34 protein-coding genes are annotated in these 43,531 nt (G+C 45.8%); 21 read left to right on the top strand and 13 right to left on the bottom strand.

Annotated features, from left to right (window positions below):
• Window positions 1–353: 353 nt before the first annotated feature.
• Window positions 354–1,766 carry a hypothetical protein gene (locus tag QT996_RS20730; RefSeq protein WP_333048638.1) on the bottom strand — a complete coding sequence of 471 codons (1,413 nt, stop codon included), beginning with the start codon at window positions 1,764–1,766 and terminating at the stop codon, window positions 354–356.
• Between the two features lie 326 nt (window positions 1,767–2,092).
• Here QT996_RS20730 and iscB point away from each other — a divergent pair, with 326 nt between their 5' ends.
• Entirely contained in the window at window positions 2,093–3,364 is a 1,272-nt protein-coding gene (iscB, locus tag QT996_RS20725) for an RNA-guided endonuclease IscB (protein WP_333048637.1), read from the top strand.
• 72 nt (window positions 3,365–3,436) lie between these two features.
• Complete coding sequence (locus QT996_RS20720) at window positions 3,437–4,462, top strand: hypothetical protein (protein WP_333048636.1); 1,026 nt, start codon at window positions 3,437–3,439, stop codon at window positions 4,460–4,462.
• A 174-nt stretch (window positions 4,463–4,636) separates the two neighbouring features.
• Here QT996_RS20720 and QT996_RS20715 read toward each other — a convergent pair whose 3' ends face one another.
• Window positions 4,637–4,960: a TMEM14 family protein gene (locus QT996_RS20715; protein WP_333048635.1), complete on the bottom strand. Its 324-nt coding sequence runs from the start codon at window positions 4,958–4,960 to the stop codon at window positions 4,637–4,639.
• A gap of 126 nt (window positions 4,961–5,086) precedes the next feature.
• Here QT996_RS20715 and QT996_RS20710 point away from each other — a divergent pair, with 126 nt between their 5' ends.
• The 4 genes from QT996_RS20710 to QT996_RS20695 all read left to right on the top strand — a co-directional run bounded on the left by QT996_RS20710 (window position 5,087) and on the right by QT996_RS20695 (window position 9,105).
• Window positions 5,087–6,391 (top strand): ATP-binding protein, encoded by a 1,305-nt coding sequence (locus QT996_RS20710; protein ID WP_333048634.1) that lies wholly within the window; start codon window positions 5,087–5,089, stop codon window positions 6,389–6,391.
• A gap of 369 nt (window positions 6,392–6,760) precedes the next feature.
• Window positions 6,761–7,207: a tellurite resistance TerB family protein gene (locus QT996_RS20705; protein ID WP_333048640.1), complete on the top strand. Its 447-nt coding sequence runs from the start codon at window positions 6,761–6,763 to the stop codon at window positions 7,205–7,207.
• A gap of 294 nt (window positions 7,208–7,501) precedes the next feature.
• Window positions 7,502–7,915, top strand: a complete 414-nt coding sequence (locus QT996_RS20700) for a thioesterase family protein (RefSeq protein WP_333048633.1) — start codon at window positions 7,502–7,504, stop codon at window positions 7,913–7,915.
• A 218-nt stretch (window positions 7,916–8,133) separates the two neighbouring features.
• Window positions 8,134–9,105, top strand: coding sequence for a putative 2-dehydropantoate 2-reductase (locus QT996_RS20695; RefSeq protein WP_333048632.1), 972 nt, complete (start codon window positions 8,134–8,136; stop codon window positions 9,103–9,105).
• Window positions 9,106–9,266: 161 nt separating this feature from the next.
• Here QT996_RS20695 and QT996_RS20690 read toward each other — a convergent pair whose 3' ends face one another.
• From QT996_RS20690 to menA, 4 genes are all read right to left on the bottom strand, one after another.
• Window positions 9,267–10,685, bottom strand: a complete 1,419-nt coding sequence (locus QT996_RS20690; protein WP_333048631.1) for a 2-succinylbenzoate--CoA ligase — start codon at window positions 10,683–10,685, stop codon at window positions 9,267–9,269.
• A gap of 76 nt (window positions 10,686–10,761) precedes the next feature.
• On the bottom strand, window positions 10,762–11,877 hold the full coding sequence (locus tag QT996_RS20685; protein WP_333048630.1) for an o-succinylbenzoate synthase: 1,116 nt from the start codon (window positions 11,875–11,877) through the stop codon (window positions 10,762–10,764).
• Between the two features lie 11 nt (window positions 11,878–11,888).
• Complete coding sequence (gene menH / locus QT996_RS20680; protein WP_333048629.1) at window positions 11,889–12,689, bottom strand: 2-succinyl-6-hydroxy-2,4-cyclohexadiene-1-carboxylate synthase; 801 nt, start codon at window positions 12,687–12,689, stop codon at window positions 11,889–11,891.
• 133 nt (window positions 12,690–12,822) lie between these two features.
• A complete protein-coding gene (menA, locus tag QT996_RS20675) occupies window positions 12,823–13,719 on the bottom strand; it encodes a 2-carboxy-1,4-naphthoquinone phytyltransferase (RefSeq protein ID WP_333048628.1) in 897 nt (298 codons plus the stop codon).
• 427 nt (window positions 13,720–14,146) lie between these two features.
• Here menA and QT996_RS20670 point away from each other — a divergent pair, with 427 nt between their 5' ends.
• Window positions 14,147–15,580, top strand: a complete 1,434-nt coding sequence (locus QT996_RS20670) for an isochorismate synthase (protein WP_333048627.1) — start codon at window positions 14,147–14,149, stop codon at window positions 15,578–15,580.
• A gap of 52 nt (window positions 15,581–15,632) precedes the next feature.
• On the opposite strand, the gene QT996_RS20665 is transcribed toward QT996_RS20670, so the two are convergent.
• Window positions 15,633–15,932, bottom strand: coding sequence for an antibiotic biosynthesis monooxygenase (locus QT996_RS20665; RefSeq protein ID WP_333048626.1), 300 nt, complete (start codon window positions 15,930–15,932; stop codon window positions 15,633–15,635).
• Between the two features lie 73 nt (window positions 15,933–16,005).
• On the opposite strand from QT996_RS20665, the gene menD reads away from it, so the two are divergent.
• Complete coding sequence (gene menD / locus QT996_RS20660) at window positions 16,006–17,910, top strand: 2-succinyl-5-enolpyruvyl-6-hydroxy-3-cyclohexene-1-carboxylic-acid synthase (protein ID WP_333048625.1); 1,905 nt, start codon at window positions 16,006–16,008, stop codon at window positions 17,908–17,910.
• A 44-nt stretch (window positions 17,911–17,954) separates the two neighbouring features.
• Here the strand turns inward: menD and grxC are convergent, their stop codons facing one another.
• The gene (gene grxC / locus QT996_RS20655; protein WP_333048639.1) at window positions 17,955–18,269 is read right to left on the bottom strand and encodes a glutaredoxin 3; all 315 of its coding nucleotides are present in this window, start codon (window positions 18,267–18,269) and stop codon (window positions 17,955–17,957) included.
• 251 nt (window positions 18,270–18,520) lie between these two features.
• Between grxC and QT996_RS20650 the strand changes: the two genes are divergently transcribed.
• Window positions 18,521–18,736: a hypothetical protein gene (locus QT996_RS20650; RefSeq protein ID WP_172188518.1), complete on the top strand. Its 216-nt coding sequence runs from the start codon at window positions 18,521–18,523 to the stop codon at window positions 18,734–18,736.
• A 174-nt stretch (window positions 18,737–18,910) separates the two neighbouring features.
• On the opposite strand, the gene QT996_RS20645 is transcribed toward QT996_RS20650, so the two are convergent.
• Window positions 18,911–19,351 carry a hypothetical protein gene (locus QT996_RS20645; RefSeq protein ID WP_333048624.1) on the bottom strand — a complete coding sequence of 147 codons (441 nt, stop codon included), beginning with the start codon at window positions 19,349–19,351 and terminating at the stop codon, window positions 18,911–18,913.
• Between the two features lie 154 nt (window positions 19,352–19,505).
• Here QT996_RS20645 and QT996_RS28700 point away from each other — a divergent pair, with 154 nt between their 5' ends.
• From QT996_RS28700 to QT996_RS20635, 3 genes are all read left to right on the top strand, one after another.
• Window positions 19,506–19,766 (top strand): transposase, encoded by a 261-nt coding sequence (locus QT996_RS28700; RefSeq protein ID WP_445243933.1) that lies wholly within the window; start codon window positions 19,506–19,508, stop codon window positions 19,764–19,766.
• 124 nt (window positions 19,767–19,890) lie between these two features.
• Window positions 19,891–21,009, top strand: coding sequence for an alkene reductase (locus QT996_RS20640; RefSeq protein ID WP_333048623.1), 1,119 nt, complete (start codon window positions 19,891–19,893; stop codon window positions 21,007–21,009).
• 377 nt (window positions 21,010–21,386) lie between these two features.
• Window positions 21,387–22,394, top strand: a complete 1,008-nt coding sequence (locus QT996_RS20635) for a protochlorophyllide reductase (protein ID WP_333048622.1) — start codon at window positions 21,387–21,389, stop codon at window positions 22,392–22,394.
• Window positions 22,395–22,401: 7 nt separating this feature from the next.
• Here the strand turns inward: QT996_RS20635 and QT996_RS20630 are convergent, their stop codons facing one another.
• Window positions 22,402–22,809, bottom strand: a complete 408-nt coding sequence (locus QT996_RS20630) for a hypothetical protein (protein WP_333048621.1) — start codon at window positions 22,807–22,809, stop codon at window positions 22,402–22,404.
• A 220-nt stretch (window positions 22,810–23,029) separates the two neighbouring features.
• On the opposite strand from QT996_RS20630, the gene QT996_RS20625 reads away from it, so the two are divergent.
• From QT996_RS20625 to cruG, 8 genes are all read left to right on the top strand, one after another.
• Window positions 23,030–25,093 carry a ShlB/FhaC/HecB family hemolysin secretion/activation protein gene (locus tag QT996_RS20625; RefSeq protein WP_333048620.1) on the top strand — a complete coding sequence of 688 codons (2,064 nt, stop codon included), beginning with the start codon at window positions 23,030–23,032 and terminating at the stop codon, window positions 25,091–25,093.
• Between the two features lie 156 nt (window positions 25,094–25,249).
• Window positions 25,250–25,867, top strand: a complete 618-nt coding sequence (locus QT996_RS20620; protein WP_333048619.1) for a Uma2 family endonuclease — start codon at window positions 25,250–25,252, stop codon at window positions 25,865–25,867.
• Window positions 25,868–25,919: 52 nt separating this feature from the next.
• Complete coding sequence (locus QT996_RS20615) at window positions 25,920–28,814, top strand: two-partner secretion domain-containing protein (protein WP_333048618.1); 2,895 nt, start codon at window positions 25,920–25,922, stop codon at window positions 28,812–28,814.
• Window positions 28,815–28,879: 65 nt separating this feature from the next.
• Window positions 28,880–31,774: a two-partner secretion domain-containing protein gene (locus QT996_RS20610; protein WP_333048617.1), complete on the top strand. Its 2,895-nt coding sequence runs from the start codon at window positions 28,880–28,882 to the stop codon at window positions 31,772–31,774.
• Window positions 31,775–31,839: 65 nt separating this feature from the next.
• Window positions 31,840–34,758, top strand: a complete 2,919-nt coding sequence (locus QT996_RS20605; RefSeq protein ID WP_333048616.1) for a two-partner secretion domain-containing protein — start codon at window positions 31,840–31,842, stop codon at window positions 34,756–34,758.
• A gap of 120 nt (window positions 34,759–34,878) precedes the next feature.
• Window positions 34,879–37,494, top strand: a complete 2,616-nt coding sequence (locus tag QT996_RS20600; RefSeq protein ID WP_333048615.1) for a CHAT domain-containing protein — start codon at window positions 34,879–34,881, stop codon at window positions 37,492–37,494.
• A 135-nt stretch (window positions 37,495–37,629) separates the two neighbouring features.
• Window positions 37,630–38,571 carry a gamma-carotene 1'-hydroxylase CruF gene (gene cruF, locus QT996_RS20595; protein WP_333048614.1) on the top strand — a complete coding sequence of 314 codons (942 nt, stop codon included), beginning with the start codon at window positions 37,630–37,632 and terminating at the stop codon, window positions 38,569–38,571.
• 400 nt (window positions 38,572–38,971) lie between these two features.
• The gene (gene cruG, locus QT996_RS20590; RefSeq protein ID WP_333048613.1) at window positions 38,972–40,183 is read left to right on the top strand and encodes a 2'-O-glycosyltransferase CruG; all 1,212 of its coding nucleotides are present in this window, start codon (window positions 38,972–38,974) and stop codon (window positions 40,181–40,183) included.
• Between the two features lie 121 nt (window positions 40,184–40,304).
• Here the strand turns inward: cruG and QT996_RS20585 are convergent, their stop codons facing one another.
• Window positions 40,305–40,943, bottom strand: a complete 639-nt coding sequence (locus QT996_RS20585) for a pentapeptide repeat-containing protein (RefSeq protein ID WP_333048612.1) — start codon at window positions 40,941–40,943, stop codon at window positions 40,305–40,307.
• Between the two features lie 57 nt (window positions 40,944–41,000).
• Between QT996_RS20585 and QT996_RS20580 the strand changes: the two genes are divergently transcribed.
• Window positions 41,001–41,546: a dual specificity protein phosphatase family protein gene (locus tag QT996_RS20580; protein WP_333048611.1), complete on the top strand. Its 546-nt coding sequence runs from the start codon at window positions 41,001–41,003 to the stop codon at window positions 41,544–41,546.
• Window positions 41,547–41,812: 266 nt separating this feature from the next.
• Here the strand turns inward: QT996_RS20580 and blaOXA are convergent, their stop codons facing one another.
• A complete protein-coding gene (blaOXA, locus tag QT996_RS20575; protein ID WP_333048610.1) occupies window positions 41,813–42,685 on the bottom strand; it encodes a class D beta-lactamase in 873 nt (290 codons plus the stop codon).
• Between the two features lie 151 nt (window positions 42,686–42,836).
• Window positions 42,837–43,250 carry an MAPEG family protein gene (locus QT996_RS20570; protein WP_333048609.1) on the bottom strand — a complete coding sequence of 138 codons (414 nt, stop codon included), beginning with the start codon at window positions 43,248–43,250 and terminating at the stop codon, window positions 42,837–42,839.
• Window positions 43,251–43,531: the final 281 nt, after the last annotated feature.

The following is a 43,531-nucleotide window of genomic DNA, read 5'->3' as shown; positions in this document are numbered from 1 at the left end:
TTTTAGCTGGCATTTTTGTAGAGATTGACTAAACTCATTTTTTATTATACCCTATTTAAAGGTACAACAGCTTATTAGACAGGCTCTCTGCATATAATGTCAATATATTTACCTGCCTCTAGTCCTGAATTCAATCCGAGTGAAAAATTGTGGAAACATCCCAAAAAAGACATAAAGTGAGAAAATTATTCGAGTTTAGATAAACTTAAAGAACAGGTAGATATAATTATCAAATCTCTCACGAATGAAGAAGTTTTATCTCTCTGTGGTTGGGACTAGATCCTTGAAGCTATATTAAGTGCAGATTCATAGTGAATTGGTATGAGGAAGTGGTGTAATTGGTCATTGGTCATTTAATTGCTGTAATTCAACTCGTTTTTTAAGGTTTGGGGAAAGTGCCAATAAGGCGTTTCTAATTCGTCCTCAGTTGGATAACTTTCAGTTGAGTCCTCTCGGATTTGAAAAAAGTAGTAGAGGTTAGCCACAGTTAAATCGGATATTTCTTGCCAATTCGAGGCAGCTAAAGCTGGATAGCCAGTAGCGATCGCCTGCTGGCTGACATAAAATTCGTATCTCCGCCGGATTTCCGGCGACACAGCGAAGGTTAGCTGGTCGCGCAAGGATAGAAAGTGAGACTTTTGCTTTAAACTTTCATAAAGTGAAGGTTCCGCCGCTAATACCGCGAATGTAGTGTACACGCTGCTTTTTAAACTCTCGCCGGTGAGTTTATCTAAACTAGCTAACTGGTGCTGCTCTTTTGGAGACAAAGTTTGCATCCAATCAACCTCATTTTGCCAAAATTCTATTACACTTAAATCATGACCGAGAATCCTAGCAACTTCAGGAAATAAAAAATCTAGTTCGGCTTCGGATTGACATCCTTTAACAACAGTTAGAATATTTTGACGAATTTTTGATTGGAGTTCCAGCAGGCGATCGCTCACCATATCGTAGGCGCGCTGCAAGTGAAACGTGACGCCGATCGCCTGCTCGATCGCCCAAACACATTCCATTTGCCTGAGTTGTCCGGCAGAACACACTCCCTCCAACAAACTTGGATTGTCATAAATTTTTAAAGCCTCAAACAGCATATCTCGCCCGCTATTAATTTCGGAATTCCGAAGTTTAATATCGGGCACTGTTAGGGCTGACTGACAGCGTTTAATAGCTTTAGAAAAAATATCGTAACCGTTAACCAGTTTCTGGCGGTGCATTTCAAAACTAGAGTCGTGAGCCACCTTAAAAATCTGCTGGATCACCTCTACTCCCCTATCTTTGAGGATGTGTCTGAGATCGATAAACCCGTCTTTAATTTTTAGCTTCTGGTGCTTTGCCTCTTCTCGGATTTTTAATACTTGGTTGAGGTTTACTGCGGACAAAACTGTGCTCGACACAGCGCCCATACCCATGACAGCAGCAGTCGCTTGCATCACTGCCAAATTAATTTTCAGACAGTTAAGCATTCTGTATATTTTTTGAAACCCCTGATGAGTTTGAGCAACCTGCAACGGCGCCACTGTCACGTATACGGGAGCTACCAGCGGCTGTACGGGGCCACCTCCGGCTAACTGTGCGAGCAATCCTATAACTCCGCGATCGGATAGAGTTCCACTTGTTGATTGATAAAAGATTTTTGCGAGTTCCACAAACTCCCCTGTCACCGGATCTCTAGCAGCAGGGAGCAATTGTCCTGTTTTGGCAGCAGGCTGTACTAGGTTGCCACTATTGAGTCGCGCCTGAGTTGCAGGAGTGAATATATAATCCATGTTGTGACTCAGTTTCCATTCAAAAAGGCAGATGTTCTGTATTGTATGCTGTTTAGGGAAACGAGGGATGAAAGGAAGTCAACTACCCACCACTAATCGGAGTACCGATATAGTGGGCGCTTGAAAAAGCCGAGTTGACCAGTCAAGCGTGTTAAATCACTACGTTTAAGGTAAGCGTTAAAGTACCTACCAGAGAATGCGTTGCTAGTTCTTTGCTCTAGAACTTAAAAGTTAAACAGGTGTAAGGGTTAAGCCAGTGCTTTTAAGATAGTTACCGACCTTAAACATTGACGAAGCTAACATTACCCCGAAAGGGAGGACTTAAAATGTCTAACTTTGTTTTTGTACTAGATACCCAAAAACGACTGCTCAATCCAATCCACCCAGGAATGGCCCGTAAATTGCTAACTAATGGCAAAGCTGCTGTTTTTAAAAGGTACCCATTCACACTAATTCTCAAGGTAGAGGTAACAGCAACCCAAAAACCAATCACTCTCAAAATAGACCCAGGCTCTAAAACCACTGGGTTCGCATTACTGCAAGGAGAAAAAGTAATCTTTGGTGCAGAACTAACTCACCGAGGTCAAGCTATTAAAGCCAACCTTGAATCTCGTCGTTCATTACGTAGAGGAAGGAGAAATCGCCATACTCGCTATCGTCCAGCTAGATTCCTAAATAGAATTCGCCTTAAAGGTTGGCTAGCACCAAGTTTGCAACATCGCGTTGAAACAACTCTAACATGGGTGACTAAATTGATGAAACTTGCCCCCATTGTTTCTATTGTTCAAGAACTTGTGCGGTTTGACTTACAACAATTACAAAGCCCGGAAATTTCGGGAGTTGAGTACCAACAAGGCGTTTTGTGTGGCTACGAAGTTCGGGAATATTTGCTCAACAAGTGGGAGAGAAAGTGTGCTTACTGTGGTGTTACAAATACACCATTACAAGTCGAACATATTCATCCTAAAGCTAAGGGTGGTTCTAATCGCATTTCTAATCTTTGCCTTGCTTGTGGAAAGTGCAATATCAACAAAGGAACTCAAAATATTGAGCAATTCCTGTCTAAAAAGCCCGAGGTCTTGAAACGGGTTTTATCTCAAGCAAAGCGTCCTTTGAAAGACGCGACAGCAGTCAATTTAACTCGTTGGGCATTATTCAATCGGCTTAGTATGACTGGTTTGCCTGTTTCTACTGGCAGTGGCGGCTTAACAAAGTTCAATCGCACTCGATTAAATCTAGCTAAAACTCACTGGCTAGATGCAGCTTGTGTAGGGAAAGTTGAATCGTTGGAAATTTTAACAAGCAAACCGTTGTTAATTAAAGCTACTGGACATGGGACACGTCAAATATGTCGTACCGATAAGTTTGGATTTCCATATCGCTATGTTCCCCGACTTAAGTTTATTAAAGGTTTTCAAACTGGAGATATTGTCAAAGCAATCGTTACTTCTGGTAAAAAAGTTGGTAAATACGTTGGGCGTGTTGCCGTTAGAACAAGTGGTTCGTTTAATATTTCCGCATCAGAATTGGTGTCGGGGGTTAGCCACAAATATTGTTCAATTATTCACAGAAAGGATGGTTATTCTTATGCAGCATAAACCTTGCCCCCCTTTTCCTCTCACCACTGACCTGAGTACAGGTTCAGTGGGGGTCTCCAAGGGGGAAGACAGATGAATGAGTATCTCAAGGCATTCCAGGCTATTAGCCAGTTTAGCGATCGATTGTTGGCAGACGAATATCAATCCGTGGAGATTAAACAGTCAGCTACCCAACTCAGTTTAGATGTGGAACCTTGTATTGACGAAATTAAGCAATCTGCCATCAGACTCAAGGGGTTACTTCAGGTATGTTTTAAAGATGTATCTCAGGCTGAGGATGTCTGGAATAGCAAGCCGAGAATTGCTGGAGCATCTCCTGTTGATGTCTGGGAGCAAATTGGCGAACTAAGCGGATGCGATGTGAGAATTCGCAGTTTAGGAAAACAGGGCAAATATGATGCTGTTGCTAAAGTTCGCAAATCTTGGAGCGACAAGGCGACCAAGTTAAAAAATCAGTGGTTTTTGTGGGATAAAAACCCTCAAGTCTTTCAAAGAGATACTATCTCTTTTTTTGAAAAAGATAATTTGCACAAAGAGTTGCGGAATGAAGTTGATGCCCAAGCCGAGCGAGTGATTTTCATTATGGACAATGAACTAAGTTTAATTTTTCAAGAGTTACAATCTATTGATATAGAAAAAATTGAACTTTGTATTGAATGCTTCGACCTAAACAGTCAATCTAAATTTAGAGATCGACTACAATCAATAGGCAGCGAGATTGTATCGAAGTTTACGGAGCCAGTGAAATATTTGCCGGATTCTTATATGAAGAGTTTTAAAGAAACGCTGAAAGAACCTGTAGAAACTCTGGTTCATAAAAGCAATATGGGAATCAGTTTGGTCGATTTTGAAGATTGCTGTAAAGTGATTGGCTTAATCCTGGACAAGGTGATTTTGGCAATTTTTGAGGAGCGCATGAAACTGGCTATTCAAACAGTTGAAAAAGCGATTAAATTCTACAATAATTTTTTAGAGAAGCAGGGGCGGTATCAGAAAGAGACGCCGGAACAGCGAGCGGCGGAAAAAGATTGGATCGAATGCCAGCGGCAGCAACTCAGGGAAGTTCAGCAGTATATTGATGCAGTCATCAATCATTAGTGGTTAGTCATTAGTCATTAGTCATTAGTCATTAGTCATTAGTCATTAGTTATTGGTCACTGGTTATTGGTTATTGGTCACTGGTTATTGGTTATTAGAACGAACAACTAACAATTAACAAATAACCACTGACCACTAAAAACAGTCAACAGTCAACAGTCAACAGTCAACAGATTATTGATATTGACCGCTGATTTCGTAAACGATCGCGCCCAAAGACGCTAAGCTAGCTAAAATTAGCATTCCTGCCGGCATGAATTTTTTAGTTTTAACCAGGCGCACAATAAAGACTATTACTAAAACAGCGGAGATGGCTGCTGCTAATGTTAAACCCCAACTTTGTCCCATAAGCTGGGCGGTGCCGGCAAAAATTAGGAGGGAACCGCTAATCAGGCCCGAAATGAGCGAGGCTTGGCTTTTGGCCTTGATATAACCCATGATGCCGCCAACCAGTGTTAAAATGCCGTAGCCGATCGCCGCTGCTGTCCCTATATTCATTTTTAATCCTCCCGATTTCACTCTTTGCATCTAAATTTATACAGCGCGGCCTGCAATTAGTGTCACGAATTGTTAGAAAATTTATTAAAGCCAGTCAGGATATGTAACTGTTATACAATTGCCATTATGTCAGCCCTAACTTCTGGTGCGATCGCCCAAATCCGTTACCTCCAGCGCCAAGCAGCATCCCTGCTGCTGTATCAATCAGTTCTCAAAAGCCCCGCAGGTCAAGCTTTTCTCGATTTGCTGCAAGCCCTTCACCACAGCGAAGTCAGCGGTTTGGAATGTCAGGTAGCTTACGGGAACTGGTTCAAAGTTCAGGCTGCTAAAAATTTAAGCTGGAAAGATTTTCTGATTTCCGAAATTCTCAAAGACGAAAACCCCTTTTCACGCCGAGCACAGCAAACAGATTTTGCAAGTTTGCCCCCCGCGTTGGTGGAGGCCGCCCGACATGATTTAGAAGTGCTGCAAAATATTTACGAATGCAGCAGCGAACAGTTGAGCAAGTGGGTGCGGGTAGCGGGTCAACTTGACGCAGTGCCTCCGATTTGGCATTCAGAAACTGTAGCAGAACAGGGAGATTTGCCCCTGCACGGGAAACTAGAAAAATGGTCGAGTGCGGCGGAATCTTTGGCAGTTTATTACCGACAGTTTGGCACGGGTTTGTTTGCCGAATATCGGGCTTTTGCGTGGCGGGGAGGGCAGTTGGCAAATATTTCGCATCCCGATCGCATAACTTTAAAAGAGTTGGTTTGCTGCGATTGGCAACGGGATGCCCTGGTGAAAAATACGGAGTTTTTGTTGGCAGGTTATCGGGCTTTGCACGTTTTGCTGTACGGCAGCCGCGGTTCGGGCAAGTCTTCTTTGGTTAAGTCGCTGTTAAATGAATTTGGCTCTCGCAATCTGCGCTTGATTGAAGTATCTAAATCGGATTTGCAAGATTTGCCACTAATTGTCGAGCAGTTGCGGGGAGTTCCTCAAAAGTTTATTATTTTTGTGGATGACCTTTCCTTTGAGGAAGATGACGATGCTTTTAAAGCTCTGAAAGTTGTTTTGGAAGGAAATGTCACTGCTCGCTCTCAAAATGTGGTAGTTTACGCAACATCTAACCGCAGGCATTTAATTCGAGAGTTTTTTGACGACAGGCCTCGCCCCCGCGATGGAGACGAAGTTCACGCTTGGGATACTGTGCAGGAAAAACTTTCATTTAGTGATCGGTTTGGGTTGACTTTAACTTTTGAACCGGCCGATCAAAACACTTATTTAACAATTGTCCGACATCTGGCAGAACTTGCTGGAATCAAACTCGCTGCTGAGGATTTGGAACACCGCGCTAAAGAATGGGCAACTCGTCGCAATGGGCGATCGGGCAGGACTGCGCGGCAGTTTGTGGATTTCCTGAAAGCAGATTTAGCCCTGTTTGACAAGTAAATGGTCTGCGCTGGGAGGGCGGGTTTTAACTGAGATGTTACATCATTTTCAATAAGTTTTTTATGAACAGGCTTTCCGGCCTGTTCCACAAAGAGTGAATTTTATTGTGGAACAGGCCGGAAAGCCTGTTGCTTACAATGGTGCAAGATGCCTGTTTTAGCCGATATATGGGAAGGCTATTCAGGATATGAATCAACCCGCCCTTACAGCACCCAAGGGCGAAAGAAAAATTCTTAAGTTTTTCATAATTTTATTGATAACAACTAACTAACAAAATTTGATATAATTGTCGAAATCTCCCAAGAAAATTCCCGAGCCAGAGAAGATCCTGACTCCATGAATCGACTACTAAATAATGAGGAAAATATCATGGGTTTATTTGATAAAGTATCGCAGACTCGTAAAGAAACGGACGTAACGTTAGGGCCGGCCGAAGCATTTGCGGCGATCGCGTTAATTGCCGTAGCAGCCGACGGTTACATCAATGACAGCGAAAGTAAAGCGATTAGCATGACGCTATCTAGGATGCAACTGTTCCGCAGCTATCCGGATGACGTGATGAGAAAAATGCTCGATCGCCTGCTGATGATTCTGCAACGGCAAGGAGTTGAGGTACTGTTTAATGCTGCTTTGGCAACGCTTCCTGACGAACTTAAAGAAACCGTTTTTGCTGTGACAACGGATATGGCTTTAGCCGATGGCGAGGTTTCAGAAGAAGAAGAACAACTTTTGAACGATCTTTACAGTGCATTGGGGCTTTCCGAAGATATTGCCCTCAAGATTATAGACGTGATGTTGATTAAAAACAAAGGTTAAGAAAGAAGGGGAAGCAGTGACGAAGGCAATTTTTACAATATTAGGACTTAGGCAACTGGCATATTAAACAAAGGTATGTAGTTACACTTGGGCGCTCTTTCCTAAGCTAAGAGCTAGTCTATCGCCACTACATACCTAAAATTCAACCCCTATTTGTGAGAGTTTGCCTTAGTCCTAAATATACAAAATTAGCGCCTACTTACTTAGCTGATAACTTCTCCAAAAGTGCGGGTTTACCGATATGATGGTTAGTGAAATTGCCATCCAGATTGCGATCGCCAGCTACTACCTTAAATGCCTTTCACTTACAGCCGTACTGTTCGCTTTCAAGATACCGATGCTGCTGGAGTCGTTTACTTTGCTAACGTTTTGGCAATGTGCCACGAAGCTTACGAGACCTCTCTAGCAGCATCGGGAATCAATCTCAAAGCATTTTTCAGCAATCCCGAGGTTGCTTTTCCCATAATTCATGCTAGTGTAGATTTTTATCGCCCAATGTTTGCGGGCGATATGCTGACGATTCAATTGACGCCCAAACAAGTTGCTGGCGATGAATTTGAAATTGTCTATCAAGTATTTTCTGGCGAAGCTACAGGAAGAAGCGCTGCTAAAGCTCTTACTAAGCACGTTTGCATCGATGCCGTTAGCCGAACTCGAAAACAGCTATCGGAAGACTTGATAGAGTGGATGATAAAATTTGAGAGTTGAGAGTTGTGATTAGCTCTATCTTTAAATAATAACAGGGTATGACAGTCAGTCGATTTTAGATTTTAGATGTTAGATTTACTTGCAGCATTGAATCTGGGAGTTTCAACTTTTGTCGAAAATTTGGGGCTGATGGCGACTTAAGTACGTGGCACGGTATCCGTTTTTGAGCGGAGTCTAATTTCTTTTAGGTTGAGAATTTTTTCGGAATTTTTGATAGTATGTCAAATCGCAATTATGCCATTGTAGGCACGGGAGCTTTAGGCGGATTCTACGGTGCTAGACTGCAACAAGCAGGTTTAGAAGTTAATTTTTTGCTACGCAGCGATTACGATCGAGTAAAAAAACACGGTTTGATTGTCGAGTCTCCCGAAGGCGACTTCACCCTCCCCCACGTCCGCGCCTACCACGACGCGCACAAAATGCCTCAGTGCGACGTAGTAATTCTAGCGCTGAAAACAACTCAAAATCACTTGTTGCCCAAAATTTTGCCTGCTTTATTAAAGGATAACGGTGCGGTTTTAGTATTGCAAAACGGATTGAATACCGAACCGGAAGTCGCTAAAATTGTCGGTGCAGAACGAGTGGTTGGCGGGCTGTGTTTTCTCTGTTCTTATAAAGTTGGGCCCGGTCACATCTGCCACCTAGATTACGGTACGATCACGCTGGGCGAATATGCCCAAGACTACAAGCCTATCGGTATTACTGATAGATTGAACCAAATTGCTAAGGATTTTAAACGTGCTCATATTCCTATTAAAATGAGCGAAGATTTGCTATTGTCAAGGTGGAAAAAGCTGGTTTGGAATATTCCTTATAACGGACTGTCTGTAGTGTTGGATGCGAGAACTGACGAACTGATGGCTAATCCCGATACTCTGATTTTAGTTAAGGAAATCATGGGGGAAGTGGTAGCGGGAGCCAAAAGTTGCGATCGCATTATTCCCCATGACTTTATCCCACATATGCTCGAATACACTGAGAAAATGAAGCCTTACCGCACGAGCATGAAAATCGATTATGATGAATCGCGCCCCCTGGAAGTTGAGGCGATTTTTGGTAATCCGATACGGGTGGCGCAGCAAGCAGGTATTAAGTTGCCCCAAATAGAGGTACTTTACCGAATGTTGAAGTTTGTGGACTTTCAAAGACAAGAAGCAGAGAGGACCAGAAGGCTGTTAGGTTTGTCGTAATTAGTCAGTTGACTGTTGGCTGTTGACTGTTGACTGTTGACTGTTGTCTGTTGACTGTTGACTGTTGACTGTTGACTGTTGTCTGTTGGCTGTTGACTGTTGTCAGGAGTCTGAAATAAGCATGAGAAATTCTGCCTTCTGCATGGATTGCGGTCTAATAATTATTGATATTCGATCGCAATCTTTTGCAATTGTTCTCGATTAACTTTGCCTTGAGAATTGCGTGGCAATTTTTCGACGATTACCCAATATTTCGGCCGCTTAAACTTGCTCAACTTATCTTCTATTGCCGCTTGCAGATTTTTGACAGTAACTTCGGAATTCGCGGGAACGTAGATAGCCGTAACGACTTGACCCCAATCTTTGTCTGGCAAGCCAATTACAGCAATATCCGCAACTAAATTAGTCGATCGCACAACGGCTTCGACTTCCGCCGGAAATACATTTTCTCCGCCTGTGATAATTTTGTCGCTGCTGCGTCCGACGATATTTAAGTAGTTATTTTTATCAAAAAATCCCAAATCGTCTAATGGGAAATATTCGCGATCGCCAAAATTTTCAGGATAATAACCCAACGCCAAAGATTTAGCACTTACCACAATATTTCCTATTTGATTATCGCACAAAATCGCGCCATTAGCACTGCGAATAGTTATTTGAGCGTGCGGTAAAGTTTGACCAGAACTGTTATTGCCAGCGAGAAAATCTTCGGGTTTTAGTGTAGCAATTTGCGAGGCGGTTTCGGTCATGCCGTAACTTGGCGCTAATTTGACTTGATAGTTTCTAGCTGTTTCTAAAAGTTCCGGCCAAGCGGGAGCACCACCCAAAAGTACGGCCCGAAACCGTCCCAGCCAATTAGCTGTATCTGGGTTTTGCAGCAGTCGTTGCAGTTGAGTTGGAACTAAAGAAATGAAAAATTCTTCTGGCTTGATGTCGCATATTTTACCCTTTTCTAATTCTTTAAAGGGCTGAACAGCCAGTTTTCCTCCGGTAGTAAAAGAACGCATGAATTGCATTAAACCGCTGACATGATATAAGGGCAAAACGCAAAATGAGTTGATTTGGTCAACTTGAAAATATTGTTGAAAACCTTGCACTGAGGCGGTTAGTGTGTCCCAAGTGTGGATGGCAAAACGGATTTTGCCTGAAGAACCGCCGGTGGGAATCATGATTGTATCAAAACCGCTTTTACCGGGCGAATGGAATTCGCGGCTATACAAAGGAAGTCCGCCTTCGCGGACTGGGATATGGGGAGTGGTGGGAAGCGGGCATTGTCCCCAAATTAAGTCGGGTTGGACTAAATCAAAGACTTGTTGCCATTCTTGTTTTACCCAGTTGGGATTGCAGAGAAAAATCGGGCATTTGGCGGCGCGGGCGGCGGTGAAACTGGCAAGAAATTGCAGGGGTTCTGGTTCGGCGAGGCAAATTTTTGGGGGTGTTTCTCGTGCGGGACTTTGGGTTATTTCTTGAAATAGCCGATCGACAATTCGGGCAAATTCACGACTGTCACAACCGATAAGCCAATTATCGGGCAAGCCAGACGCGATATCCAGGATATTTACTGTGAGATTTGTTGCCATAGATGCTTTCACCAAGTTTTTCGATTCAAAACAATTACCTAACCCGCTTGATTTAGTCGTGGGATTAATCTAAAATCTAAAATCTAAAATCTAAAATCGAATCATTGTCATCGAACCAGCAATCAGTGCCGAAGCCGAGTGCTCTTTTATTTAAAGACAATTGTGTTGCTAAATTTAATGCTGCTTGTCGGCCGATTTTGGTTTCAAATACTGATGAGAAAACAGCGTCTATATTGTGAGTTTGACAAAATTTTCGCAGTTGGGATGGGGAACCAGCAATCGCAGGTTTAATGACGAAAATGCCCCGCCAGCCTTGGCTGTAGCACTCTTGGATGCGATCGAGGTTGGCGGCAGATTCGTCTAGGGCGATCGGAGTTGCATAAATAGCATTCAATTCTACCATTTCCTGAAACTGTGTTACGGGCAGCGGCTGTTCCAAAAATTCAATGTCTGCGGAAAAGTCGGGAGTTGCTTTTACCTTGTCGCAAGCTTCCAGCCATGTTTTAGCCTGCGAGTAACTGAGTCCCCCGTTGGGATCTAAGCGCAAAAATGCTTTTTCGCGATCGCACAAATTGTGCATTGCTTTGATTAGCTGCTGAAAAATTTTTAATTCTTGTTCAATTGCAGCAACACCAATTTTCCATTTAAACGTCCGATATCCCTCTAACCAAAGCATTTGTAAAGCCGACAAAGCTGTTTCTCCTGCTGGCAATAAACCGCTGAACCGATTTTTTTCTTCCTCATTCCCAGCCTCTATCCATTGGTGACTGCTTAAGACTGAACCCGCAATCAATGTCGATTTTAGGGGAAGTCTAGATCCCCCTAAATCCCCCTTAATAAGGGGGAGGTTGAGAATATTTCTTGTCCCCCCCTTATTAAGGGGGGTTAGGGGGGATCTAGAGGTTGATAGTGCTGACTCAAAGCCAAATTGACAAGCCGGCAATTCAGCAGAAATAGCAAAAATCCTCTCTGATGAAATATTACCTGGCAACTGGTGACAAAAATCTAAAGCTTGCTCAAAACTTTCGGAACCAAACCAACTCAAAGGGGAAATTTCTCCCCAACCAATTCGACCATTTTCGCCCACAAGTCGCAGGATAATTCCTTCGCGAATATCCCAAATGCCGTGACTTGTTTGCAGGGGACGCTTAAATTTTCGCTGATAAGTGCGAAACTCGAATTGATAAAGCATGGGTTTTTTACTTAATCATAAAATTGTCTCACAACTGCCACAAACTTATCAATATTTTCAAAATGGATATTGTGGCCAGCTTTTGGTACAATTTCCAGACGGGCGGCTGGACACAAGCTGGCTATTTCGGTATTTATAGTTGTAAATTTATCATCGTATTCTCCAGCTAGCAAAAGGAGAGGGATTTGATTTGGTGCCAGTTTTTCCCAGAGAGAGGGCTGGTTGCCGGTTCCCATGTTGCGGAGAGATTTGGCTAATTCTAAGGGATTATTGGCTAAACGGGTTTCTAGGAGTTGGTGGAAGTTGGGAGAATTTTTTAAAGATTTGAATAAAGGGCGATCGTACCAGTTGAATAAAAAATCTTTAATCTTGCTATTTTCCAGCTTTTGTGCTAGCTGTAAATCGGCTTGGATGCGGTGCGATCGCTCTTTTTCTGTTTTCAATCCTGGCGAAGCTGACTCTACCACTACTTTCTCGAATCTTTCTGGAAAATGTAATGTCATGTAAAGTGCCAATCGCCCGCCCATTGAATATCCCAACAACAAACATTTGTGTATTTGTAAATCATCCAATAACTCGATTAATGCTTGGGCAGTATTTGACATATTGTAGCAACTTTCATCGCCCTTGACTTGGGTTTTTCCGTGGCCGGGAAGGTCAACTGCTAAGCAGCAATAAATGTTAGAAAGTAAGGGAATGACCCTGCTAAAGTCTTGACTGCTGCCCGTGAATCCATGCAAAAATAAAAGTGTCGGCTGATTCTTCTTGCCAGTTAAGGAATAGTGAAAGTTATAATTATTAAATTTGTCCATATACAATTATACGATTCGATGTGAGGTACGGCTTGCTAGATTAAAGAAGATTTTGAGAAGTCGCCCAACTCCACCAACTCTCTCAACTTAGCAAACCCTACCTCCATTTTACCGGAATTCTCGATCGCCCGATCTACAAAACAAACCCCAACGCCAGCAGCAATCCGCTCGAAAAATGCAGCGTAACTGCGATAAACTTAGAGTTGCTGACCTTTCCCGGTTGGTCGTGATAGTCTGTGACATGGCGGCAAAGGTCGATCGCAAATGGCAAACTTCCAAAAATCAACAGCGTCAAAATTGGGAACATTCCCAAAGCCACAAATAGCACAGTCAAAGCATAAACGCTGCCGCATAACCACTGCAACAACTGAGCACCTTTTTTCGTACCGAGTCGAACAATTGGGGATTTTTTACCCGCCGCCAAATCGTCCTCAACTTGGTGAAAATGGGAACAAAATAAAATGATACTCGTTGTAATTCCCACGATTGCCGAAGCCGCTAAATTAGTGGCAGACCAAGTTTGAGTTTGACTGTAATAAGCAGCGGCGAAGGCTAGCGGCCCAAATGTGAAAAAGCAGATGATTTCGCCCAAACCTTGATAGCCAAGACGAAACGGAGGCCCTTGATAAGTGTAGCCGAGAGCACAGCATAAAACTACTAGCCAAATTACTGTTGGGTCTTTTTGCCACCAGCTTATGGCGCAGATTCCCGACACTCCAACTGCTAAAAACAGATTCGCTAGCCCGAAAATTAAAGTTTTATTTCCGGTTAAGTTAACTAGAGAATGCGCTTTGTTTTTATCGATGCCTGTTTCTGAGTCAAATACATCATTGCTGAGATTCAGCCATGCTATAATCAAAATGGCTGACATTAAAAATGTCGAAAAAATTGACGAATTAATCGTTTGAGTTTCGGCAAAAGCAATTGCAGTTCCTACGGAAATAGGAATCACCGCAACGCTGTACATGGGCGGCTTGATTGCCGCCAGCCACAATTTACTATTTGGACGTTCAATTAACTTTGTTGTCATTACACAAACTTGATGCAATTGATAGCAGCGTAGTAATTTTACAATTTTATTGGTGAAGAAACTCTACTCTGTATCTGGTTGAGTGCGCGGGGGGCATCCGTTGAGAGGCTTTGCGGGCGATCGCGCGCCCGGTAATGCCCGTCTGCAAACCTCTGCGGGGTCGATCGCATGAGAGTCGAGATTGAGTCGCTCAATCTTAAAGTTTTATGTCTAAATGTTTCGATTGATCGCGCGTGGGCGTTAGCGAAGCGATCCGAAGGAAAGCCCTGGAAGAGGATCGTCTGTTTTTTGCCCGCCGCTGAGCCCAAACTTTCCGGGAAACTCGAAAGGTCATGTTTTGCGATCGCCCTCCCGTGCTTAGATCGAAATAGGGGTTCTAGCGGGACAAAACCGCACTCTTTCTGACAAATCTGCTATTCTCGCTTTCATGACAGTAATACCGCACCGCGCTAATCTTTTACAAGACCGCAATCAACTGCATCAGTTTCTGTTAGATTGCCAGCAGTCTTTAACCGAAAAAGATCAAACCAAGATAGTTAGTATTTCTCAGGAGATTGCCCCCGTCGATCCGCTAGTTGTACTTCAAGAGATTTCCGAACCTTGCCAGCGGCACTTTTACTTTGAAAAAAGAGACCCGATTTCAGGCAATAGTTTTGCGATCGCCGCCCTAGATTCGGCCATCCATCTAACAGTAGCCGGAAGCGATCGATTTACCCTCGCTCAAAATTTTATTCAATCTTGTCTTGCCCGAACAATTACCATCGGTACAGAACGCTTGCCCTTCAGCGGGCCGCACTTTTTTTGTAGCTTTGCTTTTTTTGATGAAAATGTCACCACCAATTCTTACTTTCCCCCTGGCACAGTATTTTTACCAAAATGGCAGATTACTCGCCTGAAAGATAGCTGCACAATTGTTGCCAATGCCATCATAAACCGAGATTTAAATGTTAAGATTATTACTGATAATATTTGGCAGAATTTTGATAAAATTTCGGGTTCCCATTACAAAAAAATTATTTCTATTAGAAACACTTCCATATTTTTAAAACAAATTCCTGTGAATGATGCCACTCACTTTAAAACATCCGTCAAGTCAGCTTTAGAATTGATCCACTCTCAATATTTCAGTAAAATTGTTTTATCCCAAGCAATAAAGGTCATTTCCAAAACCCCTTTTAGTTTAATAGATTCATTAAATAACTTGCGCCTTACTTATCCCGGTTGCTACGTATTTTCCACCAGTAACGGCAAAGGTCAAAATTTTATCGGTGCCAGTCCAGAACGCTTAATCAGCATTCACAAAAATGAGTTAGTAACAGATGCTTTAGCAGGTTCAGCACCGAGGGGAAAAACAGAAGTAGAAGATGCGAACTTAGGCAAAGGTTTACTCAACAGCGAAAAGGATATTCGAGAACATCGAGTTGTAATTGATTTTATAGTAGATCGCCTGTCGAGTCTCGGTATCAATCCAGACTTTTCCCCGGTTCCCAGGCTGCTGCAACTGTCAAACATTCAGCATTTGTGGACACCCATCAGGGCTAGAATTCCCCGTGATATTCATTTATTAAAGATTTTATCTCAACTGCATCCAACGCCAGCGGTGGCGGGCGTACCGAGAGATATTGCCCTACAGCAAATACGCGGCTGCGAAAGCTGCGATCGCTCTCTGTATGCAGCACCCCTCGGCTGGATCGATCGCAGCGGCAACGGCGAATTTGCCGTGGGCATTCGCTCGGCTTTAATCGATGGCGATCGGGCTATACTTTATGCTGGTGCTGGTATTGTGGCGGGTTCGGAACCAGAAAAAGAACTAGCAGAAATTCAACTGAAATTGCAGGCACTTTTAAATGCTTTAGTTTAATTCAGCTAATTTGCAGAATCTAGAGTGGTCTGGCTAATTGATTGAGTCTGTGTTAATGTTTAATTTTCACTTCCTCAAAATGTTCTACTATGGGAAAAGGCTCGTAAAAATGGTGAAGCATTCTTTTCCACTCTTGATATTGAGCGGAATTCCTAAATCTAATTGTATGAGCTTCTAAATTTTCCCATCTAACCAATAATAGATATTTTCCTTGAACTTCTGTGCAGCGATGAAGTTCGTGAGATAAATATCCATCTATAGACGATATCAGACTGGAGGCTTCTCTAAAAGCTATCTCAAAATCACCCTCACAGCCAGATTTGACATTCAGCACAACCGCCTCAAGAATCATAAAAATGTATCCTGACAATTATTTGGGTATAATATCGTAGCACAATACAGAGTTGAGCTACTCAGGTTTAGCAATGCCAATAGATTTTCGCAACACAAATACCGTCTGGGCTTCCGTATTAGCAGAAACTTTGCAGCGGTTGGGATTAACTACAGCCGTGATTTGTCCCGGTTCGCGATCGGCACCATTAACAATCGCTTTTGCGCTGAACAACCAAATAGAAACTATTCCCATACTCGACGAACGTTCAGCCAGCTTTTTTGCATTAGGAATGGCCCAAAAATCCGGTTTACCTGCCGCACTAATTTGCACATCAGGAACCGCCGCTGCCAACTTTTATCCTGCGATAATAGAAGCCAGAGAAAGTCGAATTCCACTGCTAATATTCACTGCCGATCGACCTCCCGAACTGCGGGACTGTCACGCCGGACAAGCGATCGACCAAGTTAAAATATACGGCAATTATCCCAACTGGCAAGCCGAATTAGCGATACCTTCTGCGTCCAGAGGAATGCTAGACTATCTGCGGCAGACGATCGTGTATGCTTGGGAGCGATCGCAATTTCCAACACCAGGCCCCGTCCACCTCAACATCCCGTTTCGCGACCCACTTATACCCGTTCCAGACATAGCCGTAGAAGCTTTAGAAACAGAATTTAATCCCGAAGATTTCTTTGCAGGATTAGAACCAATTTTTGCCGGAAAAAGCTCTACCCCCCCCAGCCCCCCCTTATTAAGGGGGGGAGAAGAAAGTACAATGCAACAATGGCAAAAGTGCAGCAGAGGGATTATTATTGCAGGCGTTGCACAGCCTCAATTTCCCGAAAAATACTGTAGTGCGATCGGCCAAATTTCCAAATCATTAAACTGGCCAGTTTTAGCAGAAGGACTATCCCCAGTCAGAAACTACGCCCAACTAAACCCCCATCTAATTTCCACCTATGATTTAATCCTGCGAAACCGCGAACTAGCAGATAAATTAACCCCAGAAATCGCCATTCAAATCGGAGACTTACCCACAAGCAAAGAACTGCGAAACTGGCTAGACAAAACCCAACCAAAACGCTACATAATCGACCCCAGCCACCACAACTTCGATCCGCTACATGGCAAAACAATTCACCTGCGAACCTCCGTAGAAAATCTCGCAACTATATTAACTCAATTCCCCCCCCTTCTTAAGGAGGAGTCCCCTCAAGTCCCCCCCCTTATTAAGGGGGGGTTAGGGGGGGATCGAGTCACTACTACCACTAATATCCCCCCTCAAGTCCCCCCCCTTAATAAGGGGGGGTTAGGGGGGGTTCTAACCTCGGCATCAAACAAATACCTCCAACTTTGGCACAACACCGAAATCCAAGTCAGACAAACAATAGACCAAAAAATATCAGCAATTAACAACATAATCGAACCCAAAGTTTCCTGGCTGCTTTCCCAAATTTTGCCACCTGGAACACCGATCTTTATTGCCAACAGTATGCCCGTCCGAGATGTAGAGTTTTTCTGGAAGCCGAACAACTTAGAAATAAAACCGTTTTTCAATCGCGGCGCTAACGGCATAGACGGCACATTATCAACAGCGTTGGGAGTTGCTCACCGCAATCAAAGCAGCATCATACTAACAGGCGATTTAACACTGTTGCACGATACAAACGGTTTTTTAATTAAAAATAAATTTTTCGGTCATTTGACAATCATATTAATTAATAACAACGGTGGCGGAATTTTTGAAATGTTGCCCGTTGCCAAATTTGACCCGCCCTTTGAAGAGTTTTTTGCCACGCCGCAGCATATCAACTTTGCTCAGTTGTGTGCAACTTACGGCGTGGAACACGAGGTAATTGAGGATTGGGAACAGTTCAAACAAAAATTAAGTTTGCTGCCAAATAGCGGGATTCGCGTCTTAGAATTGCAAACAGACAGGCGCGCCGATGCTAAATGGCGGCAAGATAATCTAAGTAAATTTGCCAAAGATTTGTAAATTTGTAGGTTGAGCAGGTGGAACGAAACCCAACCTACACTAATTTAAACTGCTGGTTGAGCTAGCAGCGAATCTAACTCTCCTTCTGCATCGAGTTTATGAATGTCATCGCAGCCGCCTACGTGTTGGTTATTAATGAAAATTTGCGGTACGCTGCGGCGTCCGTTAGCGCGATCGGCCATTGCCTTTCTAGCCGCTTCGTCGCCATCAATTTTGTATTCCGTGAAATTTACGCCTTTCCACCACAGCAAAGTTTTGGCGCGGATGCAGTAGGGACAGGTTTGCCAAGTATAGATTTCCACATTGGCTTTGATGCGATCGGGCTTGCGGCCCAAGATGGGATTGAGAAAATCAAGCATTTTTAGTACGGGGGTAAGGGTGGAACTCATTTAGAAATCATACCCAATGTATAAATTCCGCTGGTATGGGCGCATCTGCCAGAGGTGGGTTTTAAGCTGTCGGGCGCTCGCCCTGTGACCCAAATCACAACTTTACTCTACTCGGATCACTGGCTTTCACCCCTGACAATCACCTTCGCGGCCTCATTAATATCACCGATCTTTTGAGGAAACCAGAAGATGATAAATATATCGAATTCAACCGCACTGCCATGCACCCCGTACAACTCCTCCCCGGCGCTATCTCTGAAATCCTCGCTTCTGTAACCGATACAGGCGTTTTGACTCTGGCGGATCGCTACGGTTTGATGGCCGCCACCTTCGACGACTCTCTGAATGACGAAGACAGAGGCTGTGTCAACCGGTTGCTGCGCGCGGTGCTCAGAGGCCGAGTCCAAGTAGTCAACGAACTTTCAGCAGCATTCTAATCGGGATTTGAAGTTTTGTTCTGAAGGCAAGGTGAGTCAGCGGTAGATGAAAATAGTGGAAACTCAGGTAGGAGTGGAAACAGCGGTAATTTGAATTCGATTTAAAAGTTTTCTCCTCTAACTCAACAACGGTTTTTTTGTCAAAGCAGCCTTTACCGGCTGCTTTTTTTTGATCTAATCGCGGATTTCCAGGTTGTACTGGCGACAGAGGGCGATCAGTTTTTGTTGGAAGCGATCGCGCACGCTGTCGCGAGACACAATGACGCAATCTTCGCCGTAACGGAATACCTCCCGAATCAGCCAAAAGGGATGGGAAACGCGCCACACGACTTGGCGGACATCTGCGATGACTTGACCTTCCTCACTGATATCTTTTTGTCTGCGTTCGTAAGCTTTTACCATGCCACGATAAAAGTGTAAGTACACTTTTAAGAAATCTAAGCCTTCCTCGCGCCACAGTCCGTCCATTGGCTCAAGAGCCTTGATGCGATCGAACCGCAAACACCGATTGTGAACAAGTTCGGGATAGTCGGGATTTTTGAGATCGTTAGTCTCTTCGCACCAGATTTCCCAGTCAAAGCGCTTTTCTTCAAAGGAAATCTCCGCATAGCTCACTGACAGGGTTTTTTAGCCGATGAGTCTGGCATGGATAATCGAAACCAGTATGATTACCCTTGAAACCAACGGAGGCAACGCTTTCATCCACTTAAATTAGGGAGACGTGAGGTTAGGGTAAATACGATCGCTGCGCTGCCCTGTGTAACCAAAAATTAATCGCCCCTTCGCTCCTTTTACAGTCATGGGAGCGTGTAATCGAACAGTTTTTGACATTTGGCTAGAAACAAGTTTACTTCCAACACTTGTCAAAGCACAGGTGGTGGTGATGGATAATCTCACATTTGATAAAAGTGGTCGGATTCAGGAATTGATTCAAACAGCAGGGTGTAGACTATTATATTTACCGCGATACTCTCCAGAGTTTGACAAAATTGAACAAAGAAGAGTCTTGGCTAAAAAGTCAAATTCCTAAACAGCTTGATGAGTTTGATTGCTTACGTTTTGGCGACCCTTGGATGTCTTGCGCCTTGCATCCTAACACGGGCCGTTGCTATATGTGATTTCCCAGATTCTTCAGTTTAGAAAACCTCAAAATTATGACCACTCAAACAACTTCTCCACTCCTACTGGGCCCCTTCAAAATCGGAGATTTACCCTTAAAAAACCGGGTAGTCATGGCACCCCTAACGAGAGCCAGAGCCGGTGAAGCGCGGATGCCCAACACCTTGATGGCAGAGTATTACACTCAGCGAGCCTCCGCTGGTTTAATCATTACAGAAGCCACAGTGGTTTCTACTCAAGCTAATGGTTGGCTAAATACGCCCGGTATTTATTCAGACGAGCAAGGCGAAGCTTGGAAACAAATTGTGACTGCGGTTCATACCCACGAAACGCCGATTTTCATGCAGCTTTGGCACTGCGGACGAGCTTCCCACAGCAGTTTTCATGAAAACAATCAATTGCCAGTTGCAGCCTCTGCCATCAAAATAAACGGAGAAGGCATTCATACCCCTCTAGGCAAACAACCCTACGAAACCCCCCGCGCTCTAGAAACCGATGAAATCTCGCTGGTTGTAGAAGATTATCGCAAGGCGGCCGAACGGGCCAAAAAGGCAGGTTTTGATGGTGTAGAAATTCACGCTGCAAACGGCTATCTCATTGACACATTCCTGCAAACCAAAACTAATCACCGCACTGATTCCTATGGAGGCTCAGTTGAAAATCGCTACCGTTTTCTGAAGGAAATTATAGAGGCGATTATCACAGTATTCCCTGCCAATCGAGTTGCTGTTCGGTTTTCTCCCAATGGTATTTACAATGATATGGGTTCTCCAGAATATCGAGAAGATTTTCTGTATTTCGCGGAGCAGTTAAATGCCTATGATTTAGCTTACCTTCACTTGGTGGATGGTCTGGCTTTTGGCTTTCACGAATTGGGAACGCCGATGATGATAGGAGAGTTTCGCGATGTGTTTACAGGGCCGCTTGTCGGCAACTGCGGATATACTCAAGAACAGGCTGAAACGGCCCTGAGCAGCAAAGTTGCGGATTTAATTGCTTTTGGTCGGGATTTTATCAGCAATCCTGACTTGGTGGAGCGTTTTACTAATGGTTGGCCGCTCAATCCGCCTGCTGAAATGGGCGTCTGGTATTCTTTTGGGCCTGAAGGTTATATCGATTTCCCTACCTATCAGGAACCGGCCGCTATTTCTTAGTTGAGTTGGTTGGGGCGGGTTTATCAATAAATACCGAGTATGTGCATCATAGATAATGGTCAACCCGCCCCTAAAAGATTTATGGTTAATTTCTCAAAATAGGACTGGGAGTTGCAGCCATATTTAATTTTCATCGCCCATTGAGAGCGAGCATCTCCTATTTGTAAAAACACTTCTTCTGCCTGCTGCCTGCTGCCTGCTGCCTGCTGTGTCCTCCCTCCAATTTCTAGCTTGGCTGCAAAAGTGAGAGGCTCCCAGTTGAGATCGAGAACGTTTCCTCATATCCTAATAAGCGTAGGACATTTCAAAACATCCGAGCTGCTAGCTCAGCTTTTGAGAGCCTGAAAATAATCAATAGCGGAAGCGCTTTTAACAAGATGGCACAAAATCACAAGTCAACGGTTATCATCACCGGCGCTTCCTCCGGCGTCGGTTTGTACGGCGCGAAAGCTCTCGCAGACAAGGGATGGCACGTAGTCATGGCCTGTAGGGACGTGCGGAAAGCCGGAGATGCCGCGCAAGAGTTGGGCATACCTGAAGGCAGTTTCTCCATCATGGAGATTGACTTGGGCGATTTGGAGAGCGTGCGTCGGTTTGCTCGGGCATTTAAGGCCAGCGGTAGGCCTCTGGACGCTTTGGTGTGCAACGCCGCCATTTATATGCCTTTGATTAAGGAACCGCTGCGGAGCCCGGAGGGTTACGAGTTGACGATGACTACCAATCACCTGGGTCATTTCCTGCTGTGCAACCTGATGATGGAAAATATGAAGCCTTCCTATTATTCCGATGCGAGAATCGTGATTTTGGGAACTGTGACTCACAATCCAGACGAGTTGGGCGGGAAGATTCCGCCGCGCCCGGATTTGGGCAAGTTTGAGGGTTTTGAAGGGGGTTTCAAAGACCCGATTTCGATGGTTGATGGCAAGAAGTTTGAACCGGTCAAGGCTTACAAAGATAGCAAAGTTTGCAACGTGCTGACGATGCGGGAATTGCACCGCCGCTTTCATGAATCCACGGGGATTACTTTCACTTCGCTTTATCCGGGATGCGTTGCAGATACGCCACTGTTCCGCAACCACTATCCTTTGTTTCAGAAGCTGTTCCCGCTGTTCCAGAAGAATATCACCGGGGGTTACGTTTCGCAGGAGTTGGCGGGGGAAAGGCTGGCGATGGTGGTTGCTGATCCCGAATACAAGCAATCTGGGGCTTATTGGAGTTGGGGAAATCGCCAGAAAAAAGATGGTAAGTCTTTTGTACAGAAGGTTTCTCCCCAGGCCCGCGATGATGAAAAAGGCGAGCGGATGTGGGAGCTGAGTGCTAAGTTGGTGGGATTGACTGACGGGGCTCAAATGGGTGCTGCGGCTGGTGCGGGCCGCTCTGCATAATTCAAAGTTACAAATCCCCTTTATCACGCTTGGCAGTTGAAACGGCGTCTACGCACAGGAGGTGGGTAGACGCGGACTCAATAATAAAGGGCGTATTAAAGTCGGATTTGGTATGATGCACCAAAATCAAAGAAACCGGGTTTTTTAGTGGCTCTGCGGGTTGTAACTCACACCTTGCACTATTCTTAAGAACAGGCAAGATGCCTGTTCCACAAGAAAATTTATCTTTTGTGGAACAGGCATCTTGCCTGTTCATAAAAAGATTATTGAGAATGGTGCCAGATCTCAGTTGTAGCGCGTCTTTGCGGAAACAACCCGGTTTCTGGTTTACCCTGGCGTGCAGGACTGTTCTGGTTGCGACATGAGCAGGAAAGCGTAGGTTTTGCAACCCAAAATACCGGGTTGTTTTTACCATTTACGATCGACTTACACAATATTTCTTCGGATAATAACCGGCTTTGTACGTAAGTTTTCGGGAATGAGCAGGGGTCGATCGACCTTTTGGTTTGTAGCGTCGCCGAAACTGTTGGCTGCGACGGGTGTTTCCTTTTTTGCTGTTAAGATTGATTTTTCCTTGAGGGTGCCCACTCCTGAAAATATTTTCCCCCACTTAAGCGAGATAATAATTAGATCCTATGGCTTGTCGCTCACAAAAACTATTTTTACTCGCTGGAATTTTTGGGTTAGTTTGGCTGGGAAAACCAGCGAAAACATCCGCTAGCACAGTTGAAATTTTGACCTCAAATGTTGAGGATTTGGCAGCAGTCAGCAGCGGAGGCGATCGAGCTTTAGCCCCCAACGATACCACTTTTGACAAACGCGAAGACTTGCCGATAAAAGACGAGGAAACGCAGTTACCCACAAAGTCAGAACGATCGGCTTTGGCGACAACTCTACCCTTATCCCCACCGACGGAAATCCCCGACTTAGAGTCGGAAGCGGCAAATTCAGCCGATCACACATTCAGCACAAAAACTCAAGAAACCGAGCTTTTTAACTCAGATCAAAAGCTAGAAGAAAATATTGACCTAAAAAAAACCGATTTGGGTATCGATCGAGCTTTGCAACTAAGCCAACTGCCGAACCCAATTCTGCCCAGAGAACCCGAATTGCCAACTCCTGAGCCGCCCCAACCGCCTGCGCCGCCTCCCCTCATACCAACCCCACTAACACCTGTTCCCGGCGATTCTAGACCAAGCATTCTGGGTACAATTAGGGTCGAGCGCTTTGAATTTGAGGGCAACACGGCTTTTAGCGATCGCGAACTTGCAGAAGTTACGCAACAGTTTGCGGGCCGCGAAATCACCTTTGCGGAACTGATCGCAGCAGAAGCAGCCGTTACTCAAAAATATGTAGCGGCAGGATACATCAATTCCGGCGCTGTAATTCCCGCCAACCAAACCTTTCCGAGAGAAGGAGGTGTGGTGAAAATTCGGATTGTAGAAGGCGGATTAGATGAAATTGTGATTACTGGAAACAGGCGCTTAAATTCAAATTACGTGCGATCGCGCCTAGAACGCGCCACCAGACGGCCCCTCAATCGATCTCGGTTGCTGGAAGCCTTGCAACTGCTGCAACTCGACCCCTTAATTGGCAATATTTCCGCCGAATTGCAAGCCGGAAGCCGCCCGGAAAACAGCCGCTTAGAAGTGCGGGTAAAAGAAGCAGACAGCTTTAACGCTGAAGTGTTCGCAGACAACAACCGATCGCCCAGCGTCGGCAGTTTTCGGCGCGGTGTTCGCATCAATCAAGCAAATTTGCTCGGTTTGGGCGACGGATTAGAGGTATCTTATGCTAACACCGACGGCAGCAATGAATTCAACGGCAGCTACACAGTCCCCGTCAACGCGCGCAACGGCACAATTCGGTTCGCTGCGAGTGCTGCTAGCACCAATATCATCGAGGAACCGTTTGATGCTGCACAAATCGAGGGGAAATCGCGGACTTACGAGCTAACTTACCGCCAACCGATTGTCGAAAAGCCCGATCGCACTTTGGCTTTGGGACTGAGTTTTTCGCGGCAAGAAAGCGATACATTCCTGTCAGGGGAACGATTTGCGCTTTCGGCGGGAGCAAATGAGCGTGGCGAAACCCGGGTTTCGGCTGTGCGGTTTTTTCAAGAATACGTGCAGCGGAGTTCCAGCCAAGTGTTCGCGGCGCGATCGCAGTTTTCCCTCGGCACTAATCTGTTCGGCGCTACTGCGAACGATAGCGGGCCCGACAGCCGCTTTCTGGCGTGGCGCGGACAAGCCCAGTACGTGCGGCTGCTAGCCCCAGAAACCTTGCTGATAGTGCGTTCTGACATTCAATTAGCCGATCGCCCCCTGCTTTCCCTCGAACAAATCGGGCTCGGCGGCGTTCAAAGCGTGCGCGGATACCGCCAAGATTTGCTGTTAACTGATAGCGGTGCGATCGCATCTGCTGAAGTGCGAATTCCGGTTTGGCGTGTCCCAGAAGTCGAAGGATTGTTGCAAGTCGCTCCGTTTATCGATTTTGGGGTAGGGTGGAACCATTCAGGAGAAAAGCCGAATCCTGACTCGGATAAACTGCTGGGTGCGGGTTTGGGCCTAGTTTGGCAGATGGGCGATCGGTTGAATGTGCGTTTAGACTATGGTATTCCTTTGATAAATGCTCGATCGGGCGATCGAACTTTGCAGGAAAAAGGCCTATACTTTAGAATCAATTATTTTGCTTTCTAGCTAATTCTGCCTGGGTTTCAACCCCCGTCTCCTAGCGAAATTCCACCGCTAGGATCACTAAATATAGTTTAGCTAATTCCCTGCTCTACTTAAATCTAATATCTAATATCTAAAATCTAAAATCTAAAATCTAGTTAACACAAGAGGGCTTGTCTTATGGTTCAGACAAAAACTAAACTGACATTTGCAGAGTTTCTCGAAAAGTACCCAGACGGATCTGGCATCTACGAACTTGTAAATGGAGAGATTGTCAAAGTGGAAGCAACCAGAGCTCATAAAAATGTGGCACGATTTCTTGTTAAGTCTTTCGACAGAGAAAGCGAGCGTTTGGGGCTTGACTATATTGTTGACAAAGATATAGTTTTGAGAACTGTAACAGCTTCAGGACAAGAGCAAGGCAGAAATCCTGATGTCGGCGTGGTTAAGGCATTAGTATGGAACAGTAATGTACGTGGCTACGGAGCCCTTACCGAACCTATCCAATTAGCAGTAGAAGTTACCTCAACTAACTGGGAAGACGACTATGTTGATAAGCTAGATGAGTATCAACGCCTCGGCATTTATGAGTATTGGATTGTGGACTATTTAGCGATCGCTTCTAGGGCTTATCTAGGAAATCCCAAAATTCCCACAGTTTTCGTTTACTATTTGGAAAATGGCAGTTATTTAGTTCAAAGTTTTACGGGTAAGGAGCGCATTATCTCTAAAACTTTTCCCGAACTAGAAATCACAGTGGAGCAACTTGTACTCAGCAGCCAAATTCAAAACATTTAAAGAAACGAGATGAGCTTACACCGAAAATTTTTATCTTTAAAAGAGTTTTTTTATGCCTCGCTATTACTGCCTACAGTTGGCTTTACTGTTGCTATTTCCCACTTCTGCGATCGCCCAAATCATTCCTGATAATACCCTGGGCCCGGAAAGTTCCCGGACAGTTCCCGATACTATCAATAACTTACCCTCAGATAGAATCACGGGCGGCGCAACTCGCGGCGTTAACCTCTTTCACAGCTTGCGCGAATTTAACATCCGTGAAGGGCGGGGAGCTTATTTTGAAAATCCCAGCGGAATTACCAACATCTTCACCCGCGTTACAGGCCCAAACCCTTCAAATATTTTAGGAACTCTGGGAGTTTTAGGCAACGGTAACTTATTTTTAATTAATCCGAAAGGAATTATATTCGGGCCGAATGCGCGGTTAGATTTGCGCGGCTCCTTTATCGGTTCAAGTGCTGACAGTATTGTGTTTAATAACGGCTTTGAATTCAGCAGCACCAACCCGCAAACATCCCCGCTGTTAACCGTTAATATTCCGGTTGGTTTAAGATTTCGGGAAAATCGGGGTGCAATTGTCAATCAATCGACGGCTTTAGGAAAGGTAAACCTCCCAGCCTCTGCTGTGCCAATCCCAATTAGCGATCGAGTTGGCTTAGCAGTAGACCCTGGTCAAACTTTAGCACTGATTGGTGGCGACATCCAACTCCAAGGCGGCAATTTAACCGCCAGCAGCGGACAAATTTTACTGGGTAGCGCAGCCAGTCCCGGTTTAGTTAATTTCGCACTGACACCGGGGGAAAAAGGAAATTTAACTTTAAATTATGACAATATTCCGAACTTTGGCAATATTCAAATAGCCGATGGAACAGTCATCAACACCAGCGGAATCGGTGGCGGTCGAGTAGAGTTAAAAGGTGGAAATGTCACCGTCAGCGGGGCGCGAATTTATGCGCTGACACTGGGAAATATTGATGGTAGAGGTATCGATATCAGCGCTCAAAAGTTGCGAGTGGAAAACGGAACGCAATTTTCTACCCTGACTCTAGGAGATGGTGCAGGAGGTAATATTAACTTGCGTGCTGCTGATTCAGTAGAAATGAGCGGGCTGGGAGTGGAGGGCTATCAACAGGTTGCAATTAAATATTTGGTATCGGGAACTACAGACCCCTTTGACCCGCTAATGATGCTGTTTAATGCTAGTGCTGGTGCTGGTTCGGGGGGCGATATTACGATCGACACCGGCCGCCTGCTTTTCAACAATGGGGTAGTAGGTAGCGGCATCACCTTTGGCGGTGGAAATGGCGGAGATTTAATCATTCGCGCCAATACTTTTGAGATGGTGGGTTCTGGAATCAACAACGGGACAGCTAAAGAAAGTACCGGTACGGGAGGAAGCATTAGTGTTGATGTCGCGAAATTAATTATGCGCGATGGTTCTATTCTCGGTACGACGAGTTACAGCAGCGGCCCATCGGGGAATATCAACATTAAAGCTGCTGAATCAGTAGAATTGTCTAACACCGGTCCGACAACAGTTGTGTCAACCGGAATTAGCACCCTGAGTATCGGCTCAAACGGAAGGGCGGGGAATATTAACGTCGATACCAAGCGGTTGAGTCTCTCTGGGGGTTCTGCGTTTACAGTAGGATCGGGTGTGTTAATTGGCAGGTTTTTGTTTTCTCAGGAGGGCGGGCCTGCTGGAAATTTAACAGTTACGGCTACTGAATCAGTAGAAATTTCAGGTATTTCTCAACTTTTGACCAGTGGAATTCAGAGTGCTAGTGCGCTGAGTTCTGGAACTTTGAGCTCTAGTCCGGGCGGGGATATTCGCATTGATACGCCAAGCCTAACCGTGCGGGATGGGGGGCTAGTTTCTACGAGTTCTGTGGGGGTGGGAGATGTGGGGAATATTACTGTTAATGCCGATCGCATTGAGGTCAGCGGCAGCGGAAATAACGGTCTGTTTATCAGTACAATTGATGCTTCGGTGGGCAAAATATTTGGTACTAATCCCGATGCTACGGCCAATGCCGGTTCGTTGAATCTGAATGCCGATCGACTAATTGTCAGAAATGGAGCTACAGTGACAGTGCAGGCTACGGGAACCGGACGCGCTGGTAATATCAATGTTGTCGCAAATTCGATCGCTCTTGACAACAAAGCGAGGATTGACGGTACGACTGTATCCGGTACAGGGGCAAATATTAACCTGCAAGCGCGAGACATCCAATTGCGCCGCAACAGCCAAATTACCACCGATGCAGGCAGTTCTGACGGCGGCAATATCAACATCAACAGCGACATTCTTGTCGCCCTCCCCCAAGAAAACAGCGACATTACAGCCAACGCCCGCACAGCAGGCGGCGGCCGCGTCAATATCAATGTCCCCAATGTCTTCGGCTTGACAGCAGCGAGTCGCGAACAAGTCAGAAACAGGTTGGGGCTCAGTGACAGCGAATTTGCAGCGTTGCAAGTAAGTCCTACATCTCTGCTTCCAAGCAGCGACATCGCGGCGATTTCCCAAAGTGGCGGCCCGGCTTTGCAAGGGGCGGTAACATTTAGTTCTGTTGGAGTGAATCCCGCTCAAGGTTTAGTGGAACTGCCGCAAAATGTGGTGAATCCGGCTGCGTTAATTGCTGCAAATCCCTGCATCAGAGGGGCTGAGAACGAGTTTACTGTAACTGGACGGGGGGGATTGCCACCGAGTCCTCACGATGCCCTCACCAGTAATTCTAGCCAGTTTAATTGGGTGGAACCAGCGGTAGGTGGAAGTCAGCAAATAGAAGGTCAAAGAGCATCCATAGAAGTTCGGTCAACAGAAATTATGCCCGCTCAAAGTTGGGTAATGGACGATCGAGGACAAGTAACGCTGTTAGCCTATAATTCTGGTGGTGGTGCATCTCTTCGCAGTCCGAAATCGACGAGTGTTTGCGTACCTCAATAGGTACTCTTGAGGTTTTAGCTAACCCCTCGCTATTGTCCTAATACTGAATTAACAAGACTTAAAAGATGCAGCGCCACTCTTCCGCCTTATTTTTTGCATTTTTCCTGCTGTTTCCTGTCCGTGCGATCGCCCAAATCATCCCCGATAATAGCTTGGGTGCAGAAAGTTCGCGCACAGTTGCCGATACGATTAATAACTTACCATCGGACAGAATAGAAGGCGGTGCAACTCGGGGAATAAATTTATTTCACAGCTTACGAGAATTTAACGTGGGTGAAGGCAGAGGAGCCTATTTTGCAAATCCTAACGCGATTGCCAATATTTTTACCCGCGTTACTGGGGGCAATCCTTCTAATATTTTAGGTGTGTTGGGAGTCCAAGGAAATGCCAACTTATTTTTACTTAATTCCAAAGGAATTGTCTTTGGTTCTAATGCGAAGTTAGATTTGCGTGGTTCCTTTTTAGCAAGTTCTGCTGATAGCGTAGTTTTCAATAATGGCTATCAATTTAGCAGCAGCAATTCGCAATCAGTACCGCTGTTAAATGTCAATATACCTATCGGTTTAAACTTTCGAGAAAATTCAGGTAAAATCATTAACAATTCAGCAGCACCAGCCTTGAATTTACCACAATTACCTCCGGCAATCCCGCCGATTTTCAATAACATGGGCTTAGCAGTTGGGCCCGGACAAACTCTCGCCCTAGTGGGCGGAGATATTGAATTAAATCAGGGAACACTCACTGCATCTACCGGACAAATTTTGCTGGGTAGCGTCGCTAGTCCGGGGATGGTTGGATTGGGGGCAACGCCCTTTGGATTAAGTTTAAACTATGACAATATTTCTAACTTTGGTAATATTGAAATAACCAACGGCTCACTGATAAATACCAGTGGAATCGGTGGTGGCAAAGTCGATATTCGAGGTGGAAATGTCAACCTCAATAATGGGCGAATTTATGCCCTGACTTTGGGAAATATTGATGGCATGGCGATCGATATTAACGCTCAAAATTTTCGCGCTCAAGGTGGAACGCAAATCTCCACGCTGACAGCAGGAAGTGGTGCAGGAGGCGCTATCAACATCCGCGCTACCGACTCAGTAGAAACGCTCGGAATTGGATTAGATAACTATAGAGTGTTTGGTGGTCAGTATACGGTATCTGGCTCTTTCGACCCTTTTGACCCACAACTTGTGCTGATAACTGGCACTAATAGCATGGGAGCCGCCGGAAACATCACCATTGATACGGGAAAACTGTTGATAAACAATGGAAGCGCATTGACTACCACCACGTTAGGTGCTGGCAACGCCGGAAATATTACCATCCGTGCCGGGGTTTTAGATATGGTCGCTTCTGCAATCCACAGTGGCCCACTTTTGGGGAGTACGGGTACGGGAGGAAATATCACCTTTGAGGGAGAACGTTTAACCGTAAGCGATGGTGCTGCTGTGATCAGCCTCACCCGCGGTGAAGGAGGAGCGGGGAATATCAACATTAAAGCGAATGAATCAGTAGAAGTGCTGCGGACTCCCACTGGAAGTCCCGTAGCAAGTTTAATTGGGTCAACTGCGAGCGGTGTGAATGGGCAAGCCGGGGACATTAATATCGACACGAAGCGGTTGAGGATCTCTGAAGGAGGCGGAATTAGTTTATCTAGCGGAGCAGTTGTGGGCAACCAACCGTTGAATACAACTGGGGGGCCAGGAGGTAATTTGACAGTTAGGGCCACTGAGTCAGTAACAGTAGAGGGTTTTTCTGGAGTTTTGGCAAACGGGAGCCGGAATCCCAGTTTCATCTGCGCTGATGCCAATACTGCTAATCGGGGAGGGAGTATTAACATTTCTACACCTGTACTGACTCTCCGGGGTGGAGGAGTGATTAGCACTGCATCTTTAGGTCAAGGAGATGCCGGAAGCATCACAATTGATGCGGGTCGTGTAGAAGTTATTGGGAATGGGGGTCAAGGTGAATTTAACAGTCAAATTCAGACTTCCGTTGGGATTGCATCTGAGCTTATCGATCCTAATGCTACGGCTAACGGAGGTTCGTTGAATCTAAATGTCGGGGAATTGATTCTTCGCAATGAAGGAACACTCAATCTGCAAGCTTTGGGATCGGGACGGGCTGGTAACATTAACGTCAAAGCAGATTCAATTTCCCTTGACAACCAAAGCAGCATTGACGGTAGAACGGCATCCGGCCCCGGAGGAAATATTAACCTTGAAGCACGGGATGTCCAGTTGCGCCGAGGAAGCAGAATTACAACTGATGCAAGTATTTCTGATGGTGGCAATATCAACATTAAAAGCGATATTCTGGTTGCTATCCCTAATGAAAATAGCGATATTACTGCTAATGCGATCTCGGCCCAAGGTGGTCGCGTTAATATAAATGTCCCCAATGTTTTCGGGTTTACATCAGTGACTCGCGAACAGGTTCGAGCGAGTTTGGGATTAACAGATGCTCAATTTGGTGCGTTGCAAGTAAGTCCGACTTCTCTAATTCCTACCAGCGATATTGCGGCTATTTCCCAAAGTAGCGGCCCGGATTTGCAAGGTACTGTAACATTTAGTGCTTCTGGGGTGAATCCGGCTCAAGGTTTAGTGGAACTGCCACAAAATGTTGTCAATCCGGCTGCGTTAATTGCGACAAATCCCTGCATCCAGGGGGCCGAGAGCGAGTTTACGGCTACTGGGAAAGGAGGAGTGCCACCAAGTCCTAATGATGTTCTCAGCAGCAATTCTACCCAGTTTAATTGGGTGGAACCAGCCGTAGGTGAAAGCCAGCAAGTAAAAGGTCAAAGAGCATCCATAGAAGAAATTCGGCCAACAGAAATTATTCCCGCTCAAGGTTGGGTAATGGACGATCGAGGACAAGTAAGGCTGGTAGCGTATAATCCTGGTGGTGGTGCATCTATTCGCAGTCCGAAACCGACGGGTGTTTGCGTACCTCGATAGGTACTCTTGAGGTTTTAGCTACCCGATCGCTATTTTTCTAAAATTAAATTAACAAAACTTCAAAGATGCGCTGCCAATCTTCCGCCCTCTTTTTTGCATTTTTACTGCTGTTTCCTGTCCCTGCGATCGCCCAAATCATCCCCGATAATAGCTTGGGTGCAGAAAGTTCGCGCACAGTTCCCGACACGATTAATAACTTACCATCGGACAGAATAGAAGGCGGTGCAACTCGTGGCGTTAACCTCTTTCACAGCTTGCGCGAATTTAACATCCGTGAAGGGCGGGGAGCCTATTTTGCCAATCCCAGCGGAATTGCCAACATCTTCACCCGCGTTACTGGTGGCAACCCTTCTAATATTTTAGGAACTCTGGGAGTTTTGGGGAACGGCAACTTATTTTTAATAAACCCAAAAGGGATTGTCTTTGGGTCTAATGCGAGGTTAGATTTGCGTGGTTCCTTTTTAGCAAGTTCTGCTGATAGCGTAGTTTTCAATAATGGCTATCAATTCAGCAGCAGCAATCCGCAATCAGTACCGCTGTTAAATGTCAATATACCGATCGGTTTAAACTTTCGAGAAAATCCGGGAAAAATCATTAACTCTTCAGCAGCACCCGCCTTGAATTTACCAGAATTACCCGCTGGAATCCCGCCGATTTTCAATAATACCGGTTTAGGAGTTCAGCCCGGACAAACTCTTGCCCTAGTGGGGGGAGATATTGAATTAAATCAGGGAAGTGTCACTGCCTCAACCGGACAAATTTTGCTGGGTAGCGTCGCTAGTCCGGGCATGGTTGGATTGGGGACAACGCCATTGGGATTAAGTTTAAACTATGACAAGATTTCCAACTTTGGTAATATTGAAATGACCAACGGCTCACTAATCAACAGCAGTGGAATAGGTGGCGGCAAAGTCGAGATTCGAGGTGGAAATGTCAACCTCAATAATGGGCGAATTTATGCACTGACTTTGGGAAATATCGATGGTAGGGGTATCGATATTAACGCTCAACAGTTTCGGGCCCAAGGTGGAACAAAAATCTCCACACTCACAGCAGGAAGTGGTGCGGGGGGCGCTATCAACATCAGCGCTACCGAGTCAGTAGAAATGAAGGGGATTGGATTGGCTCTCTATACAGTTTTTGCAGGTAAGTATTTACTATCTGGAACTGTCGCCCCTTTTGACCCACAAATTGTTCTGATCTCTGGCACTACTGGCCTGGGAAATGCCGGAAACATCTCGATCGACACGGGACGATTGCTGATGGACAATGGAACAGCATTGACTAGCGCCACGTTTGCTACTGGCAACGCCGGAAATATTACCCTCCGTATCAGAGACTTCGATCTGGTAGGTTCGGTAATTAACAGCGGCACATTTGCGGGGAGTAGGGGCAGGGGAGGAAATATCAGCTTTGAGGGAGAACGTTTAACGGTGAGTGATGGTGCAGCTCTGATCAGCATTACCCGCGATCGAGGAGCATCGGGGAATATCAACATTAAAGCGAATGAATCAGTAGAAGTGCTGCGGACTCCAGCTCGAAGTCCCGTAGCCACCTTAATAGGCTCAACTGCGGGCGGTGTGAATGGGCAAGCTGGGGACATTAATATCGACACGAAGCGGTTGAGGATCTCTGACGGAGGCGGAATTAGTTTATCTAGCGGATCGGTTGTGGGCAACCAACCGTTCAATACAACTGGGGGGGCAGGAGGTAATTTTACACTTACGGCTACTGAGTCAGTAACAATAGAGGGTATTTCTGGTGTTTTGGCGAACGGGAGTCGCAGTCCCAGTTTCATCTCCGCTGATGCCAACGCTGCTAATCGGGGAGGAAATATGAACATTTCTACACCTGTCCTGACTCTCCGGGATGGGGGAGTTATTTCTACTGCATCTTTAGGCAAAGGAGAAGCAGGAAGCATCACGATCGATGCGGGGCGTGTAGAGGTGATTGGTAATGGAGGTCAAGGTGAATTTAACAGTCAAATTCAGACTTCCGTTGGGATTTCCTCTCGCGTTAGAAATCCCAATGCTACGGCTAACGGAGGTTCGTTGAATCTGAATGTCGGGCAATTGATTCTTCGCAACGGGGGAACACTCAATCTGCAAGCATTGGGTTCGGCACGGGCTGGTAACATTAACGTGAAAGCAGATTCAATTTCCCTTGACAGTCAAAGCAGCATTGACGGTAGAACAGAATCCGGGGCCGGAGCGAATATTAACCTCGAAGCACGGGATGTCCAGTTGCGTCGAGGGAGCAGAATTACAACTGATGCAAGTATGTCTGCGGGTGGCAATATCAACATTAAAAGCGATATTCTGGTTGCTATCCCTAATGAAAATAGCGATATTACTGCTAATGCGATCTCGGCTCAAGGTGGTCGCGTTAATATTAATGTCCCCAATGTTTTCGGGTTTACATCAGTCACTCGTGAACAGGTTCGAGCGAGTTTGGGATTAACAGATGCTCAATTTGGTGCGTTGCAAGTAAGTCCGACTTCTCTAATTCCTACCAGCGATATTGCGGCTATTTCCCAAAGTAGCGGCCCGGCTTTGCAAGGTAGTGTGACATTTAGTTCTTCTGGGGTGAATCCTGCTCAAGGTTTAGTGGAACTGCCGCAAAATGTTGTCGATCCGACTGCGTTAATTGCTGCAAATCCCTGCACGCAAGAGGCCGAGAGCGCATTTACCGTCACTGGGAAAGGAGGAGTGCCTCCAAGTCCTAATGATGCCCTCAGCAGCCCTCTACCGCCGTTGCCTTGGGTAGAAGAGGCAGGAAGTTCGGTAACGAGCAATGTAGAGGATTTAAGCGATGTAACCGATCGAGGGAAGAAGGAAGAAGGGCAAATCCCCGATCGGGAAGTTGTTCCGGCGCAAGGTTGGGTGGTGAATGCGAAAGGAGAAGTTACGCTTGTTGGATATAATCCGGGTAATGCTGCTGCCTCTCGCAATCCTCGGCAGAATTCTGGTTGTGTGCCGCGTTGAAATTATGTTTTTTTTAACCGCAGATGTAGGGGGGTTAACGCGGATTAACGCAGATAAAGAATAGGATGTATTTGGCTTAGTTAGTATGTGTGTCTGCGGCTGTAATTTTATTTTTAAAATATGAATTTTACCCGATCGCTCCGGCAAGTAATTCTGTTATTTGTGATTTCCTGTCTGCTAGCAGTTGCGATTCCTCCCGGAGTTGCTCAGATTAATCCACCACAAGCGGTGCAGCTTGTCCGACAAGCTCGAACTCTGTACCAAGAGGAACGCTTTTCGGAAGCTGTACCGTTGTTGCAGCAAGCGGCGGCGGCGTTTGAGGCAAAAGGCGAAAATCTCGATCGCGCCACAGCTTTGAGTAATTTAGCTGCAACCTACGGGCAGTTGGCGCTTTGGGAAGAAGCAGAAAAAGCTGTAAATTCGAGTTTGTCGGCTGTGCGAACACAGGCAAAAACTCCCGAACAGCAGCGGATTTTGGCTGAAACTCTCAACATTCAAGGACAGTTGCAACTTGAACGGGGGCAGACTCAAGATGCGATCGATACTTGGACGCAAGCTGCTAAAATTTTCGAGCAAATTGATAGAAAAAACCTACTTTTTCAAGTTCAAATTAATCAAAGTCGGGCTTGGGAAATTCTCGGACTTTACCCCAGGGCTTGCAAAATGCTGTTAGCTTCTTTCAAGCTGGAAAACCAAACTTGCGAAGTTTCGGCAGCGGGTTTTGAAACTTTGAAAAATCAGCCAGTTTCCCTCGAACAAGTGCGGGCAATTCATGCTTTAGGGCGGGTACTGCGGGTTTTGGGACAACTGGAACGATCGCAGGATGTGCTGTCGGTTGGACTCGAAGCAGCCCAAAAATTAGGTGCCCGGCCAGAGGAGGCTGCAATTTATCTCAATCTGGGCAATACGGTACGGGCTAAAAGCAATAAACCGGGTTTGACACCCAAACAGCGGGCTGATTTGGAACGGTTGGCCCTAGAGTATTATGCTCGATCGACGGGGGCGATGCCAGAGCGATCGCTTTTACAAATTCAGGCGAAGTTAAACCAATTGAGTCTTTTAGTCGATCGCAAAGATTGGTCTGAAGCAGAGGCTTTGTGGCGTTCTCTCGAACCTCAAACCGCTCAATTTGGGTCGAACCGCGCCGGACTTTACGCTTACATTAATCTAGCTCAAAGCTTGATGAAATTAGCTCAGTCGCCTGCGAAAACTTTGAGTTTAAGCGATATTGACCAAATGCTCGATCGCTCTGTCGAACCAGCAAACAGTTTGGGCGATAAACGAATACAAGCTTATATTCTGGCAGCGAAAGGCAAACTATCGGAAATCCAACAGCAGTATCAGAAAGCGGAAAATTTCACAATTCAGGCTTTGAGTTTAGCGCCGGCGTTTCAATCTCCCGATATTGCTTACCAATTGTTTTGGCAACTTGGACGGATTCGGAAAGCTCAGGGAAATACAGAAGGGGCGATCGTTCAATATACTCAAGCTGTGAATCTACTGTCTTCTCTGCGGGGCGATTTGGTAACAGTCAATCCCGAAGTGCAATTTTCGTTTCGGGAAAGTGCCGAACCGGTTTATCGGGAATTAGTCGGGCTGCTTTTGCAAGAGGAATCTCCCAGTCAAGCTAAATTGAAACTAGCGCGCCAAACGGTGGAATCTTTGCAGTTGGCGGAATTGGACAACTTTTTTCGGGATGCTTGCGCTGATGCTAAACCAAAGTCGATCGAGGAAATTGATCCGACAGCGGCGGTGATTTATCCGATTATTTTGAGCGATCGTTTGGAGGTAATTTTGTCAATTCCCGGCAAACCTCTGCGCCGCTACGCTACTAAGAAGTCTCAAGCCGAGTTGGAAACTGCCTTCAGACAAGCCAAAAATACCATCAGGCCTGCTTCTTTCCCCCGCAACAGGAGGCAACCGGTTGAACAGGTTTATGACTGGTTAATCCGTCCCGCAGAGGCGGATTTGACCGCCGCCGGGATTAAAACCCTGGTATTTGTGCTCGACGGTTACTTGCGGAATCTGCCGATGGCGGTGCTCCACGACGGTGAAAAGTTTTTGGTAGAAAAATACAGTATTGCTTTGGCGCCGGGATTGCAATTGCTGGCACCGAAACCGCTGAACAAAGTCAAGTTAAGAGTGCTTACCGCTGCCCTCTCCGAAGCGCGTCAAGGCTTCTCGGCTTTGCCGGGGGTGAAGGAGGAAATTCAACAAATTGCTGCCGAGATGCCGGCGAGTTCGCTGCTGAATCAAGATTTTGTCAGCGGGCGGTTGCACGATCGAATTAAAGCTTTGTCTTACCCGATCGTCCATTTGGCAACTCACGGTCAGTTTAGCTCGAATGCAGCGGATACTTTTATTGTGACTTGGGATCAGAAAGTGAATGTTAAGGAGTTCGATCGACTGCTGCGAGCCCGCACTGGTGAGAAACAACAGGCGATCGAACTTTTGGTTTTGAGCGCTTGCGAAACAGCTTCGGGCGATAACCGCGCGGCTTTGGGTTTGGCCGGGGCCGCAATTCGATCGGGTGCCCGCAGCACCGCCGCCACCCTTTGGCAAGTCAACGACGAATCGACAGCTATCTTTATGACTGAGTTTTACCGGCAGCTTGCTTCTTCTAAAACCAGCAAAGCTGAAGCCCTCCGCAACGCTCAATTAACTCTGTTGAAAAACCCACAGTATCAAAATCCCTATTTCTGGGCGCCTTTCGTGCTAGTGGGGAATTGGCAATAAGGCAGGCGATTTGGGATTTGAGATGGTGGATTTTAGATTGGGAAAGACTGATGCTCTATTCGTGTTGGTTTTTTGTTAAAGATTGTAAACTGTTAACGAGTGCTTTCTGCATCTAATATTTTTTCGAGGAGTCCCATGAAGCAACTTTTGATTGCTGAGCGCTTTTGCCTAATTGCCCACGTCTTGTCAATGGCTTTTGGATTGGCAGGGTTGCTGCTGATTTTACCCCGTCCCGAATTGGTGATGAGTTTGCCACCAGCAGGGCAAACGCTATTCCAGTGGGGGATGGCTGGGGGTGGAGTAGTTTATATCATCTTTGGTGCTGCAGCGGTTGCTCTCTATGCCTTGCGGACGTTGGGTTGGGGTGCAACTCTGGCCTTTTTAGTACCTTCTGTGTTTTTGTCCTTGAGTAGCGAGTTGTTGGGAACGAGTACGGGTTTTCCCTTCGGCCACTACCATTATTTGAGCGGTTTGGGCTACAAAATTGCAGGGCTGGTTCCGTTTACAATTCCTCTGTCGTGGTTTTATCTGGGACTGGTTTCATACATAATTGCTCGCGCTGGAGTAGCTGGCGGTAAAGGTGAACTCAACTGGGTGCGCCAAATAGGGGCGATCGCCCTTGGTGCTTTGCTGCTAACAGCTTGGGATTTTGTACTAGATCCGGCGATGAGTCAAACTTCTGTGCCTTTTTGGGAGTTTGAGGAACTTGGGGCTTTCTTTGGGATGCCTTACCGCAATTTGGCTGGCTGGATGGGTACGGGGGCGCTATTTATGTCTGTAGCAGCTTTCTTGTGGAGAAAAACACCGATTAAATTAGAGCGATCGGAATTGGGTTTGCCCTTAATTGTTTATTTGGTAAACTTTGCTTTCGGAGCAATTATCACTGTAACTTCCTTGGATTCTCGGTTCTGGTTCCCGACATCGTTAGCGGTGCTTCTGGGTGTAGTTCCGGCGATCGCGTTAAGCTGGATCGCTAAACCCGCAACAGGTGACGTAACAGAAACAATGCCGTCTTTGGAGACATCTGTTCTCACGGCTGAAATTCCACCTCAGCCGGTGGGCGTTTTGCGTAAGTGAGTTGCTAGTGAGCAACCCCGGCTGATTTAGCAAAAATTTACAAGAAATTTTGAGCTAGTTTAAAAACCCGGTTTCTACAAGAAACCGGGTTTTTCAGTGGCGATTTTTTCATTCCCAATTCCTGTAATATGTTTGAGGTCAAAATTTTATTAAATTTTTTGAATTGATATCAGTTATCAAAAAAATCAACTGTAAATAAGCTCCCAACCCATATCCTAATAAGGTTCAGTGAAGCTCGATCCCCCCTAGCCCCCCTTAAAAAGGGGGGGACAAGAAGTTGCTCAAAGTCCCCCTTCTTAAGGGGGATGCGAGGGGGATCTCCGGGGAATTAACAGTGTTAACTGAACCGTATTGACCCATATCCAGTCAGTCATTCCCAATTCTTCAATTCTTCAATAGTATGGTTTTGCCGATCGCCCCTCACCTCTTCTCCCAATCGCTGACAAGTATCATCCCTGTCGCACTCTTGCTACTGCAATTGCCCGCCGCCGCAATTCTGATGTCGCGTCTGATTAAAGGCCCATCGCGCATCCCGCCCCTGGAACCGGATTCGCCGACGCTGGATTTGTTAGGTTCTTGTACTGCGGTAGTACCGACTTTGAACGAAGCCGATCGAATTGCGCCTTGTTTGGAAGGATTAACCAGCCAAAGTTACGAACTCCGAGAAGCGATCGTGGTTGACAGCTATTCGGTAGACGGAACCGGAGATTTAGTGAAAGCAGCAGCACAAAAAGACCCCCGGTTTCGCTTGATTAACGACGATCCGCTGCCAGCGGGTTGGGTAGGGCGTCCCTGGGCGCTGAATGCGGGTTTTTTGGCAAGTTCCGAGAAGTGCGAGTGGATTTTGGGGATAGATGCCGATACTGTGCCGCATCCGGGTTTGATTGCGAGTTTGCTGAAGACGGCGGTGGCTGGAAATTACGATTTGATTTCGCTGTCGCCGCAGTTTATCCTCAAGTATCCGGGGGAGTTGTGGCTGCAACCTGCTTTGTTAATGACTTTGGTTTATCGGTTCGGGCCGACGGGTACTGGCGGGGATGTCCCGGAACGGGTGATGGCGAACGGTCAGTGTTTTCTCTGCAAGCGCGAGGTTTTGGTGGCATTGGGGGGCTATGAGGTCGCGAGGGGTTCGTTTTGCGATGATGTGACTTTGGCTCGCTATGCGGCTGCTGAGGGCTTTAAGGTGGGCTTTTTGGATGGGGCTAAGGTGTTGAAGGTGCGGATGTATGAGGGGGCGATCGAGACTTGGAATGAATGGGGTCGATCGCTCGATTTGAAAGATGCTGCTTCGGGCGGTCAAATTTGGGGCGATTTGTGGCTGTTGCTGGCCGTTCAAGGTTTGCCGGTGCCGATTGTGTTGTGCTATTTGCTGTTTGGTTCGCTGCCGCCTGTTGCTGTATTTCCGCACTTTTGGCTGTTGGGATTGAATGTATTTTTGGTTGCTGTGCGATCGGCTTTGTGTTTTGCGATCGCACCTTCTTACGATACAACTGGGGCATCGGGTAAATGGCTGTTTTGGCTGTCACCTTTGGCCGATCCGCTGGCGTTTTTGCGTATTCTAATTTCTGCTTTAAATCAGCCTACTCAGTGGCGCGGCAGGAAGTATGAATAATCGTTAATACTGACTTCCCGGACTTTTTTAATAAGTCGCGTATCCGAGAGCGCCAGCGAGAGCCTTTGATGTTTCTTTTGTGGGATGGGCAGGGTTCCCATCCGCGATACAGTCTTGAATTTTACTCAACTATCGCCCCATCTAAGCTTGTTTTTCTTAAGTCTGTTCTCGCTAAATTTGCACCTCTTAAGTCAGCACCTGTTAAGCAAACATTGCTTAAATCTGCATAACTCAAATCAGCACCTCTGAGATTAGCATCAGATAAATTTGCTCCTGATAAATTCGCCCTCACAAGTTGCGATTTACTCAAGTTACTGCCACTCAAGTTTGCAGATTGCATCTGTGCTGCCATTAAGTTGGCTTTGCTTAAATTAGTGCCGCTGAGGTTAGCCAAATTCAATTTAGCATAACTCAAATCAATGTTTTCCAAGCAAACTTCGCTCAATTGCGCGCATCGCAAGTTAGCATTAATAAAAAACCTCTCTCCAATCGCATAACGGCGCAGCAATTCGTCAACTTCCAGCCGAATTAAAACGGGTTCGCAAGTATTTTGGTAGCACCACGATGTCTCCAGCAAACTAGCGGCTGCTTCAATTGCTACCTTGTCGGATTTAGGGAGCACCAAACTATTGCACCCATCCCACTCACCGTTGAGCATGAATGCCATATCAGAAGCTGCTGCAATTGAGTCGCATAGCAAAACGGTTTCGGGTTTGGGTTGCAGCCAGTTCATTAAACCGATCGAGCTCTTGTTTTTCACTGTTGATTCAGGATTTGTGCGTCTTTCTTAATTATAGGAAAAAATTTTGAAAACAGTATGCACAAATTCGCTGCGGCTTCAGAGAATGAATTAATTGTGTTTGGTGCAGCCAGACCAGGATACCGCGATGCAGAAATTGCTCGCTGGATTGAATTTATGCAGGGGCATAATATCAAGCAAGTTTGCTGCTTGCTTGCTCAGACCCAGCTTATCCGCTACACTGATTTACTGGGAACATATCGGAAAATATTTGGGTGCGATCGAGTTTGCTGGGCGGCGATTGCAGACTTTGAATTGGTCGATCGCGATATTTTAATCGCTCAAATATTGCCGTTCTTGGAATCTGCAAATAGCAAAGGCGAACGGGTGGTAGTTCACTGTTCTGGGGGGATCGGACGTACAGGACAGGTTTTGGCTGCTTGGTTGGTCAGCGCGCGGGGATTGTCTAACAAACAGGCGATCGCAGCAGTAAAAAAAACTGGCAGAAATCCCTATGAAGCAGCAATCGTAGCTTGTTTGAAAGGTCGAAACCCCTGGCTAGTAGTTGAAGAACTTAATGCTCTCTTAGATGATTGTCGCCTTGCTGCAAGAAATGATATATAGCACTATAGCAACTATATATACAGCAATTTCCAGGTTTATGGAGTACGGTTGCAAGGGTTTGTCAACCATTTTGGTAAGTGCTTGGGATTAAGGTGTACTTTATTTGCCTGGAATCTGCTGTATGTGCCAATTGCGTAAGTCCTAAAAGATTTAAAAGACTCGGCTTCCTACGATCGAACTCAGGCATCGAATAAATGGGTGTTTTGGCTCTCACCGTTAGCCGATGCGCTGGCGTTTTTGCAAATATTAGAGAACAAATAACGCACTTACAGCAGCGCCAGATCCTTGAAGCAACGGCGCGTTAACTCGATTCTTGCAGGTGCGTCATTTGGGTTGCGGATGTCAATGTTTGTAGCAAAAAAGTAAACATTTTTATTCTTCTCTAAATAACCTACATACCAGCCAAGTTGAGGCTTTGTTTGTTCTCCAAAGCCTGCCCAGCCTGTTTTTGCCCTAATTGTGTAATCAGGAGTTTGTTCAACAATTATGATGTCTTTCACCAGAGACAGCGATCGCTCTGAGAAGGGTAGGTCGTTTTTGTAGAGACGGCGGAGAAATTGAATTTGCTCGTTGGGTGTGATTCGCAGTTCTCCTTCTAACCAGAATTTGTCAATATCGTCTTTGTTACCGATTTTTTGGTTGCCATAACCGACTTTAGCTACCCATTTTTGCATTTGCTCGTGTCCGACTCGGCGGGCGAGAACTTGGTAAAACCAAACGGCGGAAAGTTTCATGGCTTCTCTCATATTCAAGTCTCGATTCCAGGCGGGAATTTGCCTTTGAGTTCCATCCCAAGTTAGAACGGCAAGCTCATCTGAAATCACCCCTGTTTCTAAGGAAATCAGAGAGTTGAGAATCTTAAATGTAGATGCGGGTAAAAAAGCTGTGGCGTTACGCTGCGGGTTGTGTTGATAAAGCCGATCGCTATTCAAATCGTAAATTGCGATCGATCCTTCAACCCCTAGCTCTTGAAAGTGCCGTCCAAAATTCATTGTCTGAGCCAAACCTCCTCCGCGTTGTGGAGATTCTTGCACTGGAGGTGGCACGGTTAAGGCTGATTGCGGTGGCTGAACTAAAACAAAAATAATGCAGCCTAATACAATTAAAATAACAGCGATCGCACGAGATATTCGGTTCATAAACTTCGATAAGTTAGCAAAATCACAGGCAGTAAGGTCACAGGGGCGATCGACTTGTAAGGTGCGTCTGACTTACGCGGTGTAAAAAACAATTAAGGTTTGCCACTGACGCAACCTACTATATAGAGGTTGCAATTGCATAATTTCTCAACTAGAAAACTGCCATAATAGTTAAGGCGACCAAGCAGCTTAACTGAATTATTAAGCTGAAGAAGCGAAACTTCGGATCGAGGCCAGGAATGTGAATCGCTGAATGTACAAGCCGAAATAGAATGTACACAACAATCAGCAAATCTACTGCTGTTCCTGAAACACCCCTAACTGTTAGAAGAAAAACAACTCCCAAATACAAAGGCAGGTTTTCTATCAAGTTGGATTGTACTCGAAATAGTCGCCAAAGCAAGCTGTCGTCGTTTTGTGTGCCGAAATCTTTTACAGATCCGCCCGCAGATAGATGCCGAATCCTGACTGTTAGCAGCAGGATAACAACCGCGATCGTCCACAAAATGAAAATTGCTAAACCCCAGAGAGGGAAAGTCATATTTGTCTGTTCAATTTGCATCATCTTTCTACCTTGCGAAACTGCTGCTAACACTTTAGAAAAGTTATCGGTCAAGACTCTTGTTCTGGCGTTCTCATTTTTAGCTAAAACAGCTTGAGGATGCTTCTATTCTGGCTGTTTTACGAAATGGATAGATGGCCCACCAAGCTCAAAGCAGCATCTAACCGACAAGCTGACGCTAACTAGAGTGCGATCGCATCTCCTGAGCATTGGTGACAAGTTAAGGCTCAAAGCCCGTTGTCAAGGGAATTTTCGGTGGTGGCTCAAAGAACAAGGGCTCCCCA

This window comes from Microcoleus sp. S13C4, assembly GCF_036700865.1.
GTDB lineage: Bacteria > Cyanobacteriota > Cyanobacteriia > Cyanobacteriales > Microcoleaceae > Microcoleus.
Note: the sequence above shows the minus strand (reverse complement) of the source record. Positions and strands in the feature narration are given on the sequence as shown.

Bases quoted from the DNA above. Each gene is read 5' to 3' on its own strand.
- QT996_RS20730 (WP_333048638.1), bottom strand. From the start codon at position 1,766: ATGGATTATATATTCACTCCTGCAACTCAGGCGCGACTCAATAGTGGC.
- iscB (WP_333048637.1), top strand. From the start codon at position 2,093: ATGTCTAACTTTGTTTTTGTACTAGATACCCAAAAACGACTGCTCAAT.
- QT996_RS20720 (WP_333048636.1), top strand. From the start codon at position 3,437: ATGAATGAGTATCTCAAGGCATTCCAGGCTATTAGCCAGTTTAGCGAT.
- QT996_RS20715 (WP_333048635.1), bottom strand. From the start codon at position 4,960: ATGAATATAGGGACAGCAGCGGCGATCGGCTACGGCATTTTAACACTG.
- QT996_RS20710 (WP_333048634.1), top strand. From the start codon at position 5,087: ATGTCAGCCCTAACTTCTGGTGCGATCGCCCAAATCCGTTACCTCCAG.
- QT996_RS20705 (WP_333048640.1), top strand. From the start codon at position 6,761: ATGGGTTTATTTGATAAAGTATCGCAGACTCGTAAAGAAACGGACGTA.
- QT996_RS20700 (WP_333048633.1), top strand. From the start codon at position 7,502: ATGCCTTTCACTTACAGCCGTACTGTTCGCTTTCAAGATACCGATGCT.
- QT996_RS20695 (WP_333048632.1), top strand. From the start codon at position 8,134: ATGTCAAATCGCAATTATGCCATTGTAGGCACGGGAGCTTTAGGCGGA.
- QT996_RS20690 (WP_333048631.1), bottom strand. From the start codon at position 10,685: ATGGCAACAAATCTCACAGTAAATATCCTGGATATCGCGTCTGGCTTG.
- QT996_RS20685 (WP_333048630.1), bottom strand. From the start codon at position 11,877: ATGCTTTATCAATTCGAGTTTCGCACTTATCAGCGAAAATTTAAGCGT.
- menH (WP_333048629.1), bottom strand. From the start codon at position 12,689: ATGGACAAATTTAATAATTATAACTTTCACTATTCCTTAACTGGCAAG.
- menA (WP_333048628.1), bottom strand. From the start codon at position 13,719: ATGACAACAAAGTTAATTGAACGTCCAAATAGTAAATTGTGGCTGGCG.
- QT996_RS20670 (WP_333048627.1), top strand. From the start codon at position 14,147: ATGACAGTAATACCGCACCGCGCTAATCTTTTACAAGACCGCAATCAA.
- QT996_RS20665 (WP_333048626.1), bottom strand. From the start codon at position 15,932: ATGATTCTTGAGGCGGTTGTGCTGAATGTCAAATCTGGCTGTGAGGGT.
- menD (WP_333048625.1), top strand. From the start codon at position 16,006: ATGCCAATAGATTTTCGCAACACAAATACCGTCTGGGCTTCCGTATTA.
- grxC (WP_333048639.1), bottom strand. From the start codon at position 18,269: ATGCTTGATTTTCTCAATCCCATCTTGGGCCGCAAGCCCGATCGCATC.
- QT996_RS20650 (WP_172188518.1), top strand. From the start codon at position 18,521: ATGCACCCCGTACAACTCCTCCCCGGCGCTATCTCTGAAATCCTCGCT.
- QT996_RS20640 (WP_333048623.1), top strand. From the start codon at position 19,891: ATGACCACTCAAACAACTTCTCCACTCCTACTGGGCCCCTTCAAAATC.
- QT996_RS20635 (WP_333048622.1), top strand. From the start codon at position 21,387: ATGGCACAAAATCACAAGTCAACGGTTATCATCACCGGCGCTTCCTCC.
- QT996_RS20630 (WP_333048621.1), bottom strand. From the start codon at position 22,809: ATGGTAAAAACAACCCGGTATTTTGGGTTGCAAAACCTACGCTTTCCT.
- QT996_RS20625 (WP_333048620.1), top strand. From the start codon at position 23,030: ATGGCTTGTCGCTCACAAAAACTATTTTTACTCGCTGGAATTTTTGGG.
- QT996_RS20620 (WP_333048619.1), top strand. From the start codon at position 25,250: ATGGTTCAGACAAAAACTAAACTGACATTTGCAGAGTTTCTCGAAAAG.
- QT996_RS20615 (WP_333048618.1), top strand. From the start codon at position 25,920: ATGCCTCGCTATTACTGCCTACAGTTGGCTTTACTGTTGCTATTTCCC.
- QT996_RS20610 (WP_333048617.1), top strand. From the start codon at position 28,880: ATGCAGCGCCACTCTTCCGCCTTATTTTTTGCATTTTTCCTGCTGTTT.
- QT996_RS20605 (WP_333048616.1), top strand. From the start codon at position 31,840: ATGCGCTGCCAATCTTCCGCCCTCTTTTTTGCATTTTTACTGCTGTTT.
- QT996_RS20600 (WP_333048615.1), top strand. From the start codon at position 34,879: ATGAATTTTACCCGATCGCTCCGGCAAGTAATTCTGTTATTTGTGATT.
- cruF (WP_333048614.1), top strand. From the start codon at position 37,630: ATGAAGCAACTTTTGATTGCTGAGCGCTTTTGCCTAATTGCCCACGTC.
- cruG (WP_333048613.1), top strand. From the start codon at position 38,972: ATGGTTTTGCCGATCGCCCCTCACCTCTTCTCCCAATCGCTGACAAGT.
- QT996_RS20580 (WP_333048611.1), top strand. From the start codon at position 41,001: ATGCACAAATTCGCTGCGGCTTCAGAGAATGAATTAATTGTGTTTGGT.
- blaOXA (WP_333048610.1), bottom strand. From the start codon at position 42,685: ATGAACCGAATATCTCGTGCGATCGCTGTTATTTTAATTGTATTAGGC.
- QT996_RS20570 (WP_333048609.1), bottom strand. From the start codon at position 43,250: ATGATGCAAATTGAACAGACAAATATGACTTTCCCTCTCTGGGGTTTA.